52 protein-coding genes and 1 pseudogene (1 of these 53 only partly in view) are annotated in these 56268 nt (G+C 72.2%); 16 read left to right on the forward strand and 37 right to left on the reverse strand.

Going from position 1 to position 56268, the window contains the following annotated elements; genetic code table 11:
• The 24 genes from ACZ4AA_RS13540 to ACZ4AA_RS13655 form a co-directional block, all read right to left on the reverse strand.
• Positions 1-452, reverse strand: a 452-nt coding sequence (locus ACZ4AA_RS13540; protein ID WP_467600396.1) for a carboxyl transferase domain-containing protein, incomplete at its 3' end; no start/stop codon positions are given.
• A gap of 66 nt (positions 453-518) precedes the next feature.
• Positions 519-1295: a 4'-phosphopantetheinyl transferase family protein gene (locus tag ACZ4AA_RS13545; RefSeq protein ID WP_467600399.1), complete on the reverse strand. Its 777-nt coding sequence runs from the start codon at positions 1293-1295 to the stop codon at positions 519-521.
• Complete coding sequence (locus tag ACZ4AA_RS13550) at positions 1292-2251, reverse strand: Gfo/Idh/MocA family protein (protein ID WP_467600402.1); 960 nt, start codon at positions 2249-2251, stop codon at positions 1292-1294. The genes ACZ4AA_RS13545 and ACZ4AA_RS13550 overlap by 4 nt, the downstream gene beginning before the upstream one ends.
• On the reverse strand, positions 2248-3648 hold the full coding sequence (locus tag ACZ4AA_RS13555; protein ID WP_467600405.1) for an NDP-hexose 2,3-dehydratase family protein: 1401 nt from the start codon (positions 3646-3648) through the stop codon (positions 2248-2250). The genes ACZ4AA_RS13550 and ACZ4AA_RS13555 overlap by 4 nt, the downstream gene beginning before the upstream one ends.
• A gap of 129 nt (positions 3649-3777) precedes the next feature.
• Positions 3778-4524, reverse strand: coding sequence for an NAD-dependent epimerase/dehydratase family protein (locus ACZ4AA_RS13560; RefSeq protein ID WP_467600408.1), 747 nt, complete (start codon positions 4522-4524; stop codon positions 3778-3780).
• A 54-nt stretch (positions 4525-4578) separates the two neighbouring features.
• Complete coding sequence (gene rfbH, locus ACZ4AA_RS13565; protein ID WP_467600411.1) at positions 4579-5883, reverse strand: lipopolysaccharide biosynthesis protein RfbH; 1305 nt, start codon at positions 5881-5883, stop codon at positions 4579-4581.
• A complete protein-coding gene (locus ACZ4AA_RS13570; RefSeq protein ID WP_467600414.1) occupies positions 5880-6941 on the reverse strand; it encodes an NAD-dependent epimerase/dehydratase family protein in 1062 nt (353 codons plus the stop codon). The genes rfbH and ACZ4AA_RS13570 overlap by 4 nt, the downstream gene beginning before the upstream one ends.
• On the reverse strand, positions 6931-7914 hold the full coding sequence (gene rfbB, locus ACZ4AA_RS13575) for a dTDP-glucose 4,6-dehydratase (RefSeq protein WP_467600417.1): 984 nt from the start codon (positions 7912-7914) through the stop codon (positions 6931-6933). Before rfbB ends, ACZ4AA_RS13570 begins: the two co-directional genes overlap by 11 nt.
• Positions 7911-8972 carry a glucose-1-phosphate thymidylyltransferase gene (locus ACZ4AA_RS13580; RefSeq protein WP_467600420.1) on the reverse strand — a complete coding sequence of 354 codons (1062 nt, stop codon included), beginning with the start codon at positions 8970-8972 and terminating at the stop codon, positions 7911-7913. Before ACZ4AA_RS13580 ends, rfbB begins: the two co-directional genes overlap by 4 nt.
• Positions 8973-8997: 25 nt before the next feature.
• Complete coding sequence (locus ACZ4AA_RS13585; RefSeq protein WP_467601348.1) at positions 8998-10125, reverse strand: nucleotide disphospho-sugar-binding domain-containing protein; 1128 nt, start codon at positions 10123-10125, stop codon at positions 8998-9000.
• A 2-nt stretch (positions 10126-10127) separates the two neighbouring features.
• Positions 10128-10709, reverse strand: a complete 582-nt coding sequence (locus tag ACZ4AA_RS13590) for a dTDP-4-dehydrorhamnose 3,5-epimerase family protein (RefSeq protein WP_467600423.1) — start codon at positions 10707-10709, stop codon at positions 10128-10130.
• Positions 10691-11965 carry a nucleotide disphospho-sugar-binding domain-containing protein gene (locus ACZ4AA_RS13595; RefSeq protein WP_467600427.1) on the reverse strand — a complete coding sequence of 425 codons (1275 nt, stop codon included), beginning with the start codon at positions 11963-11965 and terminating at the stop codon, positions 10691-10693. The genes ACZ4AA_RS13590 and ACZ4AA_RS13595 overlap by 19 nt, the downstream gene beginning before the upstream one ends.
• Before the next feature lie 43 nt (positions 11966-12008).
• Positions 12009-13292, reverse strand: coding sequence for a nucleotide disphospho-sugar-binding domain-containing protein (locus ACZ4AA_RS13600; protein WP_467600430.1), 1284 nt, complete (start codon positions 13290-13292; stop codon positions 12009-12011).
• A gap of 93 nt (positions 13293-13385) precedes the next feature.
• Complete coding sequence (locus tag ACZ4AA_RS13605; protein ID WP_467600433.1) at positions 13386-14597, reverse strand: MFS transporter; 1212 nt, start codon at positions 14595-14597, stop codon at positions 13386-13388.
• A gap of 20 nt (positions 14598-14617) precedes the next feature.
• Entirely contained in the window at positions 14618-16699 is a 2082-nt protein-coding gene (locus tag ACZ4AA_RS13610) for an SDR family oxidoreductase (RefSeq protein WP_467600436.1), read from the reverse strand.
• Between the two features lie 2 nt (positions 16700-16701).
• On the reverse strand, positions 16702-17655 hold the full coding sequence (locus ACZ4AA_RS13615) for an aromatase/cyclase (protein ID WP_467600439.1): 954 nt from the start codon (positions 17653-17655) through the stop codon (positions 16702-16704).
• 20 nt (positions 17656-17675) lie between these two features.
• Positions 17676-18461: a 3-oxoacyl-ACP reductase FabG gene (gene fabG / locus ACZ4AA_RS13620; RefSeq protein ID WP_467600442.1), complete on the reverse strand. Its 786-nt coding sequence runs from the start codon at positions 18459-18461 to the stop codon at positions 17676-17678.
• A 133-nt stretch (positions 18462-18594) separates the two neighbouring features.
• Positions 18595-18864 (reverse strand): acyl carrier protein, encoded by a 270-nt coding sequence (locus ACZ4AA_RS13625; protein WP_467600445.1) that lies wholly within the window; start codon positions 18862-18864, stop codon positions 18595-18597.
• A gap of 139 nt (positions 18865-19003) precedes the next feature.
• The gene (locus ACZ4AA_RS13630; protein ID WP_467600448.1) at positions 19004-20230 is read right to left on the reverse strand and encodes a ketosynthase chain-length factor; all 1227 of its coding nucleotides are present in this window, start codon (positions 20228-20230) and stop codon (positions 19004-19006) included.
• Positions 20227-21507 (reverse strand): beta-ketoacyl-[acyl-carrier-protein] synthase family protein, encoded by a 1281-nt coding sequence (locus tag ACZ4AA_RS13635; RefSeq protein ID WP_467600451.1) that lies wholly within the window; start codon positions 21505-21507, stop codon positions 20227-20229. Before ACZ4AA_RS13635 ends, ACZ4AA_RS13630 begins: the two co-directional genes overlap by 4 nt.
• Positions 21504-21830: a TcmI family type II polyketide cyclase gene (locus tag ACZ4AA_RS13640; protein ID WP_467600454.1), complete on the reverse strand. Its 327-nt coding sequence runs from the start codon at positions 21828-21830 to the stop codon at positions 21504-21506. Before ACZ4AA_RS13640 ends, ACZ4AA_RS13635 begins: the two co-directional genes overlap by 4 nt.
• A gap of 13 nt (positions 21831-21843) precedes the next feature.
• Entirely contained in the window at positions 21844-23331 is a 1488-nt protein-coding gene (locus ACZ4AA_RS13645) for an FAD-dependent monooxygenase (protein ID WP_467600457.1), read from the reverse strand.
• Between the two features lie 337 nt (positions 23332-23668).
• Positions 23669-24532, reverse strand: a complete 864-nt coding sequence (locus ACZ4AA_RS13650) for a hypothetical protein (protein WP_467600459.1) — start codon at positions 24530-24532, stop codon at positions 23669-23671.
• A gap of 130 nt (positions 24533-24662) precedes the next feature.
• A complete protein-coding gene (locus ACZ4AA_RS13655; protein WP_467600462.1) occupies positions 24663-25400 on the reverse strand; it encodes a TetR/AcrR family transcriptional regulator in 738 nt (245 codons plus the stop codon).
• A 117-nt stretch (positions 25401-25517) separates the two neighbouring features.
• Between ACZ4AA_RS13655 and ACZ4AA_RS13660 the strand changes: the two genes are divergently transcribed.
• The 3 genes from ACZ4AA_RS13660 (at position 25518) to ACZ4AA_RS13670 (ending at position 28960) form a co-directional block, all read left to right on the forward strand.
• Positions 25518-26117 (forward strand): NADPH-dependent FMN reductase, encoded by a 600-nt coding sequence (locus tag ACZ4AA_RS13660; protein WP_467600465.1) that lies wholly within the window; start codon positions 25518-25520, stop codon positions 26115-26117.
• A 30-nt stretch (positions 26118-26147) separates the two neighbouring features.
• Positions 26148-27734 carry a DHA2 family efflux MFS transporter permease subunit gene (locus tag ACZ4AA_RS13665; protein ID WP_467600468.1) on the forward strand — a complete coding sequence of 529 codons (1587 nt, stop codon included), beginning with the start codon at positions 26148-26150 and terminating at the stop codon, positions 27732-27734.
• A 107-nt stretch (positions 27735-27841) separates the two neighbouring features.
• Complete coding sequence (locus tag ACZ4AA_RS13670; protein ID WP_467600471.1) at positions 27842-28960, forward strand: NADH:flavin oxidoreductase; 1119 nt, start codon at positions 27842-27844, stop codon at positions 28958-28960.
• 54 nt (positions 28961-29014) lie between these two features.
• Here ACZ4AA_RS13670 and ACZ4AA_RS13675 read toward each other — a convergent pair whose 3' ends face one another.
• Positions 29015-30553 carry an IucA/IucC family protein gene (locus tag ACZ4AA_RS13675; protein WP_467601351.1) on the reverse strand — a complete coding sequence of 513 codons (1539 nt, stop codon included), beginning with the start codon at positions 30551-30553 and terminating at the stop codon, positions 29015-29017.
• An 84-nt stretch (positions 30554-30637) separates the two neighbouring features.
• Between ACZ4AA_RS13675 and ACZ4AA_RS13680 the strand changes: the two genes are divergently transcribed.
• Genes ACZ4AA_RS13680 through ACZ4AA_RS13690 form a run of 3 tightly spaced genes read left to right on the forward strand, consistent with a single transcriptional unit; the run spans position 30638 to position 34308 of the window.
• A complete protein-coding gene (locus tag ACZ4AA_RS13680; RefSeq protein ID WP_467600473.1) occupies positions 30638-32149 on the forward strand; it encodes an IucA/IucC family protein in 1512 nt (503 codons plus the stop codon).
• A gap of 54 nt (positions 32150-32203) precedes the next feature.
• Positions 32204-33466: a VWA domain-containing protein gene (locus ACZ4AA_RS13685; protein ID WP_467600476.1), complete on the forward strand. Its 1263-nt coding sequence runs from the start codon at positions 32204-32206 to the stop codon at positions 33464-33466.
• The gene (locus ACZ4AA_RS13690) at positions 33466-34308 is read left to right on the forward strand and encodes a hypothetical protein (RefSeq protein ID WP_467600479.1); all 843 of its coding nucleotides are present in this window, start codon (positions 33466-33468) and stop codon (positions 34306-34308) included. Before ACZ4AA_RS13685 ends, ACZ4AA_RS13690 begins: the two co-directional genes overlap by 1 nt.
• Positions 34309-34422: 114 nt before the next feature.
• Here the strand turns inward: ACZ4AA_RS13690 and ACZ4AA_RS13695 are convergent, their stop codons facing one another.
• A complete protein-coding gene (locus ACZ4AA_RS13695; RefSeq protein WP_467600482.1) occupies positions 34423-35061 on the reverse strand; it encodes a winged helix-turn-helix transcriptional regulator in 639 nt (212 codons plus the stop codon).
• An 85-nt stretch (positions 35062-35146) separates the two neighbouring features.
• Between ACZ4AA_RS13695 and ACZ4AA_RS13700 the strand changes: the two genes are divergently transcribed.
• The 4 genes from ACZ4AA_RS13700 to ACZ4AA_RS13715 all read left to right on the forward strand — a co-directional run bounded on the left by ACZ4AA_RS13700 (position 35147) and on the right by ACZ4AA_RS13715 (position 38317).
• Entirely contained in the window at positions 35147-36364 is a 1218-nt protein-coding gene (locus ACZ4AA_RS13700; protein ID WP_467600485.1) for a pyridoxal phosphate-dependent aminotransferase, read from the forward strand.
• A gap of 102 nt (positions 36365-36466) precedes the next feature.
• Positions 36467-37126 carry a histidine phosphatase family protein gene (locus ACZ4AA_RS13705; protein WP_467600488.1) on the forward strand — a complete coding sequence of 220 codons (660 nt, stop codon included), beginning with the start codon at positions 36467-36469 and terminating at the stop codon, positions 37124-37126.
• Between the two features lie 55 nt (positions 37127-37181).
• A complete protein-coding gene (locus ACZ4AA_RS13710; RefSeq protein ID WP_467600491.1) occupies positions 37182-37817 on the forward strand; it encodes a hypothetical protein in 636 nt (211 codons plus the stop codon).
• 77 nt (positions 37818-37894) lie between these two features.
• Complete coding sequence (locus ACZ4AA_RS13715) at positions 37895-38317, forward strand: acyl-CoA thioesterase (protein WP_467601355.1); 423 nt, start codon at positions 37895-37897, stop codon at positions 38315-38317.
• 31 nt (positions 38318-38348) lie between these two features.
• Here the strand turns inward: ACZ4AA_RS13715 and ACZ4AA_RS13720 are convergent, their stop codons facing one another.
• Positions 38349-38750 carry a winged helix-turn-helix transcriptional regulator gene (locus tag ACZ4AA_RS13720; protein WP_467600494.1) on the reverse strand — a complete coding sequence of 134 codons (402 nt, stop codon included), beginning with the start codon at positions 38748-38750 and terminating at the stop codon, positions 38349-38351.
• Between the two features lie 122 nt (positions 38751-38872).
• Here ACZ4AA_RS13720 and ACZ4AA_RS13725 point away from each other — a divergent pair, with 122 nt between their 5' ends.
• Complete coding sequence (locus ACZ4AA_RS13725; RefSeq protein ID WP_467600497.1) at positions 38873-40420, forward strand: MFS transporter; 1548 nt, start codon at positions 38873-38875, stop codon at positions 40418-40420.
• A gap of 102 nt (positions 40421-40522) precedes the next feature.
• A complete protein-coding gene (locus ACZ4AA_RS13730) occupies positions 40523-41338 on the forward strand; it encodes a chitosanase (RefSeq protein ID WP_467600500.1) in 816 nt (271 codons plus the stop codon).
• A 161-nt stretch (positions 41339-41499) separates the two neighbouring features.
• On the opposite strand, the gene ACZ4AA_RS13735 is transcribed toward ACZ4AA_RS13730, so the two are convergent.
• The 6 genes from ACZ4AA_RS13735 to ACZ4AA_RS13760 form a co-directional block, all read right to left on the reverse strand.
• Positions 41500-42876: an 8-oxoguanine deaminase gene (locus tag ACZ4AA_RS13735; protein ID WP_467600503.1), complete on the reverse strand. Its 1377-nt coding sequence runs from the start codon at positions 42874-42876 to the stop codon at positions 41500-41502.
• Positions 42877-42969: 93 nt separating this feature from the next.
• Positions 42970-43902 (reverse strand): factor-independent urate hydroxylase, encoded by a 933-nt coding sequence (gene pucL / locus ACZ4AA_RS13740; protein ID WP_467600506.1) that lies wholly within the window; start codon positions 43900-43902, stop codon positions 42970-42972.
• A gap of 5 nt (positions 43903-43907) precedes the next feature.
• Positions 43908-44315 carry a hydroxyisourate hydrolase gene (gene uraH, locus ACZ4AA_RS13745; RefSeq protein WP_467600509.1) on the reverse strand — a complete coding sequence of 136 codons (408 nt, stop codon included), beginning with the start codon at positions 44313-44315 and terminating at the stop codon, positions 43908-43910.
• A 50-nt stretch (positions 44316-44365) separates the two neighbouring features.
• A complete protein-coding gene (gene uraD / locus ACZ4AA_RS13750; RefSeq protein ID WP_467600512.1) occupies positions 44366-44896 on the reverse strand; it encodes a 2-oxo-4-hydroxy-4-carboxy-5-ureidoimidazoline decarboxylase in 531 nt (176 codons plus the stop codon).
• Positions 44897-45115: 219 nt separating this feature from the next.
• Entirely contained in the window at positions 45116-45484 is a 369-nt protein-coding gene (locus ACZ4AA_RS13755; protein WP_467600515.1) for a helix-turn-helix domain-containing protein, read from the reverse strand.
• Positions 45481-45741 (reverse strand): thiamine-binding protein, encoded by a 261-nt coding sequence (locus ACZ4AA_RS13760; protein WP_467600518.1) that lies wholly within the window; start codon positions 45739-45741, stop codon positions 45481-45483. The genes ACZ4AA_RS13755 and ACZ4AA_RS13760 overlap by 4 nt, the downstream gene beginning before the upstream one ends.
• 263 nt (positions 45742-46004) lie before the next feature.
• Here ACZ4AA_RS13760 and ACZ4AA_RS13765 point away from each other — a divergent pair, with 263 nt between their 5' ends.
• The 3 genes from ACZ4AA_RS13765 (at position 46005) to ACZ4AA_RS13775 (ending at position 48550) form a co-directional block, all read left to right on the forward strand.
• The gene (locus ACZ4AA_RS13765) at positions 46005-46844 is read left to right on the forward strand and encodes a TIM barrel protein (RefSeq protein WP_467600520.1); all 840 of its coding nucleotides are present in this window, start codon (positions 46005-46007) and stop codon (positions 46842-46844) included.
• A gap of 103 nt (positions 46845-46947) precedes the next feature.
• On the forward strand, positions 46948-47841 hold the full coding sequence (locus ACZ4AA_RS13770; protein ID WP_467600523.1) for a 2-hydroxy-3-oxopropionate reductase: 894 nt from the start codon (positions 46948-46950) through the stop codon (positions 47839-47841).
• A gap of 445 nt (positions 47842-48286) precedes the next feature.
• Positions 48287-48550, forward strand: coding sequence for a hypothetical protein (locus tag ACZ4AA_RS13775; protein WP_467600526.1), 264 nt, complete (start codon positions 48287-48289; stop codon positions 48548-48550).
• A gap of 412 nt (positions 48551-48962) precedes the next feature.
• Here ACZ4AA_RS13775 and ACZ4AA_RS13780 read toward each other — a convergent pair whose 3' ends face one another.
• Positions 48963-49853: an alpha/beta fold hydrolase gene (locus ACZ4AA_RS13780; protein WP_467600529.1), complete on the reverse strand. Its 891-nt coding sequence runs from the start codon at positions 49851-49853 to the stop codon at positions 48963-48965.
• 100 nt (positions 49854-49953) lie between these two features.
• On the reverse strand, positions 49954-51738 hold the full coding sequence (gcl, locus tag ACZ4AA_RS13785) for a glyoxylate carboligase (protein WP_467600532.1): 1785 nt from the start codon (positions 51736-51738) through the stop codon (positions 49954-49956).
• Between the two features lie 1036 nt (positions 51739-52774).
• On the opposite strand from gcl, the pseudogene ACZ4AA_RS13790 reads away from it, so the two are divergent.
• A pseudogene (locus ACZ4AA_RS13790) lies at positions 52775-53194 on the forward strand (hypothetical protein); the annotation flags it as partial.
• Here the strand turns inward: ACZ4AA_RS13790 and ACZ4AA_RS13795 are convergent.
• Complete coding sequence (locus tag ACZ4AA_RS13795; protein WP_467600535.1) at positions 53182-54756, reverse strand: AMP-binding protein; 1575 nt, start codon at positions 54754-54756, stop codon at positions 53182-53184. The pseudogene ACZ4AA_RS13790 and the gene ACZ4AA_RS13795 sit on opposite strands and share 13 nt — an antisense overlap.
• A protein-coding gene (locus tag ACZ4AA_RS13800; RefSeq protein ID WP_467600539.1) for an AMP-binding protein crosses the window boundary here: on the reverse strand, positions 54753-56268 show its 3' portion. It continues 164 nt past the right edge of the window; only the last 1516 of its 1680 coding nucleotides appear in the window; its start codon lies off the right edge, out of view; its stop codon occupies positions 54753-54755. Before ACZ4AA_RS13800 ends, ACZ4AA_RS13795 begins: the two co-directional genes overlap by 4 nt.

Here is a 56268-nt window from a genome sequence, read left to right on the forward strand (position 1 = left end):
TCCTGGATACGGGCGCCCGCGCCGTCGTTCAGGGAGACCAGCGGAGCACCGGCCGCGATGGCCATGTCCATGATCTTGTGGATCTTCGTGGCGTGGGCCTCGCCCAGCGCGCCGCCGAAGATCCGGAAGTCGTGCGCGTACACGAACACCGTGCGGCCGTGGACGGTGCCCCAGCCGGTGATCACGCCGTCGGTGTACGGCTTCTTCGCCTCCAGACCGAAACCGGTCGCCCGATGCCGGCGCAGCTGCTCGACCTCCTGGAACGAGCCCGCGTCGAGCAGCAGCCCGATCCGCTCCCGCGCCGTCAGCTTGCCCTTGGCGTGCTGCGCCTCGGTCGCCTTCTCGCTCGGGCCGGCCCGCGCCCTGGCACGGATCGCGTGCAGCTCGGCCGCACGGCCGTGGGCGTCCGTGGGCTCGATCGCCGTCAGAGGCCTGTCGTCCACTGCGGTCAAGGGAGTTCCTCCTCGGATGCGTCGAGAGCGTCACGCGCGCCGGGGTCGCCGTGCGCGTGACCGCCGTCAAGGACATGACGGACTTCCACGGGCCGCGGTCGGCCCGTGCGGGATGCGACCGCCGGCGAGGACGGCCTCGGGCGGGAGCCGGCGCACCGTGACGCGGGGCGCGCGGCCCGTCGTCGCGACGGCCGCCGCGTGGCCCGGACCGCACGGCACGTCGAGGACGCTCCAGCCGTCCGGCCGCGGCGGAGCGCCCGGGCCGCCCTCGCCGAGGTACACCTCGGACGTCCAGCCGCCCACGCCGATGCCGGTCCCCTTGAGGAAGGCCTCCTTGCGGGTCCAGAGCCGGGCGAAGCGGGCCGGCCGGTCCGGCGCCCGCAGTGCCGTCAACTCCCGCTGTTCCCAAGGGTGGAGTGCCGACCGGCAGACCTCAACGCGCTCCGGGCGCGGGACCCTCTCTATGTCGACGCCCACCGGGACGCAGGCCAGACCGACGAGGACCTCGCCCCGGCTGTGCGACAGCGAGAAGTGCGGGGCGCCGGGCCCGGCTTCCCGGAGCACCGGGCGGCCGTGCGGCCCCCCGCAGCGCGGGCAGGCCGCTCGGGCGAACTCCAACTCCCTTGCCGACGTGCGCAGATACTCGGCCAGGAGTCTGCGCAGCGCGATGTGCGCGGCCACGTAGAGCGCGCGGTCGCCGGGCAGCCGGAACGCGTCGGCGCGGCGCCGCTCGGCCGGGTCGAGCTCGTCGGACGCGAGAGGCCCGTCGCCGGGCGGCGCCAGCAACCACACCGCCACCTCGCCCTGTTCGGGGTGGGATGCCGAGGCAGGGGCGGGGCTCACCCGGAGCCGCCCCGTACCTCGGCGAGCAGCTCGGCCTGTCGCAGGGTGTCGGCGCGCGGGGCGCTTCCGTCACGGACCGCGTCGACGAACGCGGCGACCGTGGCCGCGACCTGGTCGGCGGGCTCCAGACGGATCTCCTGCCGTCCGGCGCCGCGGTGCAGACCGATCACCGGCGCGAGGTCGGCCGGCGGGGTGAAGGCCCGGTCGACGGTGATCCGCCCTTCGCTGCCCCAGAGTTCGTAACGGGAGGCGTAGGCGTGTTCCATGCCGAAGGTGAGGTGCGCGGTGACTCCGCCGGGGGTGGCGAGCAGCGCCGCCCCCGCCGTTTCGACCTCGCGTCCGGGATGCCGGACGAGACGGGCGCCGACCACGTCGAGTTCGTGTCCCAGGAAGTGCAGCGCGGCCCGCAGCGGGTACAGGCCGACGTCCGAGAGCGCCCCGCCGCCGAGTTCGGCGGAGTAGCGGATGTCGTCTTCGGCGAGCGGGGGGATGGCGAACTCCGCCCGGAAGGAGCGGAGTTCGCCGATCCGTCCGTCGGCGACCAGCTGCCGTACCGCCTCGTGCCGGGGATGATGGACGAACATGACGTTCTCCATCAGGGCCACGCCCCGCTTCGCGGCGAGGTCGAGGAGCCGCTCGGTGCTCTCCGGATCCGTGGTCAGGGGCTTTTCGGCCAGGACATGCTTGCCCGCCTCCAGCGCGGCCTCCACCCAGAGGGCGTGCAGCGCGGCCGGCAGCGGCACGTACACGGCCTGGATGTCGTCGGCCTCCAGCAGTTCGGCGTACCCGTGGACGGGACGGCAGCCGAAACGCAGGCCGGCCTGTCCGGCCCTGGCCGGGTCGCGGCTGGCGATCGCGGCGAGTTCCAGACCGGGCTCCGCGGTGAAGGCGGGGAGCATCCGCCGGAGCGCGATGTCCGCGCAGCCGAGCACCCCGATGCGTACCGGGCCGCTCATCGGGCGTGCGCCGCGGCGGCGTTGAGGCAGGCCAGGAGCGTTCGGGCCTGGACGTTGAGGTAGTGGCCGTGGCGCACGAGCCAGGTGAGCTGGTCCGGTGTGACCCAGGCGTAGCCGGCGGGAGGTTCGGCGGGTACGTCCGACTCGTCGGCGTCGACCAGGAGATACCGGCTCTCGGCGTTGAGGAACCGGCCGCCCTCCTCGGAGTGCACGGCCTCGTACCGGACGCGGTCGGCCGGGGCGTCGAGCACCGTGTCGAGGAACGCCGGGCGCTGTGTCCCGGGCAGGTGAGCGTAGTTGCCGGGGGTGTACTGCACCGTGGGACCGAGCTCGACGGTGTCCAGGAACCCGCCCTCGACCCGGGCGTGGACCAGGACATGGGGGATGCCATCGAACGTGCGGGTGAGGAAGGCGGTGACGCCGAGACCCACCGGCTCGAAGAGCGGCTGGGTCCAGCCGGTGACCTCGCGGTTGCCGGCCTCCACGGCGACCGCGACCACCTTGAAGTAGCGGCCCTCCTCGTGCTCGACGGTCATCTCGTCGCGTCGCCAGCCGGGCAGCCCGGCCAGCGGCACGCGTTCGGCGTGCACGTCGTGCCGGGAGCGCTCGCCGGTGATCCAGGACAGCAACTGGGCGTCGGACAGCAGCGCGTCGGCCGCCGTCTCGGGAACGGGCAGGCAGGACAGGACCGTACGGGAGTCCATGTTGATGACGTTGTCCCGGTGCAGGAGCTCCGCCATCTGTCCGAGGGTGAGCCAGCAGAAGTCGTCGAGGAGCGGTACGTCGTCGTCCGTCAGCACGATCATGTTGCGGTTCGACTTGCGGAAGAACCACGAGCCGTGTTCGGACTGGAGGACGTCGGCGACGACGCGGCCGCGTCCCGGTCCGACGAAGTGCTCCAGATACTTCACGTCCGCGCCCCGGTGGACCTTGGTGTAGTTGCTGCGGGTGGCCTGCACGGTCGGGGACAGCTGGAGCAGGTTCGGGTTGCCGGGCTCCATCTTGGCCTGCATCAGGAAGTGCAGGACGCCGTCGATCTCCTTGCCCAGGATCCCCAGGATGCCGACCTCGGGCTGCTTGATGATGGGCTGGTGCCATTCGGCGTACGGGCCGTCGCCGTACGGGTCGCCCCGCTCGGTGACGTGCAGGCCCTCGACGGTGAAGAACCGGCCGCTGCGGTGGACGAGGTTTCCGGTGGTGTCCTGGAACGACCAGCCGTCCAGGCGGGCGAAGGGGACGCGGTCCACGCGGAAGGCGTTGGCGCGGCCCCGCTCGGCGAGCCAGTCGGCGAAGCCGGCGGTCGCCCGGTGCGCGCCCTGGGTGGTGGCGGCCGACAGGGCGAGCCGGTCCGCCAGCAGCTTCGCGTCTTCGCGCGGTTGAGGGACGAGAGGCAGCATCAGAGGACTCTCCGTGTTCGATGGGTCCGATGGTCCGACGGTCCGGGGCCCCGATGGGCCCGAATGTTTGAGGTGCGGCGCTGCGGCATCGCCCCGGGTGGGCGGCCGCTCGGTGATGCCTCCCGCTCGTCAGACGTACACGGACGCCGTGAAGTCGCCGAGGATCCGGCGGTGGTAGTCGTGGCCGAAGCCCATCTGCGCGACCTGCGGAACCAGGGCCCTCAGCTTCTCGGTGGAGATCACGTGCTGACGGACCCCCGTGTCGAGGTACTCCCGGCGCGCCTCCAGTGCGAGGTCCTTCGCGAGCAGGTCGACTATCTCCTCCACCGGGGCCGCGAATCCCGACGCCACGTTGACCGTCTCGGCCCGCGGGTCCGCGGCGAGCAGCCGGTCGACCACGGTGATGACGTCGCCGACGTCGATGAGGTCGCGGGCCGCCCCGCGGTGCACGCGGACCACTCCCTCCCGCAACTGCCGTACCAGGGTGGGCAGCAGCTGGTGTTCCGGCTGGCCGGGGCCGACCAGATGCCCCAGCCGGAGGATGAGGTGATCGGCCCCGGTGTCGCGCAGCAGTTCCTCCAGGGCGAGTTTGTGCTCGCCGTAGGGGGTGCAGGGCGTCACCGGGACGTCCTCCCGGCCGGGGCCCTCGGCGAGTCCGTACATCCCGGTCGCCGCGGTGGAGAAGAAGAGCACCCGCCGTCCCTCGGCCGCGCAGCGCCGCGCGACCTCGCGCAGCAGCGCGGTCTCGCGGGCGAAGTCGGCGTCCGAGGTGCCGCTCGCCCAGGACACCCCCGCCGCGAGGGCCACGGTGTCCGGATGCCGGGCGGCCAGCGGACGCAGGTTCCGCGCCAGGAAACCGTTTCCCACAATGTCCATACGTCGTCGTCCCGATCTCTAGCAGTGTCTCCAGGGGTGGGAGGGCCGTCCGGCTCAGCCGCGCGCGGCCACGAACTCCTTGACCGAGGCGGTGACGTAGTCCAGCATCTCGTCGGTGAGCGCCGGGTAGACCCCGATCCAGAAGGTGTGCTCGGTGATGAGGTCGCTGTTGGTCAGCTCGCCCACGATCCGGTGCGGCTGGTCGATGTAGGCGGGGTGGCGGGTCAGGTTGCCCGCGAACAGCCGGCGGGTGCCGATCTTTCGGTCCTCCAGGAAGTCCACCAACTCGGCGCGGCTGAACGGCGCCTCGGGGTCCACGGTGATCACGAAGCCGAACCAGCTGGGCTCGGAGCGCGGGGTGGGCTCGGGCAGCAGCAGTCCGGGCACCCCGTCCAGGCCCTCCCGCAGCCGCCGCCAGTTGCGCCGCCTGGCCTCGATGAAGGAGTCGAGCTTGGCCAGTTGGGTGAGCCCGAGGGCGGCCTGGATGTCGGTGGCCTTCAGGTTGTAACCGACGTGCGAGAAGATGTACTTGTGGTCGTACCCGGCCGGCAGCGTGCCCAGCTGGTACTTGAACCGCTTCAGGCACCGGTCGTTCTCGCCCGGCTCGCACCAGCAGTCCCGGCCCCAGTCCCGCAGCGACTCCACGATCCTGGCCAGGGCGAGGTTGCCGGTCAGGACGCAGCCGCCCTCGCCCATGGTGAGGTGGTGCGCCGGGTAGAAGCTGACGGTCGTCATGTCGCCGAAGGTGCCGGTGAGCTTCCCGTCGTACAGCGAGCCGACCGCGTCGCAGTTGTCCTCGATCAGGAACAGGTCGTGCTGTTCGGCGAGTTGGGCGATCTCGGTGACCGGGAAGGGGTTGCCGAGCGCGTGGGCGATGATGATGGCCCGCGTTTTCGGACCGATCGCCGCGGCCACCCGGTCGGCGGTCGCGTTGCAGGTGGTGAGGTCCACGTCCACGAACACCGGGACGAGGCCGTTCTGGAGGATCGGGTTGACCGTCGTCGGGAAGCCCGCCGCGACGGTGATGACCTCGTCGCCCGGCTTCAGCCGACGGTCCTCCAGCGTGTGGGAGGTCAGGGCCGACACGGCCAGCAGGTTGGCCGACGAACCGGAGTTCGTGAGGTGGGCCTTGCGGCGCTTGAGACGGCGGGCGAAGGCGGACTCGAACTTGCGGGAGCTGGTACCGGCGGCGATGCGCATCTCCAGCGCCGCCTCCACCAGGGCCGCCCGGTCGTTCTCGTCCAGGACGGCGCCGGACGGCCAGATCTCGGTGGTGCCGGGGATGAACTCCTGGTTCGGGGACGACTCCCGGTGGTAGTCGCGGACCCCTTCGAGTATCAGGTCCTTGCGGTCGCTCATGGTCGTTTCCCTTCTTCGGCCGGTGCGTCGGCCGTGATCCCGAGTGGAGTGCCGGGCCGGGGGTGCTCCGGCGGCAGTACGGAGGCGAGCAGGTCGCGCAGGGAGTCGTCGAGGCCGCGCAGCGGACGCCAGCCGAGCAGGCGCAGCGCGCGCGAGACGTCCAGGCACTGCCACGGGACGTCGGTGCGGGAGCCCGCTCCCCCGGCCGCTTCGGCCGCCTCGGTCACCGGGAGGTCGAGGCCGCTGAGTTCGATCATCCGGTCGACCAGCGCGCGCATCGGGGCCGCCGTGCCACGGCCCACGTTGATCACCTGACCGGCGACGTCAGCCGCCGGCGCGGTGGCCGCGGCCAGCACGGCCGCGGTGACGTCGTCGGCGTCCACCAGGTCGCGGGCCGCGCGCAGCGCCGGAAGGCGCAGTTCGGCGGCCTTCTCCCCGCGCGCTTCGGCCCGGGCCGCCGCACCGAGATGCGCCGCGACCCGGCCGAAGAGACTGCCCTCGGGCACCCCGGCGCCGATCACATTCGCAAGCCGGAGCACCACACCGTCCACGCCCCGCTCGCTCCGGGCCCGCAGCACGGCCCGAGTGCCCTGGAGCTTGGTGCGTCCGTACGGAGTGACCGGCGCGGGCTCGTAGTCCTCGCCGGTGGCGGCGTCCGGGGCTCCCGCCCCGTACTCGTGGACGGTGCCCAGCTGGACGAGCCGTACCGGCGCTCCGGGCAGCTCCGCGAGCGCCGCGACGACCCGCTCGACCAGTTCGGAGTTGCCCGCGGCCATCTCCGCCTCGTCGGCCCGCCAGGCCCGCCCGGCCGCGTTGACCACGACGTCGGCGCGGGCCTCCGCGAACACCTCGGCGATCTCCCGGGGTGAGGCCGTCACCAGGTCAAGGCCGACGGCCGGCACTCCCGGCGCGGCGACGGGTGCCGGCGCGGCGCGCGAGACCACGTGCACCCGGGCGCCCTGGGCCGCGCACGCCGCGCCGATGCGGCGGCCCAGGAAGCCGGTGCCGCCGAGGACCACGACCGAGAGCCCCGTCACCGGGCGGTGCTCAGGCCGCACGGCTCGGTCCGTCCTTGACGGCCTTCCACCAGTCGGGGTTGTCCCGGTACCAGGCGACCGTGTCGGCCAGGCCCTTCTCGAAGCCGGTCCGCGGCGCGTAGCCCAGCTCCTCGCGGATCTTCGACTCGTCGATCGAGTAGCGCAGGTCGTGCGCCTTGCGGTCCGCGACGCGGCGGATCATCTCCTCGCCCGCGCCGGTCAGTTCCAGCAGCCGTTCGGTCAGGGCGAGGTTGCTGTACTCGTTGCCGCCGCCGATGTTGTAGATCTCGCCCGCCCGTCCCCCGTTGAGCACGAGGTGGATGCCACGGCAGTGGTCGTCCACGTGCAGCCACTCGCGGACGTTGCGGCCGTCGCCGTACAGCGGGACCTGGCGGCCCTCCAGCAGGTTGGTGACGAACAGCGGGATGACCTTCTCGGGGTGCTGGTAGGGCCCGTAGTTGTTGGAGCAGCGGGTGATCGAGAGGTCCAGGCCGTGGGTGCGCCAGTAGGCCCGCGCGACCAGGTCCGAGCCTGCCTTGGAGGCGGCGTAGGGGGAGTTGGGTGCGAGCGGCCACTCCTCCGTCCAGGAGCCCTCGTCGATCGAGCCGTACACCTCGTCCGTGGATACGTGCACGACCCGCTCGATCCCGCTCTCCAGCACCGCGTCCAGCAGGGTCTGGGTGCCCAGCACGTTCGTACGGAAGAACTCGCCGGCGCCCTCCAGGGAGCGGTCGACGTGGGACTCGGCCGCGAAGTGGACCACGGCGTCGTGGCCGGGCACCAGTTCGCGCAGCAGGGCGCGGTCGCACACGTCGCCGCGGACGAACACGAGCCGTTCGTGCGAGGCGGGCAGGTTCTCCCGGTTGCCCGCGTAGGTCAGCTTGTCCAGGGCGGTGATCTGGGCGCCCTCCCAGCCGCTGTACCGGTCGGCCAGCAGGCCGCGCACGAAGTGCGAGCCGATGAATCCGGCCGCCCCGGTGACGAGGATCCTCATGCCGCGACCTCCACTCGGGTGTGGTCTCCGACGACCAGGCGGTGGCGGCCCGGGCCGGTGGTGCCGACGGACGCGGCGCGCCCGATCAGCGAGTTGTGCAGCCCGTGCACGCCGGTGACCGACGCCTCGTCCAGGGCGATGGAGCCCTCCAGCCGGCTGTCGGTCACCGTGCAGTGGCGCCCGATGGAGGTGTGCGGGCCCACATGGCTGTCCCGCAGGACCGTGCCGGCGCCGATGATCGCCGGCCCCTCGATCCGGGACCGCTCGACGATCGCCCCCGCCTCGACCACGACCCGGCCGACGAGCACGCTGTCGGCGTCGACGTGTCCGTCGACCCGCCGGGTCAGTCCGTCCAGGAGGTGGCTGTTGCACTCCAGGACGTCCTCGACCTTCCCGGTGTCCTTCCAGTAGCCGTCGTAGACCCTGGCCCGTACGTCCGCGCCGGAGGTGACCAGCCACTGGATCGCGTCGGTGATCTCCAGTTCGCCCCGGGCGCTCGGCTCGATCGCGGCGACCGCCTCGTGGATGGCGGCGGTGAAGAAGTACACGCCGATCAGGGCCATGTCGCTGCGCGGCTGCTGCGGCTTCTCCACCAGGCGCAACACCTCTCCGTCGGGGCCGAGTTCGGCGACGCCGAAGGAGCGCGGGTCGGAGACCTTGTGCACGACGACCTGGGCGGCCGGCCGCTGCCGGTTGAAGTCCTCGGCGATCTCGACGACACCGTCGGGGAGCATGTTGTCGCCGAGGTACATCACGAAGTCGTCGTCGCCGAGGAATCCGCGGGCGATGGACACGGTGTGGGCCAGGCCGCGCGGCGCGTCCTGGGGGATGTAGGTGATCCGCAGGCCGAACCGGGCGCCGTCGCCGATGACGGCCTCGATCTCGGGGCCGCGGTCACCGACGATCACTCCGACCTCGGTCACCCCCAACTCCCTGACGGCGTGCAGCACATGCACCAGCACGGGTGTGTTGGCGATGGGGATGAGTTGTTTGGGCATCGAATAGCTGAAAGGCCGCAGGCGGGTTCCAGATCCGCCGGCGAGCACCAGAGCCTTCATCGAGAGGTCCTCTCGGTTCGTGTATTCATGCCTGTTCGAGCGCGTCGAGCACGCTCGCGGGCGAGGGCATGGCGGCGATCTCCCGGGAGAGTCCGCGGGCCCGTTCGCCGTATGCGTCGTCGGTCAGCAGTTCCTGGCAGCAGTCCGCGATCGCTTCGGCCGAGTCCTCGCCGGGCAGCAGCGTGAGCGCGGCCCCGAGGTCGGCGACGCGAAGGGCGGGCTTCTCCAGCACGGCACCTTTGGGGATCAGCAGTTGGGGCACACCGGCGTTCAGTCCGGTCAGTGTGCTGACGCCGCCTCCGTGGTGCACGAGCAGATCGCAGGTGGGCGCGACCACATCGAGCGGCGTCCAGCCGGCCCGGACTTCCGGCAGTTCCTCGCGCAGGGCCTCGGCGACCGCCTCGGGCGCGGCGACGATCAACTCGACGTCCCAGGCGGCGACTTCCTTGGCGAGGCCGCGCAGGAAGTCGAAGTTCTTGTCGTAGCTCTCCCTGGCGACCCGGCTGCCGGAGGTCACCAGGACGCGGCGGCGCTCGCCGCGGCCGTACATCCACGGTTCCAGTCGTCGCTGGCCGTTGGCCGGAACGTAGCGCATCTGCCGGGCGGGGGCGGCCCCCGGCGGCCGCAGGCTCGGCGGGCAGATGTCCACGAGGACATCGGGGTCGGGCAGCCGGACGAGTCCGAACTCCGCAAGTTCGGGGCCGAGTTCGGTGTCCGCGCCGGGGTGGATTCCGTCGGCCTCGATGGCGTCCCAGGTCTGGCGCACATGCGGTACGCCCAGATGCAGGGCGAGCAGCGGGGCGACGTAGCTCATCGTGCCGCCGACGATCAGGTCGGGCCGCCAGGCACGGCAGAACTCCAGCATGCGCGGAAGGCTCGAAGCGGCCATCCGCGCGAACCAGCGCCCGGTGAACAGGGCCTGTTCGGCCGGGTCGGAGGGGATCGCCTCGGGTTCGCCCGCGCGGTCCAGGGTGATGAAGTGCCGGATGGGCAGGTCGGTCGTCGCGATGCCCGGAAGGCCCGAGGACGTGATGACCGGCACCATGTCGTCGTTCGCAGCCATGACCACCTGGTGGCCCGCGTTGCGGGCGGCGGTGGCCAAGGGGGCCAGGGCGAAGACGGTGGCCGGGCTGCCCGCCGCCACGAAGAGCATTCTCACGGCGTCCCCGCCTTGCTGAATCGGGGCAGCAGACCTGCCCGTGCGGCCTCGGCCACGGTCGGCGCCTTCGCGTCCTTGTCCGAGATGAGAGGGGTGTCGGGGCAGTTCCAGGGCAGATCGAGCTCCGGGTCGAGCGGGTTGACGTCGATCTGGGTGCCCGGCACATAGGTGGTGGAGACGACGTAGCAGATGCAGGCGTCGTCGCTGAGCGCGAGGAATCCGTGACCCACGCCCTCCGGGACGTAGACGGACCGGCCTGAGTCCGCGGTCAGTTCGTTGACGTGGTGCTCGCCGAACGTCGGGGAGCCGATCCGCAGGTCCACGACGATGTCGCGCAGCGCGCCGCGGACGCAGGTGACGACCTTGGCCTGGCCGGGCGGGATGAGCACGCTGTGGATGCCCCGCAGGGTGTGCCGTCTCGACACGGAGTAGTTGATCTGCTGGGGCCGGAAGGCGGCGCCGGTGGCGCTCTCCAGCGCGTCGCTGCGCAGGGACTCGTAGAACGTCCCGCGCTCGTCCGGGATCTGGTCGGGTGTGATCAGGAAGGTCCCGGGCAGGGTCAGTTCCTCGATGTGCACGGCAGGCTCGCCTCTCTGGGTTCCGTGTGCGCTTCCGCGAGCCGTTCCAGACCGGCGGCCACGGCGGCCGGGGACGGCATGGCGGCCATCTCCGCGGCCAGGCGGCGGGCCGAACGGGCGTGACGCGGGTCGGACAGCAGCTCGTCCAGTGCCTGTCCGACCAGCCGCGGGTCGTCCTGCCGCGCCGCCGTGTCGAAGGACAGTCCGGCACCGGTCGCGGTGAGCCGGTCGGCCAGCGGGAAGTGGTCCGCCAGCTGGGGCAGCACCAGTTGGGGCAGTCCGAACGCCGTGGCGGTCATCGCCGTACCCGCGCCGCCGTGGTGCACGACCGCGTCACAGGTCCCGAGGAACAGGTGCAGGGGCAGCGGGTCGACGGCTGTCACGTTCCCGGGCAGCGGTCCGACCGCCGACCGGTGCCGTTCCGGCAGCGTGACGAGGATCTCGGCGTCGGACCGGGCGGCGAGGGCGTGCAGCAGGCCGCGGACGAAGCCCTCGCCGTGCAGCGCCGGTGTGTTGCCGAGCGAGACGGCGACCCGCCGCCGCCCGGCTCCCGGGCCGGGGTCCGACCGTACCCAGGCCGGCGTCACGGCTCCCCCGCTGTAGGGCACGTAGCGGATCGGCACACCCGCATCGCCGTCCGGCAGCCGCAGCGACGGCGGGCACGGATCGAGCAGCACGGTCGGGTCCGGCAGGCGGGCCGGGTCCGGACGCTCGGCCGGGTCCTGCGGCACGGCCGACTCGACGCGTACGGCCGACTCGGCGCCCACGGCCGACTGGGCGCCCGCGGCCGACTCCCGGACGAAGCGCCGGGCGGGGCCGGAGATGGCGTCCACCGTCCAGCGGTGGTGCACCACCGGCACGCCCAGCCGGGCGCCGATGATCAGGGAGCAGTACTCCAGCGGGTCGGCCAGGATCAGCTCCGGTCCGAACTCCTCGGCCGGAGCCGTGTACCGGTCGAGGAGCGCGGTGGCGTGGGCCCACCACAACCTGCCGTATCCGCCGAGCAGTTCGGGGGCCGGACGGGGTCTGGCCTGGAGGGGCCGCCGCTCCCCGGGCAGATTCCTCAGCAGCATGGCGTCGACGTCGAAAGGGTCGCCCACGCCGACGCCGGTGAGTCCGCAGTCCCGGACCGCGCCCAGGACATCGGGCTGGCCGAGGACCCGCACCTCGTGGCCGGCCGAACGCAGCGCCCACAACAGGGGTACCAGGGGCAGGAAATGGGACGGTACAGGGGTGGCGATCACCAGTACGCGCATCTGACGGACAGTCCTCTCCGGCCGCACCGGCCTCTTCGGGTGGTCAGCGGCGCTCGGCGGTCAGGCGCTCCAGCAGGGGGACGACGTCCTTCGGCGCGGGCGCGGAGAGCATCTCGTCGTACAGACGGCGCGCGCCGAGCGAGAACGACGGGTCCTCCAGGAGCCGCACGAGCTGCTTGTGCAGTCCCGGGACGTCCAGGCTCTCGGGGTCGGCGACCAGACCCGCGCCCATGTCCTCGACGTACCGGGCGGTGACCATCTCGTCCCACATGGGCAGCGGCACCACGAGCTGGGGCACCTGATAGGCGACCGCGGCGGAGAAGGTCCCGCCTCCGCCGTGGTGGATGACCGCCGAACTGGTCGGCAGGACCTGGTTGAGCGGCACGTACTCCAGCGTGCGGACGTTGTCGGGCAGGGTGCCGGCCGCGGCGAGCTGCTCGCCGTTGAGGGTGGCGACGACCTCGATGTCCAGCGCGGACACCGACTCGAAGAACTCGCGCATCGGGAACCCGCTGTACTTGCCGAAGATCTTGCGGCGGCTCACCCCCAAGGTCAGTACCACGCGCGGGCGTTCGGGCCGGCCGTGCAGCCAGGCCGGGAGGGGGGCCGCGCCGTTGTAGGGGACGCGCCGCATGGGCACGTGGGTCAGCTCGACCGGCCGCCGCATCCTGGACTGGGTCAGGTCGAGGGTCCACTGGCCGAGCAGCATCTCGTCGCTGAACTCCAGCCCGTGGTGCTCCAGTACGGGGCCGTACCAGCTCAGCCAGGGATGCTCGGTCAACTCCGCCTTCGGGTCGGCCAGTTCGCGCTTCGTCCGTTCGTGGATCAGCGCGATGTTGTCCATGCCCCAGACCAGGCGGGCGTGCGCGGCGCCGGTGACCCGCGCGGCGATGGGCGCGGGGAACATCAGCGGGTCCCACAGCACGAGGTCGGGTTTCCACTCGCGGGCGAAGTCGACCAGGTTGTCCAGCACGGGCCTGCGGCCGCCCGGTTCCGCGGGCTCGGGGTAGTGCATCCTCAACATGCCGCCCAGGACCGTTCGGGCCGTGCGCCAGCCCTCGGACTCCTCCGGTTCGCACGCGTCGAAGGCGAGGGTGGGGCGGTCCGGCTTGGCGTCCCCGGTGTTCTTGCTCAGGGCTTCCGGCAGTTCCTCCGGCGATCCCAGCGGTACGGCCGTGAGCCCGGCCGCGCGGATGTTCGCGATCACCCCCGGGTCCACGACGCCCGCGTGGCTCGCCACGACGACCTCGTGCCCGGCGCTCTGGAGCGCCCAGGCCAGCGGCACGACGGGATACAGGTGTGCCGTCGCCGGAAAGATGGTGAACATGACACGCATCGTGGGACTCCGTTCGTGTTCGGTTGTGCGGGGACGCGAGGACGTGGACGGGCACGGCCCGCGAGGAGGTGGAGCCCGGGGCGGTCAGGGCGCGGTGTCCGCCCCGCGGGTGCGGGCGGTGCAGGCGACGAGCGCGCCGGTCGTGGACAGGGCGGTGAGGAACCCCAGCGCGGTCTCCCGGCCGGTGTCGAGCGCGGCGGCCGTGACCGGCAGAGCCAGCACGGCGCCCAGTTGTACGGCCGTCTGGTAGACGGGCACGGCCGAAGCCCGGTGCTCGGCCGGAATCCCGGCCGTGGCCTGGAGGTTGAGGGCGGCGAAGGACAGCACGAATCCGGCCTCGACGAGCAGCAGCGCGGGCAGCACGCCGGTGGCGTACGTGCCTGATCCCGCGGTCAGCAGCGCGGTCACGCAGCCGAGCGCCGCGGCGCAGCTTCCCGCCCTGATCAGCCGTTCGGTGCCGAAGCGCCCCACCATCCGGCCCGCGAAGGGCAGCGCGAGCGCCAGCGGCAGACAGGCCGGCAGGAGCGCGAGCGCCGTACGCCAGGAACTCCACCCCCACGGGTCGTGCATCCGGTGGACGAGCAGCATCAGCAGGCCGAGATAGGTGCCGTTCAGGGTGGCCGCGCAGACCGCCGAGCGCCGGAACGGGCCGTTGCGCAGGTGCCGTGCCAGGGCGGCCCCGAGTGGTGCGGCGGGCGCGGGCCCGTCGTCGCGCGGGATGAGCCGGAACCCGGCGGCCAGCAGCACCAGGGCGACCGGGGCCGGGAAGACCGGGTTCCAGCGCCAGCTCAGCGCGGTCAGCGCCCCCGAGCACAGCAGTCCCGCCGTGAAGCCCGCCGCCCCGAAGAGCGAGTACACCGACACCGCCCGGCGCCGCTCGGCTCCCGGGCGGTACGCGGTGCTGATGATGGCGAGCCCGGTGGGCGCGGTCATCGCGGCGCACATGCCCTTCACCACCCGGGTGGCGATCAGCACGGCGGCCTGGTCGGTGAGACCGCCGGCCACCGAGACGGCGATGAACACCGGCAGCGCGGCCAGGTACACCGACCGTCCGCCGCAGCGGGCGACGAGCCGGGGACCGAGCAGCAGCAGGGCCGCGAAGCCGGCGGCGAAGCCGCTCATCACCCACTGGCCGCCGAACGTCGACAGACCGAGGTCGCGCTCCATGGCCGGCAGGGCGACCAGGACGACGGAGACCTCCAGGGCGTCGATGAGCATGGTGCCGGCGAGCACGAAGAGCAGGGCCCTGCGTCCGGCGTCGGTGCGGGGCGCGGGGTGTGCGGAGAGCGTCGTCATGCGCTTGGCCGTCCGCCCGCTCAGCCGAGCAGGGTGCCGCCGCTGGCGTCCAGGTAGGAGCCGGTGATCCAGCGGGAGTCGTCGCTCGCGAGGAAGGCCACCACGTCGGCGACGTCCCGGGTGTCGCCGACCCGGCCGAACACCGAGTAGCCCGCCATGGCCGCCACCGCCTCCGGGTCGTCGAAGACCGGTGTGCCGTTGTCGGTGATGCCGGGGCCCACGCTGTTCACGGTGATGCCACGGGGTCCGAGGTGTTTGGCGAAGTGCAGGGTGAGCTGGTCGATCGCGCCCTTGGTCATCGCGTACGCCACCTCCTGCGGGTTGGCGACCCGGGTCAGTCCCGAGGAGATGTTGATGATCCGGCCGCCGTCGGGGAGGTTGCCCAGGGCGCGCTGCACGAGGAAGTACGGCGCCTTGGCGTTGACGGCGAAGAGCCGGTCGAACGCCTCGGGCGTGAGGTCCTCCGGGGCCACGCCGCCCATGACTCCGGCGTTGTTCACCAGGATGTCGAGCGTGGTGACGCCGGTGCGCTCCTTCAACTCCCTCTCCAGGGAGAGGAACAGCTCGTGGACGTCGCCGGGGACGCCGAGCTCGGCCCGGACCGTGAAGGCCCGGCCGCCCTCCTTCTCGATGGCCGCGACGGTCTCGGCGGCGGCCTCGCCGTTGCTCGCGCCGTGCACGGCGACGAGCGCGCCCTCGCGGGCCAGCCGGAGCGCCGTGGCCCGGCCGATGCCACGACTGGAGCCGGTGACGAGCGCGGTCTTTCCGGTCAGTTTGCCCATGGTGTTCCTCCTGTACCTGGTGTGCGTGTCCGTGGTGGGTCCGTCCGTGCTGTGCGTGTGCGTGGCGGGCCTGCTCGTGGTGGGCCTGTCCATGCTGTGCCCGTCCGTGCTGTGCCTGTCCGTGGTGTGCCTGTCCGTGGTGGGCTGACGCGTCGGTCCGGGAGCGTCGTGCGCGGCCGGGCCGCCGCCGTCGAGGCCGCTGATCATCGCGGCGAGGTGGCGGCGGGCCGCCGGGATCCCGAGCAGTTCCCGGAACACCGTCCGTACGCCGTCCACTTCCGGGCCGCCGAACAGCAGGTGGGCCTGCGCCTCGATGTTGCCGAGCACGCGCGCGCCCACCGGGTGGCGGACGGAGTGGTAGGTGTCGAGCAGGTCGTCGCCGGCCCGGCCGGCGAGCCGCGCGGCGAGCTTTCCGCCGAGGTCCGCCGCGTCCTGGAGGCCGAGGTTGAGGGCCTGCCCGCCGACCGGCAGCTGCGCGTGGGCGGCGTCTCCGGCGAGGAACACCCGGCCGATGCGGTAACGCGCCGCCTGGCGACGGGTGTTGTGGAACGCGTTGAGCCAGAGCGGCCGGGCGCCCGCGAGGTCCTCGCCGGTGACCCGGGCCCACACCGCGCGCACCTCCTCGAAGGCGGGGGTCTTCGCGTCGCCGGAGACCCGGCCGAAGGCGTGCACCATGACGCGGGTGACACCGTCCGGTCCGCGGCGGGCGTTGGCCACCCCGAGGAGGTGCCGCTCGAAGCGCCGCTCCCGCAGGTCGACGCCCGTCAGGTCCGCGCGCAGCAGTTCCTTGGTGGGGCCGCTCCCGGGGAACGCGAAACCGGCCAGCCGCCGCACGGCGCTCTCCTCGCCGTCGCAGCCGACGACGTACGCGGCGCTCAGCCGCAGCCGCTCCCCCGCCGGGGTGACCGCGACGACGTGCACCCGGTCGGGTTCCTCGGACAGGCCGGTCACCGTGTGGCCGCGCCGCACCACGGCCCCGAGGCCGGTCGCCCGGTCCGCGAGTACGGCCTCCACGCGGGTCTGCGGCGCCTTCCACTGACCTGCGTACGGGCTGTCACCGGCCTCGGTCAGATCGAGGGGGATTCCGCCGAAGTGGCCGGGCCCGGCATCGGGCGGCGGCCCGAGAGGCGCGACCAGGTCCCGCGCGTGCAGCAGTTCCATGGTGCGGGCGTGCAGGACCGAGGCCCGCGATTCCGTCGTGGGCGCGGTCAGGCGCTCCAGCACGATCACCCGCGCCCCGCCGGAACGCAGTTCCCCGGCGAGCAGCAGACCGACCGGTCCCGCGCCGACGACGACCACATCGGTGTCCAGGGCGGCCATGGTCAGCGCCGGTTCTCGGCGTGGTCCTTGGCGTGGCCGAGGGTGGCGCGGCTGTTGGCGCTCAGAGCGCCGCGGACGTACTCCCGGGCGTCGGCGACGCTCGCGTCGGAGCCCAGAACCGCGGCGATGTTCGCCGTGTTCAGGACCACGGTGTGCTGCGAGGTCACGGCAACCCCGCCGGCGTTCTCCGCGAACGTCCAGCGGCCGGTGTGCAGGGTCATGAGCGCGGGCAGGGTGACCTGCTTGTACGCGATCGTGTGGTGCGGGAAGACCACCCGGTACGACTTCGTGGTGTGCGTCGAGCCGTCCTTGGCGCGTGTGTCCATCTCCAGCACCTGGAGCCCCGGGGTGTCCTCCGAGAAGCGCACGGAGGCCACGTGCGGCAGCCGCTCGGCCCACAGCCCGGCCTCGTTGACGAAGTCGTAGGCGTCCTTGGCCGCGCCGGCGATCTGCACCGTGTCCTCGAAGGAGAAGGTGATCTCCTCGGAGGCGTGGGCCAGTTCGACGTTCGCCTTCAGCGCGGCCAGCTCCGAGCGGGAGTTGCGGTCGACGGCCTCGTCGATCCACTTCAGTCCCTCCGGGGCGTCGTCGACGGCCCGGTAGTCGTGCAGCAGCCGTACCCGCGACGAGGTCCCGGAGAGCGGCTCGATGATCCAGGTGCCACCCATGGCGGCGACCGGCGGGGTGGAGATCTCCTGGCGGAACGTGATCCGCAGGTTCGCGGGGTCCAGGGTGCGGCGCGAAGTCCAGTTCTTGGCCTCGCCGTTGGCGGTGGCCCAGATCCGGATGCGTTCCTCCGCCGCGCCCCCCTCGACACGGTCGCCGTGGTCGACGTGGTCCACGTACAGGGTGGGCGGGAAGATCCGCGGCCAGTTCTCCACCTCGGCGATCAGCCGGTAGACGGCGGCGGCCGGGGCCTCGACGGTGACGGTGTGCTCGACCTGACGGGTCGTCATCGTATGGTCTCCTGCGTGTCTCAGAAGTTGCCCAGGCCGCCGCAGACGTTCAGCGCCTGGGAGGTGATGGAGGCGGCGGAGTCGGACGCCAGATAGCCGACCAGGCCCGCGACCTCCTCCGGCGTCGAGTAGCGGCCGAGCGGGATCTTCGCCTGGAACCTCTCGAGAATGGCGTCCTCGCTGGTGTCGTACGCGGCGGCGTAACCCTGGCGGACCCGCTGCGCCATCGGCGTCTCGACATAGCCGGGGCAGACCGCGTTGACGGTGATCCCGGTGGGCGCCAGCTCGTTGCCGAGCGCCTTGGTCAGGCCGACCACTCCGTGCTTGGAGGCCGAGTAGGGGGCGCCGAGCACCACGCCCTGCTTGCCCGCGGTGGAGGCGATGTTGATGATCCGGCCGCGGTCCTTGTCGCGCATGCCGCCCGTGGTGAGCACCTCGCGCGTCATCAGGAAGACGCTGTTGAGATTGGTGTCGATGACGTCGAACCAGAGGTCGTCGGTGATGTCGGCGGTGACTCCGCCGCCGGAGCGGCCCGCGTTGTTGACGAGGACGTCGATCGTGCCGAAGCGTTCGACCGCCTGGCGCACGAAGCGCTTGACGTCCTCGGCCGAGCGGACGTCGCAGGGGACGCCGTCGACCTCCAGCCCGTCGTCGAGGAGTTCCTTGACCGTACGGGTCACACCGTCCTCGGTACGGGCGCAGAGGAACACCCGGTGGCCCTGCTCGGCCAGCAGCCTGGTCACCGCCAGGCCTATGCCGCTGGTCGCGCCCGTGACGAGGGCGACCTTCGGGTTCTGCTGCGTCATGTCTGTCTCCTGGAGAGGGAAAGGGAGGCGCGGGAGGGCGAAGGGATGGCACGGGGAGAAGGCGCGCCGCCGGTTCCCGCCGGGGGCATCGACGGTGACCGGCGGGAGCCGGCGGCGCGGTCCTGGGGCGGGCTCAGCCGATCTCGGCGGGCACCAGCAGGGCGTTGACGGCCTCGATCAGCTCGCGCGGAGTGCGGGCGTCGGTCAGCGTGTCGTCGTCCAGGGTGATGTCGAACTCGCGCTCGATGCGCCCGCCGGTCTCCAGCATCGCGAGGGACTCGTAGCCCAGCGACTCGAAGTCGGTGTCGGCGATGTCCCCGTCGAGGTCGGCGGATTCGTCGGCGCCGGCCCCGTCGCGCAGGATGCGCCTGAGGTCGTCGAGGGTGAACTCGTGGGAGGGCATGGGTGAGTGTCCTTTCGTCGCTGGGGTGGGGATGCGGGCCACGCCGGTCCTCCGTGAGCCGGGGTGACCTCCGCCGCTCGCCCGCGCGCACGCCTCGGTGTCACGGCGGGCCACAGCCCTGGGGCGGGCAGGGCGCGCCTCAGGCGGCGGCGCGCACCACGACCGCGGAGTTGAATCCGCCGTGGCCGCGGGCGATCACCAGGGCGGAGCGCACGGTGGCGGTCCGTTCCTGGCCGACGACCAGGTCGAGGCCGTGTTCGGGGGCCGGGGAGACGCCGATGGACGGCGGGATCACCCCGTCCCGCATGGAGAGGAACGCGGCGGCGAGATCCAGCGGCGCCGCGCCCGAGTAGAGCCGACCGGTCATGGTCTTGGGCGCCGTCACCGGCACCGCGCGCGGACCGAACACCTCGGTGATCGTCGCCGCCTCGATCCGGTCGAGTTCGGGAATCGCGGCCGCGTCGGCGAACACCACGTCGATGTCGCGGGGTTCGGCCCCGGCGTCGGCCAGGGCCAGTTCGACGGCCTTGCGCAGCCCCGGGGGGCGTCCGCTGCCCGGCCGGGGGTCGAGGGTGGAGCCGTATCCGGCGATCTCGCCATAGATCTGCCGGGCGCCGCGGGCGCGGGCCGCTTCCAGTTCCTCCAGGACCAGCAGGGCGCCGCCCTCGCCTGCCACGTGTCCGGCGGCTGCCGCGTCGAAGGGCAGGTAGGCCCGTTCCGGGTCGCGGCTCGTGCTCAGCCGGTTGCTCGCCATCTGGGCGACCCAGCCCCAGGGACAGATGGAGGCGTCGACGGCGCCCGACATCACCAGCCGGGTGCCCTTGCGGATCTGCCGCCGTGCCTGGGCGACCGCGTCGAGCCCGCCCGCCTGGTCGCTGACGACGACGCCGCTGGGGCCGCGCATACCGTTGCGGATGGAGATCTGGCCGCTGTTGACCGCGTAGAACCAGGCGAACGACTGGTACGCGCTGACGTAGCGGCTGCCCTTGCTCCACAGGGCCTGCAACTCCCGCTGTCCGAACTCGAATCCGCCGGACGAACTGGCCGTGATCACGCCCATCTCGAACTCGGGCAGCTCTCCCGGGCGCACCGCGGCGTCCTCGAACGCCCAGTCGGCGGCCACCAGGGCGAGCTGGGTCATCCGGTCGGTCTGCGGCAGCAGCCGGCCCGGCAGGTGCTCCGCCGCCACGAACCCGTCGATCTCACCGGCCAGTTGACTCGGGTAGCGGTCGGGCACGAAGCGGGTGATCCGGCCGATGCCGCTGCTCCCCTTGCGGGTCGCCGCCCAATAGGCCTCGGTGCCGAGGCCGTTGGGCGCGACCACGCCGAGACCGGTGACGGCGACCCGCACGCCGGTCGCGCTCATGCGGCCCTCCGATCGGGACGGGCGAGCACCATCGCGCTCTGGAACCCGCCGAATCCGCTGCCGACGGACAGCACGGCGTCGGTCCTCCAGTCCCGGGCGGTGAGCGGCACGTAGTCGAGGTCGCACTCGGGGTCGGGTGTGTGCAGATTGGCGGTGGGCGGCACGACGTTGTTCTCCATCGCCAGCGCGCTCGCGGCGATCTCGATCGAGCCGATGGCGCCGAGCGAGTGCCCCACCATCGACTTGATGGAGCTGACGGGCACGGCGTACGCGTGCTCGCCGAGGCTGCGCTTGAACGCGGCGGTCTCGTGCCGGTCGTTCTGCTTGGTTCCCGAACCGTGCGCGTTGACGTAGTCGACCGATTCCGGGGCGAGCCGCGCCTCGTCCAGGGCGATCCGGATCGCCTCGGCCATCTCGCGTCCGTCGGGGCGCAGACCGGTCATGTGGAAGGCGTTGCTGCGGGTGGCGTACCCGGCTATCTCCGCGTAGACATGGGCGCCGCGCCGCCGAGCGCTGTCCAGTTCCTCCAGCACGAAGACGGCCGAACCCTCGCCCAGGACGAAGCCGTTGCGGGTCCCGTCGAACGGGCGGGAGGCGTGCTCCGGGTCGTCGTTGCGCGAGGTGGTGGCCTTGATGGCGTCGAAGCAGGCCACCGTGATGGGCGAGATCGGGGCGTCCGCCGCGCCGGCCACCATGACGTCGGCCGATCCCTCGCGGATCAGCTCGGCGGCGTGGCCCACGGCGTCGAGGCCGGAGGTGCAGCCGGTGGAGACCACCGTGGTCGGGCCCTCGGCGCCCACCGCCCAGGCCACCTCGGCGGCGAAGGAGCTGGGCACCAGGTAGTTGTAGAGGTGCGGGACCGCGTACGCGTGGTCGACGAGATCGAGCCGTCCGCTGTCGCTGACGGTGCGGTACTCCTCGTCGAGCCCCATCGTGGCGCCGACCGCGCTGCCGATGGTCACGCCCGTGCGGTGCGGGTCGAGGGAGTCGAACTCGAGTCCGCTGTCCGCCACCGCCTCCCGTGCGGTGACCACGGCGAACTGCGCTGCCCGGTCCATGCGCCGTACTTCCTGGGCGCCGAGACCGAGGAGTTCGGTGTCGAAGTCGACCTCGGCGGCGACCTGGGAGCGGAACGGGGACGGGTCGAAGAAGCTGATGCGCCGGGTCGCGGTGCGCCCGTCGGCCAGCAGGCTCCAGAAGTTCTTGGCGCCCACGCCGCCGGGCGCGGTGACGCCGATGCCGGTGATGACGACCCGTCGGCCGTAGCTGGCGCTCACCGCGAGGTCCAGTGGTAGAAGCGCTGGGCCATGGCGTCGGCCGGGGAGCGCCAGGTGGCGGGGTCGTAGGCGGTGATGAAGGGCTTGAGGTCCTGGCTGATCCCGACGAAGCGTGGGTCCTCCTTGGCCGCCTCGATCCGTTCGCCGCCGTCCTCGGAGTCGAAGTCCTGGAGGTGGAAGTAGAGGCCCCGGTAGGTGAAGAGCTGCCGCCGCCGGGTGCCCATGCGCCGCGGCATGTCGGTGTCGTCGAACGCGCCGAAGAGGCGGGCCACGTCCTCGGCCGAGCGGGGTTCCATCCGGGCCACGATCAATGTGCTGTGCATACGTCTCTCCTTGTCAGGACTGCTGGATGCGGGAGGGGCCGAACCAGCGCTCCAGTGCCATGGGCAGGTCGTGATGGCTGCCTGGCGCGGCCCAGGCCACGTGTCCGTCGGGGCGCACCAGCACCGCCGAGGTGCCCGCGAGCGGACCGTCGGCCGCCACCGCGTGGGGCTCGGCGGTCACGAGGTCCACCCGGTCCGACCATCCGGCCGCGCGGTCGCGGAGCACGGCGCTGTCCGCCAGGTCGAGCAGCAGTCCCCGCCCCGCGCGCAGCAGTTCGGTGCTGCTGGTCTTGCGCCGGTCGCCGACGAGCTCCAGGTGCGGCATCCGCAGGCCGAGGAGCGGGTGGCCGCCGCGTCCGACGTCGTAGCGGATCTCCAGTCCGCTCACCATGCCGGCGAGATGACGGCTGACGTCCTCGTAGCGGATGAGTTCCCTCAGCACGTCGCGCAGGGGCTGGACCTCGTCGCCGCTGAGGAAGAGCAGGCCCTGCGCCCTGGTGTTCATCATCAGCCGCTCGCCGACCGCGTGGCGTTCTCCGTGGTAGGTGTCGAGGAGTTCCTCGGGCGCGGTGCCGCGGACCACGGCGGCGAGTTTCCAGCCGAGGTTCACGGCGTCCTGGATGCCGGTGTTCATGCCCTGGCCGCCGGCCGGCAGATGGATGTGCGCGGCGTCCCCGGCGAGCAGGACCCGGCCGCGCCGGTACTCGGTGGCGAGCCGGGTCGCGTCGCCGAAGGCACTGACCCATTCGTGCTCGGCGTGCGCGATGTCGATGCCGGTGATCCGCTGCCAGGCCGCCGCCACCTCCGCGTATGCGGGCGGTTCGGTGCGCTTGCGGGGCGGTGTGCCGCGCTCGCAGACGATGATGCGGGTGACACCGCGGTCGCCGAGCGGGCCGCACATGACCATGCCGCCGGCGAACGTCTCGCCGATCAGCCGCGGCGCCAGGTCCACACCCTTGATGTCCGCCAGGTACATCTCCATGGTCGCGGCGGTGCCCGGGAAGTCGAAGCCGGCGCCCTTGCGCACGGTGCTGCGGCCGCCGTCGCATCCCACCAGGTAGGAGGCCGTCAGCCGGCTCTCCTCTCCCCCGGGACAGCGCACCTCGATCTCGACGTGGTCGCCGTGGTCGCGCAGGCTGACCAGTTCGTGGCCGCGCCGCAGGTCGGTGCCCAGTTCGCGCACCCAGTCCTCGAGCATCGTCTCGGTGTCCGACTGGGGGACGGTCTTGGCCGCCTGGTGAACGCTGTCGAGGATGCCGAAGTCGACCGGCAGACCGCCGAAGTGGCCGGCGTTGCTCGTGCCCATGTCGCCGAGGCGGTGGAGCAGTCCGCGCTGGTCGAAGACCTCCATCGTCCGGGTCGTGAAGCCGAGCCCGCGGGATTCGCCGGTGCGCTCCCCGAGCCGGTCCAGGACGATGACGTCGACTCCCGCAAGCCGTAGTTCCCCGGCGAGCATCAGTCCGGTGGGACCTGCGCCGGCGACGATGACGGAAGCGTCCATGGATGTGTCCTCCGGGGGCGTCTGAAAGGCCGATACGACGAAGCGGCGCACCGGAATGGACCTCGGTGCGCCGCTCGATGCTTATACGCGGTGACTGTGTCCGGCGACTGCCTGCCGGGTAATCGACACAGTGATGCGGAAGCTAATGAAGAGCTTCTTCGGAATGCCCGCGGATGTCAACACCCTTTTCCCGGTGCAACGACACGTTTGGGTCAGGGATTTGTCAAGCGTGCTTTTCCGGGCGCGGTCGGGCGCGACAAAAAAGAGCTCCACCAGGGGTGGTTCACCCTGGTGGAGCCCTGGTCGGCCGGCCGGCCGCGGTCGGCGCCGCTCCGTGTCAGGCGCGGGCGCCGAGCGAGGCGCGGACGTCCTGCTCGTGGTAGTAGGTACGGCCGTTGACGGCGCGGCGGCGCCAGCGGGCCTGGCTGGCGTGGCGGTAGACGCTGCCGGGCGCGGTGCCCCACAGCGCCGCGATGTCCCGGGCGGTCAGCCAGCGCACGGCCGGCTCGGTGCGGCCGGTTCCGGACCGGGCGTGCCGTCGCCGCAGCCACTCCTGCCCGGACCAGCGGTGCGCCGGCTCGGTGTCGCAGCCGACCTCGATCGCCGGGTGTGCGCCGCCGCGCCGGATCGCCGCGGTCAGTGCGCCGCCGCAGTCCGGTACGACGCAGTCGCCGACCGGGACCCGGCGCCGCGGCGCGGGGTCGAGGACCTGGCCGGCCCGGCGCACACACCGCGCGACCTCGTCGGACAGTTCACCGGCCGCGCGGTGCTCGACGAGCCAGCCGGAGTGCCGGAGCAGGAAGTCGGTGATGCCGGCCGGGGTGTCGGAAGGGGCGCCGACGCGCCGCTCCTGGACCACCAGCGCGCCCCAGGACCGCAGGGTCCCCACGATCCCCGAGCGGGCTTCGGCCGCGGCCGTGTTGAAGGGCAGCCCGGAGGCCGTGCCGCCGCCCGAGGTGCGCTCGCGCGGCCGGTCGGCGCCGGTGAGCAGGTGTCCGCACTCGTCGTGCAGGCGTGGCAGCCGTTGCAGGTCGCGGATGAGCCGGAGCCGGCAGGCCGGGCAGAGCCGGGAGCCGGCGACGGCCGGCTCCCCGGCGCGCCCTCCGGCCTCCCGGCGCCGGCACGCGGCGCCGTCGCACACGGCCGGTTCCGAGGTCGTCGTCCAAGTGGTCCCTGTGGTGTTCGCGAATCCGTACGTCATTTCCCCCACCGTTCTGAAGTGGGGCAAATCTATTTCCGGAATTCTTGAAGGGACAAGCGTTGACCCGCTCCATGTAATTCATCTGTAGCGGGCCTACGGTTTTCCGCACCGAGCTGTCCTGGCGATGTCCTCAGATCGAGAGGCGCGCCGCGATTCCGTCGAGGACGGAATCGAGACCGGCCTCGAACTGCCACTGCTGATCGTCCTTGCGCCGGGCCTCGGAGATGTAGCGCGCGTACATCGGGAAACGGCCGGTGCTCATGAGCCAGGCCATCTGCGAGGACAGTCCCGCGCGGGCCTCCTCCCGGTTGGACCAGCCGCGGACGCGCAGCATCTGGGTCAGCCCGACCTCGGCGTCCACCGCGCCGTACACATAGGCGGTGAGGGTGCCGTAGACCGCCATGGCGGTGTCCGCGTCGAGCCCGAGGCCGTCGAGCGCCGCCAGGACGGCCTCGGGCACGGCCAGTTGGTTCGGGGTCGGCGCGCACCAGGTCGCCCGCGTCACCCAGGAGTGCCGCAGCAGCACCTCCCTGGTCCGCAGGGCGACGGACCGCATGCACGCGCGCCAGCCCTCCTTGCCGTCGGGCAGTTCCAGCTCCGCGTACACGAAATCGACCATCAGCTCCAGGAGTTCGTCCTTGCCGGTGACGTAGCGGTACGCGGCCATGGGCGCGACGCCCAGTTCGGTGGCCAGGCGGCGCATGGTGACCGCGTCGAGTCCCTCCGCGTCGGCGATGCCGACGGCGGCCCTGGCGATCCGCTGGGGGGTGAGGGTGGTGCGAGGGGCGGGCGCCGGGCGTTCGAGGCGCTCCCACACGGAGACGTGGTCCTTGTCCTCGTTCGCTGCCTGTCTCTCCTGGGCGGCCATCGCTTCGGTCCCTTTCGACGGACGGTTCTGTGTACAGCGTATCAGAAGTAGACAACGTACACCTTGCTGTGTACGTTGTACGTGAACGATACGGCGTACACACCCCGAGGAGTCCCCATGGCCGACGCGACTGACGACACCCTCCGGATCGCGGTGATCATCGGCAGCACCCGGGACGGACGGTTCGGTCCGGTCGTCGCGGACTGGATCGCCGGACACATCGCCCAGCGCGAGGACATGGAGGCCGACCTGATCGACCTCGTCGAAACGCCGGTGCCCACCGTCTTCCCGGCGTTCGGCCAGGCCCCCTCCGACGAGGTCGTGGCTCAACTGGGCGCCGTCTCACCGCGGTTGGAGCGGGCCGACGCCTTCGTGATCGTCACACCCGAGTACAACCACAGCTTCCCCGCACCGCTGAAGAACGCCATCGACTGGCACAACGAGCAGTGGCACGCCAAACCGGTCGGCTTCGTCTCCTACGGCGGTCTCGCCGGCGGCCTCCGCGCCGTCGAACAGCTCCGTGTCGTGCTCGCGGAACTGCACGCGGTCACGATCCGCAACACCGTCAGCTTCCACAACTACGCCGCGGTCTTCGGCCCCGACGGCACACCGACCGACCCCGGATGCGACGGCGCGGCCAAGGCGATGCTCGACCAGCTCACCTGGTGGGGGCAGTCGCTGCGCGAGGCCAGGCGCGTCCGCCCGTACGCCGTCTGACGTCCCGCCACTCGTGCCCTGGGGGCAGTGATGACCGACCACCCGACCGACACTCCCGCGCCCGACCGGCCAGGTCTGCCCCGGCTGGGCCTGCTCGGACTCATGCTCAGCATCTTCCTGGCGACGCTCGACGGACAGATCGTCAGCACCGCGCTCCCCACCATCGTCGGCGACCTCGGCGGGCTCGACCACTTCTCCTGGTCGGTGACGTCGTATCTGCTCACGATGGCCGCCTCCACCCCCATCTGGGGCAAGCTCGGAGACCTGTACGGCCGCAAGGGCGCCTGCATGAACGCCGTGGCGCTCTTCCTGGCCGGGACCGTGCTGTGCGGCCTGGCGCAGAGCATGGGTCAGCTCATCGCGTTCCGCGGCCTCCAGGGTCTGGGCGCGGGAGGTCTGATGGTCGGCGCGCTCTCCGTCATCGGCGTGGTGGTGCCCGCGGGGGACCGCGGCCGCATCCAGTCGGTGGTGGGCGTCATGATGCCGGTCGCCTTCGTCGGCGGCCCCCTGCTCGGCGGATTCATCACCGACAGCGTGAGCTGGCGCTGGGCGTTCTACGTCAACGTGCCCATCGGCCTCCTCGCGCTGCTGGCCATCGCCAAGGGCGTACGGCTGCCCCCCGGCCGCGTCACGGGACGGATCGACTACCTCGGTACGGCCCTGCTCACCACCGGCATCCTCTCCCTCACCCTGCTGGCCGGCTGGGCGGGCACCACGTACGCCTGGACGTCCTGGCAGATCACCGGGCTGGCCGTGGCCGTCGTGCTGAGCCTGATCTGGTTCGTCCGGGTGGAGCTGCGCACGGACGACCCGATCACGCCGCCCCGGCTGTTCGCCGAACGCAACTTCACCCTCGCCCAGATCCTCAGTCTCCTGGTCGGCGCCGTCCTCTTCTCCGTCGTCAACTACCTTCCGCAGTACATGCAGTTCGTCCAGGGCGCCTCGTCCACGGCGAGCGGCCTGCTCATCCTCCCGCTGATGCTCGGCATGCTGACGGCCCAGCTGGTCACCGGGAGGCTGATGGATGGCGGGGGTCTGGGCCGTGCCGTGCCCCTCGCCGGGGGCGCCTTCACCTTCGCGGGGGCGCTGCTGCTGCTCCTGCTCGGCACGGGCACCCCGGTCGTGGCGGCCTCCGCGCTCACTCTGGTCATCGGTGTGGGCGTCGGGGCCCTGCTCCAGAGCACCGTGGTCACCACGATGAGCGGCGCCGACCCTCGGGACATGGGCGCGGCCACGGGCACGGTGACCCTGGTGCGCACCATCGGAGGCTCCCTCGGGGTCGCCGTGCTCGGCGCCGTGCAGAGCGGCCGTATGAACGAGGTGCTGGCCCAGCGGCTCGGCTCCGGCACCCAGGAGCGGCTGACCGCGGGCGGCGGACTGACCCCGGCGCTGCTGAAGGACATGCCGGGCGCCATGCGCGAGGCCGTCCGGGACGCCGTCAGCAGCGGTCTGCACGGCGTCCTGGTCGGCGCGGCCGTGCTGTCCGCGCTCGCGTTCGGCACGGCGTGGTTCGTCCGCGCGGCTCCGGCGGCCGACGTCACACCGATCCCCGGAGCCGGAACCGGAACCGGCGTCGGAACCGGCAAGGACTCCGTCCGGACCCTGCTGGAGGACTGAGCGCGGCCCCCGGGCCGCCCCCGTCCCCCACCCACCCCAAAAGCCGCCGACCGCACGGTCGAATCCCCCGTCGCCGTGCGGTCGGCCCCTATCGAAGGCGAACACCGATGCCCACGCAATCCGTCGACCGAGTCAGGGACATCCTGGTCCGGCCGTTCTCCCTGGGAAACCTCACCCTGCCCAACCGGGTCGTGATGGCCCCGATGACCCGCGAGTTCTCACCCGGCGGCGTGCCGGGCGAGGACGTGGCCCGCTACTACGCCCGGCGGGCGGCCGGCGGCGTGGGCCTGATCATCACCGAGGGCACCTACGTCGGCCACGACTCGGCGGGAAGCAGCGCCCGGGTCCCGCACTTCCACGGCACCGAGGCGCTCGCCGGCTGGTCGGCGGTGGCCGAGGCCGTGCACGCCGCGGGCGGCCGGATCATGCCGCAGCTGTGGCACGTCGGCATGGAGCGGGTCGCCGGCAGTCCCCCGGTCCCCGACGCCCCGCGGATCGGCCCGTCGGGCATCGCCCTGGACGGCACGCGGTCGGGCCGGGAGATGACCCAGGCGGACATCGACAACGTGGTGGCCGCCTACGCCACGGCCGCGGCGTCGGCCGAGGAGCTGGGCTTCGACGGCGTGGAGATCCACGGCGCCCACGGCTATCTGATCGACCAGTTCCTGTGGGCCCACACCAACCGGCGCGATGACGCCTACGGCGGCGACATCGTCGGCCGTACCCGGTTCGCCGCCGAGATCGTGGCCGCCTGCCGGGAGAGCGTCTCCGCCGGTTTCCCGATCTCCTTCCGCCTCTCGCAGTGGAAGCTGAACCACTACGGGGCGCGGGTCGCCGAGACCCCGCAGGAACTCCAGACGATGCTCGGCCTGCTGGCCGACGCGGGCGCCGACGCCTTCCACTGCTCGACCCGGCGCTTCCACCTCCCGGAGTTCGAGGGTTCCGAACTCAACCTGGCGGGCTGGGCCAGGAAGCTCTCCGGAAAGCCCGCCGTCAGCGTGGGCTCGGTGGGCCTGAGCAACGAGTTCCTCCAGGTGTTCCAGGGCGAGCGGGCCACGGTCACCGACATCGGCGCGCTGCTCGACCGCATGGAGCGCGACGAGTTCGACCTCGTGGCGGTCGGCCGGGCCCTGCTCGGGGACCCGGAGTGGCTGGAGAAGGTCCTCGCCGGACGCGTCGACGAACTCACGCCCTTCCACGTGGGTCTCGTCCGCAGCCTCGACTGAGCCGTCCGGACGTCGGGGCCCGTCCGCCGTGCGGACGGGCCCCGACGTCCGGGGTCACGGCCCGGCCAGGGGATTGGGCAGCGGCACATAGCGGGCGTCGGCCCCGTCCGCGTCCGTCCAGCGGAGCAGCAGATTGGTCTTGCCCGGGAGCGTGGACGAGGCGAGCAGCGCGGCGGCCTCCGGGAGGCCGAAGTCCGCCCCGCAGCGGCGGAGTTCGCCTCGCACGGCGGGCCAGGGGTCGGTGCCGGGGAACCGCTCGGCGAGGAGGCCGGCCATCTCGGAGAGGTGGTTGACGACCAGGCAGTAGACGAGCCTCTCCCAGCCGGCCGCGCGGGTGACCCCGGACAGCAGTTTCACGCCCTCCGCGTCCCGGAACAGCGCCTGGACCGGCAGGCCGTCCGCGTCGACGGCCACGAGCGTGTTCTGGAGATGGGCCTCGACGACGACTCCGTGGCGGGCAAACGCCCCGAGGACCGGCGGCACCACCTGGCGCAGATAGGCCGCCCACCAGGCGGCGGGGTCGGTGAGCCGGTCGAGCGGACTCCCGTCGAAGCCCTCCACCAGGGCGGCGGCGAGCAACGGGACGGCACCGGGGACGAGATGGCCGCGCAGTCCGTCACGGACCAGGACGGCGAGTTCCTCGAAGGCGAAGCCGGCGGTGCGCCAGCCGCGGTCGCTCAGCCAGGCGGCGGGCCCTTCCTGCGCGGCGAAGGCGGCGGCGGTGGCCGCGTCGGTGGCCCGCGCCTTCAGCAGGTCGTGCCGCCACAGCCGGCGGATGTCGTTGGTGATGCGCACGTCGAGGCTGAACTTGAGGAACAGGTCGTCCTCGGGGGCGTGGAGCGTGCGGACGGCGGCGGTCGGCCACAGCGGGCGCGCGGTCCGTCCCAGGCGCAGGAGCCGGCCGTCCGCGAAGGCCTCCTGGATCGCCGGGGCCGCGCCGGTCAGGGCCAGCTGCCAGGGGTGGGCGGGCAGCAGCCGGTAGCCGGCGGGGGCCCGGCCGAGGGTGTCGAGCGCGCTGGTGTCGCCCTCCTCGACGACGGTGTCCTCGCGCACGGCGAGCAGTTCCAGCGGGAAGCGGGTGCGGGCCTCGGGGGCGTAGGGCAGCCACCGCCCGGCCGGCCCGCCACCACGGGTCTTGGGTGCCGGGTGGTACGGGTGCCCCATGATCAGGGCCTGTTCGGAGCGCAGATACGGGTCCCCGGGAGGCGTCGTACGGGCGCGGGCGCGCAGGAGGGCGGCGACGACGTCCCGGCTGTCGGTCATCTCGCCCGGCAGGACGGTGTTGTCCACGCCGGTGAACCGGCGCAGTTCGTCCGCGGCGAGGGCGACCAGCTCCGGATGGGTGAGCCGGTGCCAGGCCCCGTCGCCGTGCGCCTCGGGTGCGTAGGGCCGCCGGGTCCCCCGCACGCGCAGCGTCCGGCCGCTCGCGCGCAGCCGGTGGACGCCCGGCCGCCCGGTGGGCTCCGCCAGCTCGCGAAGGAGACAATTGAGCAACGGCGCGGCGGCGTACGCGTCGGCGGCCTCGTCCATGTCGCCACCGGTGAGCTGGGGGAACCCGGTCGGCTTGAAGTCCACGCGATCCACCCGGTCCATTCGTTTCATACGGTGCACTGGTGATCAGTATGTCCGCCGCGGCGGACGACCACGACGCAGTCCCCGTACGCAAGGAGCCCGCCCGTGTCCCGTCCCTCCACGTCCGACACCGAGGCCGCGTTCGCCGAGGAGCTGAGCGTCGTACGCCCCGGGCTGTCGGCGCCCTTCGCGCGGGCTCTGCCCGGTGCCCGGGCCGCCGTGCTCACCCGGATGTGGCGGGCGCTGGCGTACGAGCCGCTGCCGTGGATCGCCCGCCGGGACGCGGACCGCGAGGGCATGACGCTCCGTCTGACGGACGGCCGCCCGCTGCGCGGACCGCTCCCCGATCCGTACGACACCTCCGGCAGCGTCGCCGAAGTGCGGCTCGGTGAGCGGGTGTACGACCGTCCGGAGGCGCTCGTCGGCGCGCTGGGCGTGCCGCACGGTGATGCGTTCTCGGCCGAACTCGCGCACAGCGTAGCCTCCTTGGCGCTGTCGCGGGCCGACCGGACGGCGGGCGCCGTACCCGGGCGGGGCGATGCGAGCTGGGCATGGGAGCAGCGGGTCGTGGACGGACATCCGTATCACCCCAACTGCCGTTCCAGGCCCGGATTCTCGGTGGCCGAGCAGCTCGCGTACGGGCCCGAGCACCGGACGTCGGTCCGGCTGGACCTGGTGGCCGTGGACGACGCACTCGTCACGGGTGAGTGGCCGAAGTGGCTGCGGGACGGGGAACAGACGCTGATCCCGGTGCATCCCTGGCAGGTCGCCCATGTGCTGGACGCGCCGGTCCAGGAGGGCTTCGCGGGGCGCCCGTTGATGTCCCTGCGCACCCTGGCGGTGCCGGACGGGCCGCATGTGAAGACGGCGCTGAGCGCCCGGCTGACATCGTCGGTGCGGGACATCTCGGTGTACTCGGTGCGTACGGCGGACACCGTCTCGGCGTTCATGGAGTCGATGGCGGCCCGCCTGGACGCGCCGCTGCACATCACCCGCACGCTCGGCGCGGCCACCGCGGGTTCCCCCGATCTCGCGGCGGTGGTGCGGGAGTCGCCGGACGAGTACGCGGACGAGGGCGAGCGCTGTGTCCCGGTGGCCGCCCTGCCGCTGACCCGGCTGCCCGAAAACCCCTCCTGGCTGGCCGCGTTCACCCGTCTCGCGCTCACCGTGGGGCTGCGGCTGCTGGACCTCGGGGTGGCCCTGGAGGCACACGGACAGAACCTGCTGGTGATCCTCGACCGCGCGGACTCCCCCGTCCGGCTCGTCTACCGCGACCTGGCCGACATCCGGGTGAGCCCGGCCCGGCTGGCCCTCCACGGCATCCCCGTGCCGGAGTTGTCGGGGCGGATCGTGACCGACGACGAGACCGCCCTGCGCCGCAAACTCTTCGGTTCCCTCGTCGGCGGCGCGCTCGGCGCCACGGCGGGCTCGGCGGCCGTGCTCCGCACGGCACTCGAGAGCGTCGCGGCGGACCTTCCGCGCACGCCTGACCTCCCCGCGCTCCTCGGCGAGCCGATCCCCGCCAAGGCGCTGACACTGATGCGCCTTTCGCCCGGGACCCCCGGTGACCTGTGGACACAGCTCCCTCGGCCGCTCGGCGGACCCCGCTCGGCATGACGCGGGACACCTCTCGTTTTTACGAGCGGCACCTTTGATCAATAGGATCCGCCGATGATCACAAGACAACGGCTGGCAACGGGCGTCTGCGCCCTGCTCGCCGCCCTGGCCGCCGGGATCGCCTTCCCGGCCGGGGCGGTCGCCGACGAAACAACGGCGACCGCGCCCAAGGTCGAACTCCTGCTGGACGTCAGCGGTTCGATGCGGGCCCGGGACATCGACGGCGAGTCGCGGATGTCCGCGGCGAAGCAGGCGTTCAACGAAGTACTCGACGCGACACCGCAGGAGGTACAGCTCGGCATCCGCACCCTCGGCGCCAACTACCGGGGGAACGACCGCAAGACGGGCTGCAAGGACACGGCCCAGCTGTACCCGGTGGGGACGCTGGACCGCACCGAGGCCAAGACCGCGGTCGCGACGCTCAATCCGACCGGCTGGACCCCGATAGGCCCCGCGCTGCTCAAGGCGGCGGACGACCTCCAGGGCGGTGAGGGCACCCGTCGCATCGTGCTGATCAGCGACGGCGAGGACACCTGCCAGCCGCTCGACCCGTGCCAGGTGGCCCGCGAGATCGCGGCCAAGGGCATCGACCTGACCATCGACACCCTGGGCCTGGTCCCCGATGTCAAGGTCAGCAGGCAGCTGAGCTGCATCGCGGAGGCCACGGGTGGCACGTACACCTCGGTGGAGCACAAGGAACAGCTCAGCGACCGGGTCAACCAGTTGGTGGACCGCGCCGCCGATCCCGTGGTCAAGCCGGTGGCCGTGAAGGGTGCCGACTCGTGCACCGGTGCGCCCGCCGTCAAGTCGGGCATCTTCACCGACCGCGAGGAGTTCTCCCAGCACCGCTGGTACCGGGTGGAGGTCGCGCCCGGCAAGGAGCTGCGCGCCTCGGTGAGCATCGCGGCCGACCGTCAGGTCAACCCCGACTACGGGGTGCTGCTGCGTGCCGTCACCGTGCACGGCCGCGAGATCGTACGCGGCGAGTCGGCCGGGAACGGCCGTACGGACGTCGTCTCGACGGGTCTGCGCTACCCGAAGGCCGCCAGCGACGACGACAACGCGCCGGCCGAGGTCGTGTGCCTCCAGGTGTCCAGCTCCTTCTCGGCCGCGCCCGGCGTGAAGACCACGCCCGGTCTGCCGCTGGAGCTGACGGTCGACGTCGTCGCCGGTCCCGACCAGGCGTCCGACGTGGCCTCCTTCGGCCTCGGACGCGGCTGGTGGCTGCTCGGCGCCCTGGTGCTGACCGGCTTCCTCGCGGGTCTGCTGTGGGGCTGGATCTCTCGCTGGCGGTTCTCGGTCTGGAGGACCAACTGATGCGTATCCGATGTGTACTGAGCACCGCCGCCCTCCTCGCGGGGGTCGTGGCGGCGCCCGCGCTGCTCGGTGCGGCCGCCTCCCCGGCGCTCGCCGACGCCTCGCCGTCCGCGAGCCCGTCGGGTGACGACTCCGCGCCCACCGAGGCCGGTACGTCGTTCCGTACGGCGACCGAGATCGAGCAGGGGGTGCAGGCCACCGCCGGCGCCTCCACGGGCGACTACCTGTACTGGCAGTTCGCCGCGGACGCGGGGCAGCGGCCCACCGTGAAGGCGACGGTGAAGCTGCCCGAGGCGTCCAAGCGCTCCGGCACGGAGACCTGGCAGATCGACGTGTACGACGGGCTGCGGCGCCGTCAGGCCTGCCAGTACGGGGCGCAGAGCCGGACCGCGGGGGCGGACGCGTCCTCCGTGGAGCTGTCCTGCACCCTGCGCACCGTGCGCGCCTGGTCGGAGCCGTGGGCCGACGACCCGCTGCCGGGCACCTACTACGTCCGGCTGACCGCCACCGGTCTCGGGGCGGCCGATCTGGGTCTGCCGATGAGCACCGAACTCCAGGTGGACTCCAAGGACATCGGCGGTTCGGCCGCGGTCGACGGCTCGCTCGCCAAGCCGCTGGTCCCGGGCATCGCCGTGACGTCCGCGCAGTCCGACGACACCTCCGGCGACGGTGGGTCCAAGACGGCGGTGCTGTCCTCGCTCCGGCCCGACGGTTCGGGCTGGTGGTCCGACCGCTGGGTGTGGACCGCGATCGGCGGCGTCCTTGCGGCCCTCGCCGGCATCTGGGGCCACTCGCTGACGCGGGGCCGCGGACGCCCGTCCCGGATTCCGCCGGGCGCCTGACCGCAGACCGAGGCCCGCGCCGCTCCCCGGAGGAGAGCGGCGCGGGCCTCCGGCTTGCCGGGGACGCGTGACGGTCCCGGACCGGATCGCGTCACAGTCTCCTCCCGAGCCTCTTCACGCCTCGCGGAGTGCCTTGGCGAGGGGTCCGTCGCCCGTCACGGCGACGCCGCCTTCGCGCAGGGCGTCCAGCAGCGTCGACGTGCCCCGGTTCAGGGCCTCGCACGTCCGCGCGTCCGGCGCCATCCGGGCGTCCGGCTCGCGCGGGGCGGGCCCGTCCCCGTAGAGCGGCCCTTCCCCGGCTCCCAGCCACACATGGAACAGGCCTTCGTCCAGGCGTACTTCGACCAGCCCCTCGCCGGCCCCCGCGGTGCCGAGGGCGCGCAGCAGCGGCAGCGCGAACCAGTGGGCCCGTACGGCGTCGGTGGGCCGCCGCTCGCCCAGCGCGGACCCGCCCCACTCCCCGAGGGCGTGCAGGACGGGCAGCAACGCGCGCCCGCGGTCGCTGAGTTCGTACACATAGGCCGCGCCCGGAGGCGGCAGACGTCGGCGGGTGGTCAGGCCGTCGCGTTCCATGTCCTTGAGCCGGGAGGCGAGGACGTCGGTGCTGACCCCCGGCAGATCGGCGTGCAGATCGGTGTAGCGGCGCGGTCCGCCGAGCAGTTCACGGACGATCAGGAGGGTCCACCGGTCCCCGACGACGTCGAGGGCGCGGGCGGCGGAACAGTACTGGTCGTAGCTTCGGCGCGGTGGCATGCGAGGCAGTCTAGCTATCTTGTTGGACTTTCCAAGCTCCTACTTGGTAAAACCAAGCAACACCACAACCGGAGGGGCACAGCGCATGGAGTTCCGGCAGTCGAGCAAGCTCAGTGAGGTCTGTTACGAGATCCGCGGCCCGGTGATCGAGCACGCCGACGCACTGGAGGCGGCGGGCCACAGCGTGCTGCGCCTGAACACCGGAAACCCGGCCCTGTTCGGCTTCGAGGCCCCGGAGGAGATCCTCCAGGACATGATCCGGATGCTGCCCCGGGCGCACGGCTACACCGATTCGCGCGGTGTCCTGTCCGCCCGCCGGGCCGTGGCCCAGCGCTACCAGGACCGGGGTCTGGACGTCGGCGTGGACGACGTCTTCCTCGGCAACGGCGTCTCGGAGCTGGTCTCCATGGCGGTACAGGCACTGGTCGAGGACGGCGACGAAGTCCTCATCCCGGCGCCGGACTTCCCGCTCTGGACGGCGGTCGTCACCCTTTCCGGCGGCAAGGCCGTGCACTACCTCTGCGACGAACAGTCCGAGTGGTACCCGGACCTGGAGGACATGGCGTCGAAGATCACCGACCGCACCCGCGCGGTCGTCATCATCAACCCCAACAACCCTACGGGCGCGGTCTATCCGAAGGAGATCGTCGAGGGCATCCTCGATCTCGCCCGCCGGCACGGCCTGATGGTGTTCGCCGACGAGATCTACGACCAGATCCTCTACGACGACGCCGTGCACCACTCGGCCGCGGCCCTCGCCCCCGACCTGGTGGTCCTCACGTTCTGCGGCCTGTCCAAGACCTACCGCGTGGCCGGCTTCCGCTCCGGCTGGCTGGTCGTCACCGGGCCCCGGCAGCACGCGCGCAACTACCTGGAGGGGCTGACGATGCTGGCCTCCATGCGGCTGTGCGCCAACGCCCCGGCGCAGTACGCCATCCAGGCCGCGCTCGGCGGCCGCCAGTCGATCCACGAGCTGACCGCGCCCGGCGGCCGGCTCCGGGAGCAGCGCGACCGCGCCTGGGAGAAGCTGAACGAGATCCCGGGCGTCTCCTGCGTCAAACCCAAGGGCGCGCTGTACGCGTTCCCGCGCATCGACCCCGCCGTGCACCCGATCCACGACGACGAGAAGTTCGTCCTCGACCTGCTGCTGCGCGAGAAGATCCAGGTCGTCCAGGGCACCGGCTTCAACTGGCCGCGCCCCGACCACTTCCGCATCCTCACCCTCCCGCACGCCGACGACCTGGACGCGGCGATCAGCCGGATCGGACGGTTCCTGAGCGGGTACCGGCAGGAGCGGGACTGAGGCCCCGGGTGGGCCGACCGGGCGATCCGGTGCTGCGGCCGCGCCCGCCCGGTGGCACCGTACGAGGGACGGCAGCCGGCACAGGGACGGAAGGGCGCGGCGATGGGTGACCTGCTCCTCGTACGGCACGGTGAGACCGAATGGTCGATGTCCGGGCGGCACACGGGGTCGACGGATGTCCCGCTGACCGACAACGGCCGTGAGCAGGCGCGGCGGCTGCGTCCGCTGATCGCCCGGCACCACATCGCGGCGGCGTTCGTCAGCCCGCTGCGCCGGGCGCGGGAGACGGCCGAGCTGGCCGGGATCGGCCACGCCCGGGTGGACGCGGACCTGTGCGAGTGGGACTACGGCGGGTACGAGGGGGTCACGACCGTCGAGATCCACCGGGAGCGGCCCGACTGGTTCCTGTTCACCGACGGGGTCGCGGCCGGGCCGCCCGAACACCCCGGGGAGAGCCCGGAGCAGGTCGGGGCGCGCGCGGAGCGGGCGCTGGCCCGGATCGACGCGGCGCTCGCCGAGTCGGAGGGCAGCGTGGTCGTCGTCTCGCACGGCCACTTCCTGCGGGTGCTGACCGCGCGGCGGCTCGGTCTGACGGCCCAGTCCGGTGCCCTCTTCCAGCTCGGCACCGGGACGATGAGCCGGCTGAGCACGGAGCACCGCCGCCATGTGGTGGCCGGCTGGAATGTCAGACCCGACGCGTACTGTTCCCATGACGCCTTCTCCCCGGCCCCGCCGGCGGGAGAGGGGGCGGAGGAACACTGAGCCGCGGCCGGACCCGGAGCGCCGTGGCATCACCGGGTGGTGGAGGGAGCGTGCCGTGACACGACCGCCGACCGCCGCGCAGCGGCGCGTCGTCGACGCGGCCGACCCCGTGACCGGGCGGCTGAGGGGCACGGAGGCACAGCTCGCCGCACTGGTGGCGCGGGGGCTCGCCTTCCGTCATCCGCGTCCCCCGCGCGACCACTTCCTGACGCCTGCCGGGCACCGGCTCCGCGAGGACCCCGCGTCTCCCGAGCCGGCCGGGGCCGCCGAGGTGTCCGCTCCCGCGGCCTCCGGGGTGTTCTCGGCGCGGGTCGGCGGCGAGGAGGCGGCGATGGCCGGACCCGGGCGGCGCAGAGAGGTGCACAGCGCCTGGCAGGGGCTCCTGGAGCTGCGCCGGATGACCCGTCCGGACGGCGCGACCGGTCTCCCCTGCGCGTGGGAGCGTACGCATCTGGTGCAGGCCGCCGCGCTCGCGCTGGAGGCGCAGGGGCACCGGCCCGCCGCGGCCGAGGGCGGCGGATACCGCATACGGGCGACACCGCAGCCGGAGGCTGTCGCCGTGCACGAACCGGACCCCGCGGCGCTGCGGGCCTGCGCGGCCACGCTGGAGAAGGCCGGCTGGCAGGTCGGCGAGCACACGCAGCCGCGCACGGGCATCCGGTACGTTCTGGCCTCGCCCCGGCGGACGTGAGCGGTGTGACCCCGAGCGCCGAAGCCGTGGAAAGAGCCCCGGTCGTGGAAGCAGTCGCCGTCGTCGAAGGGAAAGTCGTGGCAGAGCCGTTCTTCGTCCCCGTGACCGTGCGCGGATACGAGACCGATGTGCAGGGCCATCTCAACCAGAGCGTGTACCTCCAGTACGCCGAGCACGCCCGCTGGTCGCTCCTGCGGGCGGCCGGGATCAGTCAGGCGGCGCTGCTGGCCCGCGGGGTGGGCCCGGTCGCGCTGGAGACGACCATCCGCTACCGCCGCGAACTGCGGGCCGGTGACGAGGTCGAGGTGACGTGCGCCTTCCTCTGGGGCGAGGGCAAGAGCTTCCGCATCGAGCAGACCATCCGCAGGACCGACGGCACGGTGTCCGCCGAGATCACGGCGGTCGGCGGCCTGATGGACCTCACCGAGCGCCGCCTGCTGCCCGGGGCACGGGACGCCTTCAAGTCGCTGGCCACCGACGCGGGTCCGCTGGGCCTCTGACCCGCCGGGTCAAGGTCGCCTCCGTAGGGGCCTACGCGTCCACCGACTCCGGCCGGTGCTCGGCGTCGTAGGCCGCGCGGGACTCGGCGATCGTGACGCGATGCCGCTCGGCCCAGTCGGTCAGGGACAGCAGGGTCGCATGCAACTCACGGGCCACCGGAGTGAGTTCGTACTCGACCTTCGGCGGCACCGTCGCATGCACGGTGCGTGTGACGAGACCGTCGCGCTCCAGGTTGCGCAGGGTCAGGGTCAGCATGCGGCGGCTGATCCCCTCGATGCTGCGCTCCAGTTCGGTGAAGCGGATCGGGCCGTGCGCGGCGGCCACGATGATCAGCACGCTCCACTTCCCGGCGACCCTGTCAAGAACCTCGCGGACCGGGCACGCCTGCGCGAGCACTGCCTGCGAGGTAACACCGGTGTTCCCCTGGGACATGGAAGTGCCTCCTTATGCCGGTCTCCCATGGTCACTGACGATGTACCCCGTTACAAGTCGTGCACCAAGGGAGTCACCCGTGGAACCCCAGCGGTCCGCGGAGAACGCGGAGGTCTACCGTCATGCTGTCCCGGACCGGACCGGCCGGATCGCCGGAACGAGGAACCCGCTCGCGGTGGGCCTCACTGGCGGTGCTGTGCGCGGGAACCCTGATGACCGTCCTGGACGGGAACATCGTCACCGTCGCCATGCCCGCCGTCCAGAGCGACCTCGGCTTCTCCTCCCCGGGCCTCGCCTGGGTCGTGAACGCCTATCTCATCCCGTTCGGGGGGCTGTTGCTGCTCATGGGCCGGCTCGGCGATCTGCTGGGCCGCAGGCGGATGTTCACGGCCGGGCTCGTCGTGTTCACCGCGGCGTCCGTGCTGTGCGGTGTCGCCGGCGGACAGGCCACGCTGATCGCGGCCCGCGCCCTCCAGGGCGTCGGCGGGGCCATGACCTCGGCCGTGGTCCTCGGCATGCTGGTGGCGCTCTTCCCCGAGCCCCGCGAACAGGGCCGCGCCATCGCGGTGTTCAGCGCGGTCGGCGCGGCGGGCGGGGCCCTCGGCACCTTCCTGGGCGGCGCGCTGACCCAGACCCTCGGCTGGCACTGGATCTTTCTGATCAACCTGCCGATCGGCGTACTGGCCCTGGTCGCCGCGCTGCGGATCCTCGCCCCGGACAGGGGCGCCGGGCTCGGCGCGGGCGCGGACCATCCCGGCGCGGTCCTGGTCACCGGCGCGCTGATGGTCATGGTGTACGCGATCGTCGGGGCCGGAACGCGAAGCCCCGGCGGCACACTCGCCCTCGGCGCGCTCGCGCTCGCCCTGCTCGCCGGCTTCACGGTCCGCCAGGCGCGGGCCGCCCGCCCCCTGCTGCGGCTGCGGCTGTTCCGCTCACGGACCCTGACGAGCGCGAACGGCGTACAGATCCTGATGATCGCCGGAATGTACGGCTTCCAGTACATCGGCGCGCTCTACCTCCAACGCGTGCTCGGCTTCAGCGAGTTGCTCACCGGTACGGCGTTCCTGCCCGCGCCGCTCACCATCGGCGTGCTGATGCTGACCCTGTCGGCGCGCACGGTCGCCCGCTTCGGCCCGTACCGCGTCCTGCTCGCCGGGCTCGCCCTCGTCACGACGGGTCTGGCCCTGCTCGGCCGCGCCCCGACCGCGGGTGCCTACGTCACCGACGTGCTGCCCGCGCTCCTGCTGCTCTCCGCCGGGTTCGCGGCCGCGATGCCCGCGGTGACGGGTCTGGCCATGTCGGGCGCCCGGGCGGAGGACGCCGGTCTGGCCTCGGGACTGTTCAACACCACACAGGTGGTGGGCGGTTCGCTGGGACTCGCGGCGCTGACGACCCTGGCGGCGAGCCGTGCCGGAGCGTTGACCGCCGCGGGCGAGCACACCGTGGCGGCGACGGCGGACGGATACCGGCTCGCGTTCACGGTCGCCACGGCGCTCACGGCCACGGCCCTGGTCCTGGCCGCCACGCTGCTGCGGCCCCGACCGGTCCCGTCGGCTCCCGACGGGACGGCGGATCCCGGAGCGACAGCGGCTCCCGGCGGGACAGCGGCTCCCGAGCGGGTGACGGACCCCGAGCGGATGGCCGCACCCGAACCGATCGAAAACAGGTAAGGCGTCAACTCCCTTTCCCCTGACGGGTATACGTCACCTCCGAACTCTGGTAGGAAACTTTCCTAACAGTACGCGGCAGCACCGCTCCCCATCGGAGGTACCGTGCACACCCCCCACATACGCCCTTCGCGGCGCACCCTGCTCACCCTGATCGGCGCTTCACTGGTGGCAGGTCCCCTGATCGCCACCCAGACCGCGACCGCCTCCCCGGTCGGCCTGGACGACCCGGCGAAGAAGGAGATCGCCATGAAGCTCGTCTCCAGCGCGGAGAACTCCTCGCTGGACTGGAAGGCGCAGTACAAGTACATCGAGGACATCGGCGACGGACGCGGCTACACCGCCGGGATCATCGGCTTCTGTTCGGGCACCGGCGACATGCTCGACCTCGTCGAGCTGTACAACCGGCGCAAGCCCGGCAACGTCCTGGCCAAGTACCTGCCGGCCCTGCGCGAGGTGAACGGCGGCGACTCCCACGACGGCCTGGACCCCGGCTTCCCGGCCGACTGGCGCCGGGCCGCCCAGGACACGGCGTTCCAGCAGGCCCAGAACGACGAACGGGACCGCGTCTACTTCAACCCCGCCGTCCAGCAGGGCAAGACCGACGGCATCGGCGCGCTGGGCCAGTTCACGTACTACGACGCCATCGTGATGCACGGCAACGGTGACGACAGCACCAGCTTCGGCAGTATCCGCAGGCGCGCCCTGGCGAAGGCCAAGCCGCCGGCCCAGGGCGGCGACGAGGTGACGTATCTGAACGCCTTCCTCGACGCCCGGGTGTGGGCCATGAAGCAGGAGGAGGCCCACTCCGACACCACCCGCGTCGACACCGAGCAACGGGTCTTCGTACGCAACCGGAACCTGAACCTGAACACACCGCTGGACTGGAAGGTCTACGGCGACAGCTATCACATCGGCTGACAGGCACGGCGCGGCCGTCACACGGACCCGGTGTCCGCGCGGCGGTGACCGTCCCGGGGCGCACACCTCCGTGCGCGCCCCGGTGACGGCCGCCGTGGACCCCGCCGGGGTCCACGGCCACCGGCCGAGGGCCGTCCCCCTCGGCCGGAGCTCTGCGGCGGTCAGGCCCGTCCGGCGATCCGGGCGAGCCGCCGCGCCTCGTCCCGGGTGGAGCGGGCGATCGCGTCCTCGTCCACGTGCAGCAGGTGACCGTCCTCGACGACCGGGCGGCCGTTCACGAGCGAGAGGGTGACCGGGGCGGCGGCGCCGAGGACCAGCGCCGTCACCGGGTCGGCGATCGAGGCGTGCGCCAGGGTGTCCAGGCGCCACAGCACGAGGTCGGCGAGCTTGCCGGCTTCCAGCGAGCCGATCTGGCCTGCCCGGCCCAGGACTTGGGCTCCTCCGTAGGTGCCGAGGCGCAGTGCCTGACGGGCGTTCAGTGCCGCCTCGCGGTGGGCGCCGAGCCGGTTGATGAGCAGGGCGTTGCGCAGCTCGGTGTGGAGTTCGCCGGACTCGTTCGACGCGGTGCCGTCGACACCGAGGCCGACCGGGACGCCCGCCGCGAGCATGTCGGGGACCCGGGCGATGCCCGCGGCCAGCCGGGCGTTGGAGGAGGGGCAATGGGCGACCCCCGTCCTCGTGCGGGCGAAGGCGGCGATGTCGGAGTCGTTCATGTGGACGCAGTGCGCCATCCACACGTCCTCGCCGAGCCAGCCGGTCGACTCGAAGTAGTCGGTCGGGCCCATGCCGAACAGTTCCTTGCAGAACTGCTCCTCCTCCACGGTCTCCGAACCGTGCGTGTGCAGCCGCACCCCCTTGCGGCGGGCCAACTCGGCTCCCTGTCTCATGAGTTCGGTGGAGACGGAGAAGGGTGAGCAGGGGGCGACGGCGATCTGGGTCATGCTGTCGAAGGAGGCGTCGTGGTGCTCGTCGACGGTCGCCTCGGTGGCGGCGAGCGCCCCTTCGAGGGTCTCGACGGCGAAGTCCGGCGGCAGTCCGCCGTCCTTCTCGCCACGGTCCATGGAGCCGCGGGCGAGGGTGAGGCGGACACCGGTCTCGCGGGCGGCCCGGATGATCGCGCCGGACAGGTCCCCCGAGCCCCGCGGGAAGACGTAGTGGTGGTCCATGGCGGTGGTGACACCGCCTCGGGCCATCATGGCGAGGGAGCCCTGCGCGGCCGCGTGGACCATCGGCTCGTCGATGCGCGCCCAGGTCGGGTAGAGGGCGACGAGCCAGTCGAAGAGGTTGTGGTCCGTGGCGAGGCCCCGGGTGATCCACTGGTAGAAGTGGTGGTGGGTGTTGACCAGACCGGGCGTGGCCAGATGTCCGGTGCCGTCGACGCGGCGGACCACGTTCTCCAGGCCGGCGGGGGCCGCTCCCGCGCCCACGGACTCGATCAGGTTGTCGGCGACGACGATGTGGCCCGAGGCGTACTCGGTGTCATCCGTGTCCACGGTCGCGATGGCGCAGTTCTCGATGACGATGCGCTGGACTGCCACTGCGGTTCCTCGTTCTTCCGGGTCGGCGGACGGACCCGGCGGTCGAGGGGGTGACGACCGGGTTCGTCGTGGCGGTTCTGGGGCGGACACGACCTAGAGGTTGGTCAGGTCCACGGGGATGCGCGGCTCGCGGCCCTCGCGCAGGACGGTGGCCTCGATGAGTCCGTACGGGCGGTCGGCCGCGAGGTAGACCTCGTTGTCGTTCTCCAGGCCGAACGGTGTCAGCTCGACCAGGAAGTGGTGCTTGTTCGGGAGCGAGAAGCGGACCTCGTCGATCTCGTCGCGGTGGTCGATGATCCGCGCGCCCATCTCGTAGAGGGTCTGCTGGAGGGAGAGGGAGTAGGTGTCGGCGAAGGCCTGGAGCAGGTGCTTCCTTACCTCGCCGTAGGACGTGTCCCAGTCGGGCATCCGCTGTTCGTCGCCGGTCCAGTTGAAGCGCCAGCGGCTGGAGACCTGGGTGGCCAGGATGCGGTCGTGGGCCTCGGGCAGCGTCGTGTATCTGTCCTTGACGAAGCCCCAGAACTCGGAGTCCGTCGAGTTCATCACGACGAGGTCCTTCAGGCCCGAGACGACCTCCCACGCCTCGCCGTCGTAGGTGATCTGGGTGACGCGGGTCTCCTGGCCCTTGCGGACGAAGGAGTGCCCCGGCTCGTCCGTGCCGGCGTCCGGGACCCTGATGCGCTCCCAGGCGTACTCCTCGATCCGGATTCGGGCCCGCCTGATCGGCTCCTGGCTGGTCACGAAGTGCCGGGCGAGGTGGATGCCGAACCGCTCGGCGGACTCGATGCCGTGTTCCTTGGCGAAGGCGTACACCGTGTTCTTGGTGGTGTCGGTCGGCAGGACGTTGGCGTTGGAGCCGGAGAGGTGGACCTCCTCCATGTCACCGCTCAGCGCGACGGACACGTTCAGGTCCTTGATGTGATGCGTGGCGCCGTCGCGGGTGATCCTCACGACGCGGTTCTCGGCCTTGCCGTACTGGTTCTGGCCCAGGAGAACCGGGCGGCCCTTGCGGGAAGGTTCGGTCATGTCTGCTAGCTCCCTCGGTAAACGGAGTAGCCGAACGGGTTGAGCAGCAGCGGTACGTGGTAGTGCTCGCCCGGCCCGACGGCGAAGGTGACTCTCACCTCGGGGAAGAACGCATCGCTGTCCCGGTTCGCGGGGGCGTCCTGCTGCGCATCGGCTCGCTGTGTCGGTGTCGCCGGATCCTGCTCGAAGTACCGCTCGACCTCGAAGTCGAGCCGTACGTGGGTCGCGCCCTCCGGCAGCGCCGGAAGGTCCGTGCACCGGCCGTCCGCGTCGGTCGCGGAACCGCCGAGCGCCCGCCAGTCGCCCGCGCGCCCGGCGCGGACGGCGAGCCGGACGGCGACACCCCGGGCGGGGCGGCCCACGCTGGTGTCCAGGATGTGGGTGGACACGGAGGCCGTGGTGTCGGTGCTCATGTCTCTTCTTCCTGTACGGGGCTGCCGGGCACTTCCTGTACGGGTGACCGTCAGCCGCCCGGTGCGCCGGGCGACTCGTCCCGCACGAGAGTGCCGAGCCGGATACGGTTGATCTTCCCCAGTTCGACGCGGACGATCTCGCGCTCCCGCTCGGCGGTGTTGCCGGTCCGCTCCCTGACCGCGTCGCGCATCTGCTCGCCGGTCCGGCCGGTGGCGCAGACGAGGAAGACATGGCCGAACTTCTCCTGGTAGGCCAGGTTCAGTTCGAGCATCTCCGCCCTGAGCTCCGCGGACGCGCCGGCCATCCCGCGCTGTTCGCGCGAGGAGGCCGGGTCGCCGGGTTTCGGCCGTCCGATGGGCGGGTGCCCCGCCATCGCCTCCGTCAGGTCGGCGGTGGTGAGGTCCGCCGTGGCGGCGTCGCTCTCGGCGTACAGGTCGTCGGCGGTCGCGTACGGGCGGGCGGCGAGCAGCCGCTCGGCCCAGACGCGGGAGGCGCACACCTCGTGGAGGACGGCGAGGGCCGCCGGCCCCTGGAGGGCGTTGAAGCGGGCGAGGCCGTCTGATGCCGTACTCGACGTCATGGGAAGCGCCTCCGTGGCCTGGTGCTGGACGGGCTGCGCACAGCTAACGCCCTCGGCGAGACCACGTCAACACTTTGTTGAAAACTCCGGGTTACGAGAGGTTACGGAAACCGCCGCCCACCCACCGCGGACGGCGAGGGACGGCGGGGGGGCGACTCGGGGACGACAGAGGGACGGCGACCGCTGGAACCCTTCCACCCGAAGGCACGTCGTCGCCGGTCAGGCGCCCTTCTCACGGTTCAGGTAGTTGTAGACGGTGAAGCGGCTCACGCCGAGCGCGCTCGCGACGGTCTCCACCCCGTGCCGCACCGAGAAGGCGCCGCGGGCCTCCAGCATCCGTACGATCTCCTGCTTGGCCTTGCGGTCGAGCTCCGCGAGCGGTTTGCCGCGCTTGCGCTCCAGGGCGGCCAGGATGTGGTCGAGCGAGTCGGCGAGCTGGGGCAGCCGCACGGCGACGACGTCCGCGCCCTCCCAGGACAGCACGACGTCGTCGACACCGGCCAGTTCGGGCGGCAGCATCTCGCCGCCCATGGCGTCGACCAGCGGCTTGACCGCCGCGGCGAACGGATCGTCCGCGATTCCGGTCACTTACCGCCCTCCCCCGCCTCGCCCAGGACGTTCAGCTGGAGCGAGACCCGGGTGGCGCCCGCCTCCAGGACCTGGCGCAGGAGCGCGTCGACGGCCGCGAGAACGGCGTCCGCGCCGCCTTCCGCGGTGTTGCCGAACGGGCCGACGTCCACGGCGTCCAGTTCGGCCGCCTCGATGACCTCACGGGCGACCAGGGCGTGCCGTGGCGCCTCGTCGAGATCGAAGGGCTCGGTCGTGAACTCCACTCTCAATCGCACGGGCTCAACCTACTGCGCGCCGCGGACCCCCCGGCAAGCCCCCTGCGGCCCGAGCGGGCCACGGCCACCGCTTTGCGCCGGGACCCCCTTGACAACCCTCGCGCCCCAGCGGCAATCTTCCATTGGGCAGAAATGAACTTCCGCAATACGGAATATCGAAGGATCCCCAGCGGAAGAGCCCCCAGGGAACAGCCTTCAAGGAACAGCCCTCAATCGGCCCGGCCGGCAGCGCGGCCGCGAGTACGGAAGGGAGCGCCGACCCCATGGGATTCGCGGACCAGCGCTTCAACGTCAACCTGTCGATCCTCTTCACGGAACTCCCGCTCCTGGAGCGTCCGGCGGCCGCCGCGGCGGCCGGCTTCACCGCGGCCGAGCTGTGGTGGCCGTGGGTGGACTCCCCCACCCCCGAGCGGTCCGAGCTCGACGCCCTGAAGCGGGCGATCGAGGACTCCGGCGTCCGGCTGACCGGGCTGAACCTCTACGCCGGCCGCCTGCCCGGTCCCGACCGGGGCGCCCTGTCGCTTCCCGGGGAGGAGTCCGCGCGGTTCCGGGCGAACATCGAGGTGGCCGTCGGTTTCGCCGGGTCCCTGGGCTGCACGGCGCTCAACGCCCCGTACGGCAACCGGGTCGAGGGCGTGGACCCGGAGGAGCAGGACGCGCTCGCGCTGGAGAACCTGGTCCTCGCGGCACGGGCCGCCGACCGGATCGGCGCGGTCCTCCTCGTCGAGGCGCTCAACGAGCGGGAGTCGCCGGACTATCCGCTGGTGAGCGCCCCGGCCGCCGTCTCCGTCGTCGACCGGGTGAACGCGGCGACCGGCCTCGGCAACGCCCGGTTCCTCATGGACCTCTACCACCTCGCCATGAACGGCGAGGACCTGCCGGGGGTGATCGCCGCCCACGCCGGCCGGACCGGGCACGTACAGATCGCCGACAGCCCCGGCCGGGGCGCACCGGGCACCGGGACGCTCCCCCTGGAGAGGCTCCTCGACCAGCTGACCGAGGCCGGCTACGAGGGCTGGGTCGGCCTGGAGTACAAACCGGGCGACCGCCCGAGCGCCCAGGCCTTCGACTGGCTGCCGGCCGCGGCGCGCGCCGCCCGCTGAACGCCCCCCGGTGAGCCACACCCCGGTGAGCGGCACCCCCGTGAGCGCCACCCCGCGGACCGGCATCCCGATGACGCAGCAGAGATCTCAGAGAGGCACCCTCATGAGCGACAACCTCCCCAAGGTGGCATGGATCGGCCTCGGCATCATGGGCTCGCCGATGGCGGAGAACCTGATCAGGGCCGGGTACGAGGTCACCGGGTACACGCTGGAGCGGGACAAGCTGGAGCGTCTGGCCGCCGCGGGCGGCACCGCCGCCGGTTCGGTCGCCGAGGCCGTACGGGACGCCGACGTGGTGATCACGATGGTGCCCGCGTCCCCGCAGGTCGAGGCCGTCGCGTACGGGCCCGACGGCATCCTGGAGAACGTACGGCCAGGCGCGCTGCTGATCGACATGTCCTCGATCACCCCGGGGACCTCGGTGGACCTCGCGCGGGCCGGAGCCGGCAAGGGCGTCCGGGTGCTGGACGCCCCGGTGTCCGGCGGCGAGGCCGGAGCGGTCGAGGCCGTACTGTCGATCATGGTCGGCGGTGAGCGGGACGCCTTCGACGAGGCGGAGCCGATCTTCGAGGCGCTCGGCAGGACCATCGTGCTGTGCGGTCCGCACGGCTCGGGCCAGACCGTGAAGGCGGCCAACCAGCTGATCGTCGCCGTGAACATCCAGGCGTGCGCCGAGGCGGTGGTCTTCCTGGAGCGTTCCGGCGTGAACCTCAAGGCCGCGCTCGACGTCCTCGGCGGCGGCCTCGCGGGTTCCACCGTGCTGGCCCGCAAGAGGGACAACTTCCTGAACCGCGACTTCACGCCGGGCTTCCGGGTCGACCTGCACCACAAGGACATGGGCATCGTCACGGACGCGGCCCGCGCCGTCGGCGCGGCGCTGCCGGTGGGCGCCCTGGTCGCCCAGCTCGTGGCCGGTCTGCGTGCTCAGGGAGACGGCGGCCTCGACCACTCCGCGCTGCTGCGCGCGGTCGAGCGCCTCTCCGGCGCCCCCGTCTGAACCGACGGCCGGGACCCGGGCCGCACAGGCCCCGGGTCCGGGCACCTCGAACGTCCGGGTCGTGGTGGCGCCGACAGTCCTGTCGCGCCCAGGCGTCACCACGACCCGGATCCGCGTTCGGAGAGATGAGCTCCCGGACCGCGTCACGGACGGCCCGGACGAGGGGTGGCCGTTTCAGGACACGGTGCGGGCAGGGTGGGGACCGCGGCGGCGCGCGAGCCGGTGCGGTGGTGAAGGATCCGGTGCCCCTTCCCGACGTGAGGGAAGGGTGACTCCGGTCCGTCGCGGCCGCCGCGGTCCCGTCCCCACCCGAAAGACCCCGTCCGGCGGCGCGAACGTACTGTCGCGCCCAGCCTCGCGCCGTCGGACGGCCACCATTCCGCGCTCCGCCGCCGCACACCCTGCTCCGGGTGCGGATTCCGGCCAGGGCCAGCAGCCTTGGACCATGGAGGCTGACGGCAGGGAATTCCCCCGGATCGTGGTGCACACCCCGGGGCTGGACGGGTCGCGCCGGGTCACCGAGGGCGACCGGGTGCTCGGCATCGCGTACCACCTGGACGACGTGGTCGAGATCCTGCGCCGGGCGGAGGTCGACCTCGACGCGATCGAGGTCGAGGAGAGCGACATCATCGAGTGGCAGGGCGGCGGTCCCGACGACTGGCCGGGCCTGTCCGAGCACACCGGCCAGTCGGGACACACGGACGGATGAGGACCGCGGGCACGGGCGGCCCCGGACGTCGGGAGCCCGGAAACGGACGGCAAACGGAGCCCGTCCGTACACAAGCGGACGTAGAACGCCTACGGAATCCTCAAATCAACCTCTGAACACTGCCCCAGGGGCTTCACCTCCCGCCCGATGAGGCACATCCTCGGCACACGGGGCCCGCCGGCACGGGGGCGGCGGGTCCCGAACGGGGGGTACGGGGGAAGCACCATGAGCGGGAGCGCGGCGGTCGGGCCTGGGCCTTCGACCGTCGCGCTGCTGCGTGACGGGCCCCGCGCGGCCGTGAAGGCCGCCGCGATCGGGCTGCGTCCGCGGGGCACGGTGGTTCCCGGCCCGCCGGTCACGCTACGGACCTCCAGCCCGTCCCCGGGACAGACCCATGGCGAGGGCGACGGATTCACCGGCTGCGCGGGCGGCTGGGGGGCCTGACGCTTCGTGCGGTGACCTCCCGCGGGTTCTCCAGGAACGGCAGGACATGCCGGAGGAAGAGACCCGGGCGTTCGTTGTACGGCTCGTGGGCGGTGGGCAGCCGGACGCTCGACGTCCCCGTGGGGAGCTCGCGCCGGGCCCGCCTGCCGTCGAGGAACGCGGGGACGACCGGGTCACGGCTGCCCCACAGGAGCAGGATCGGCAGGCCGAGGGCGCCCGGGTCCGCGAGGCCGAAGCCAGGGTCGGCCAGACCGCGCCACAGCGCGCAGTGGACCGCCAGTCTCCGCTCGTCGTGCGGCAGTTCACGCACCCGGGCGTACGTCTCCCGTGCGCTCGGTGTGCCCAGCCGGCCGAGATAGGCGCGGGCCAGCGGCACGACGAGCCGACGGGCACGGGCGGGGCGGCCCATCACCTCGCGGCAGAACCAGCGGGTGAGCGCGGTGTGCCGGGTGAAGCCGGCCGGGTCGACCAGGACGAGCGAGGTGAGCGCCGCGGCCCGGGTGCCCTCGGCGAGAGCACAGGCGACATAGCCGCCGACACTGTTGCCGAGCACGGCGAGCTCCCGGACGCCCTGTTCCTCGGCCAGGGCGTCGATCACCCGCTCCGCGACCCCCACCAGGCCCTCGGGGGTGACCCGCCCGGGGTCCGGCGCGGTCGAGCCGCCGTACCCGGGCCAGTCCACGACGAACGTGCGGTACCGGTCGGCGAGGGCGGGCAGCACGGCGTCGAAGTCGCGGCCGTCCCCGGGGTTGGCGTGCAGGAGCAGCAGCGCGGGGGCGCCCTCGGGCCGGGTTCCGGGGACCGGGGCGAGGCAGCGTACGGCGATGTCGCCGAGGGGCGTGGGCACGGTCATCCGCATGGGGCGAGCATGCCGGACCCGCCCGCTTCTGGGAACAACGCGCCCGGCCGGGACCGCCCCTCGGGACGGGCCGGCCGGGCGGGCCGGTACGAGGTCCGCTTCAGACCTTCAGTGTCCTGATCGCCGTGGGCGCGTGACCCGGCTCGGTCGCGGTCTCCTCGAACTCTACGACGGCGCCGATGTCGTTCGTCCTGCTCATGGAGATGTTGGTGACGCGCTCCAGGATCGCCTCCACGACCACGGGGACCCGGAACTCGGCGGCGAGCTTCTTGGCCCGCTCGAAGGCGGCGCCGAGTTCGGCCGGGTCGGTGACCCGGATCGCCTTGCAGCCGAGACCTTCGACGACCTTGACGTGGTCGACGCCGTAGACGCCGAGCTCGGGGGAGTTGACGTTCTCGAACTCCAGGCTGACCTGGAAGTCGATGTCCAGGCCGAGCTGGGCCTGCCGGATCAGGCCCAAGTAGGCGTTGTTCACCAGGACATGGATGTACGGGATCCGGTGCTGAGCCCCGACGGCCAGTTCCTCCATCATGAACTGGAAGTCGTAGTCGCCGGAGAGGGCGACGACCTGGGCGCCGGGGTCGGCCCTGGCGACGCCGAGGGCGGCAGGGACGGTCCAGCCGAGGGGCCCCGCCTGGCCGCAGTTGATCCAGTGGCGCGGCCGGTGGACGTGCAGCAGCTGGGCGCCGGCGATCTGGGAGAGCCCGATGGTGGTGACGTACCGGGTCTCCGGGCCGAAGGCCTTGTTCATCTCCTCGTAGACGCGCTGCGGCTTGATCGGGATGTCGTCGAAGTGCGTACGGCGCTGGAGGGTGGCCCGCTTCTCCTGCGCGGCGGCGGACCAGGCGGAGCGGTCGGGCAGTCCGCCCGCCGCCTTCACCTCCCGTGCCACCTCGACGAAGAGCTCCAGCGCGGCCTTCGCGTCGGAGGCGATGCCGTAGTGCGGGGCGAAGATCCTGCCGAGCTGGGTGGGTTCGATGTCGACGTGCACGAAGGTCCGGCCCGCCGTGTAGACGTCCAGGTCGCCGGTGTGGCGGTTGGCCCAGCGGTTTCCGATGCCGAGGACGAAGTCGGACTCCAGGAAGGTGGCGTTGCCGTAGCGGTGCGAGGTCTGAAGGCCGACCATGCCCGCGTTGAGTTCGTGGTCGTCGGGCAGCGCGCCCCAGCCCATGAGCGTCGGGACGACCGGGATGCCGGTCAACTCGGCGAATTCCAAAAGGAGTTCGGTGGCGTCGGCGTTGACGACTCCTCCGCCGGCCACGATCAGCGGGCGTTCGGAGGCGTTCAGCAGGCCGATCGCCTTCTCGATCTGGGCGCGGGTCGCGGCGGGCTTGTACGGCTTGAGCGGTTCGTACGTCTCCGGGTCGAACTCGATCTCGGTGAGCTGGACGTCGATGGGCAGGTCGACCAGGACAGGACCGGGGCGACCGGAACGCATGAGGTGGAAGGCCTGCTGGAGAACTCCGGGAACCTGCGCGGCCTCCAGCACGGTGGTGGCCGCCTTGGTCACGGGGCGCGCGATGGAGGCGATGTCGACGGCCTGGAAGTCCTCCTTGTGGATCACCGCGGTCGGCGCCTGGCCGGTGATGCACAGGATCGGGATCGAGTCGCCGCTCGCGGAGTACAGGCCGGTGATCATGTCGGTTCCGGCCGGGCCCGAAGTACCCACGCACACACCGATGGTGCCGGGGTGCGTCCGGGTGTAGCCCTCCGCCATGTGCGAGGCACCCTCGACATGGCGGGCAAGCGTGTGGGTGATGCCGCCGGACGCCTTGAGCGCCGCGTAGAAGGGGTTGATCGCCGCGCCCGGAACGCCGAAGGCGTCGGTGACGCCCTCGCGCTTGAGGATCTCGACTGCCGCGCGGGCAGCGGTCATACGAGCCATGGGGGTCTCCTGCTTCGGCTGCCGGATCCGCGCTCCCGTCGCGCCCCGCGAAGAGTCGCCGATTCCGTTCCTTATTCCGCATTGCGGAAACTAACTTCTGCTATCTGGAAGCAATGTAGGTGTCGGGGCAGGGAGCGTCAAGGGCGGGGGCGCACGGGACCGCTCCCCCGCGCGTCGTGGTGTTTCGCTGTCGCGGGCCGCTCGGAGGAGGACTATGGACGCGCTGACCGAACGTGAGTCTCTGGAGTGGGCCATGGCCGAGAGCGTGCCGGTGCGGTGTCCGGCCTGCCGCCGCGAGCACCTGTACGCGGCTCCGTCCTACCCCTGCGTGTGCGGATCGCCCGTGTCCGTCCCGCTCGACGGGCTCGCGGAGCCGACTCCCGTCCCCCACCGGGCATGGGACGAGGAATGGGCCGCGGTCCGGTGCGGTGCCTGCGGCCGCGAGACCCAGTGGCCGCACCCGGAACTCGGCTGCCCCTGCGGAACGACCCTGCGCATCCCGCTGCGCGAAGCCCCGGCCCCGGAGACCGGCCAGGCCGCACCTCGGGCCGACACAGGGGACCCCGCACCCCGAGCCGAGAACCACCTGACCCGGGCCGCCGTCCCCGAGCGGGACCCGGGCGGGAATCCCGAGCACGGCTCGGACGACGCGCCCGAGCGGGACCGCGACGGTGCACTCGGGCAGGGCCCGCGAGGCGAACGTGAACAGAGCCCGGACGACGACCCCAGGCCGGGCCCGGACGGCGGAGCCGAGCAGGGCTCGCACGGCAGGCCCGAGCGAAGCCCGGAGGGCCGGACCGAGCAAGGGCCGGACCGCGGGGCCGAGCAGGGCTCCGGTGATGGTCACGGGCAAGGGCCGGACGCCAGAGCCGAGCAGGGCTCGCACGGCAGGCCCGAGCGAAGCCCGGAGGGCCGACCCGAGCAAGGGCCGGACCGCGGGGCCGAGCAGGGCTCGGGTGATGGTCACAGGGAGGGCCCGGACGGTGGCGAGCCGGGATCAGGGGCGGCGGGGCGGCGGGCTGGTGGGAACGGCCGGAGGCCCGCGTTCCGGCCCGTCGGCATTCGTACCGCGCGCGACGCCGTCACCGCCGCCGCGCTCTATCTGGGATGGCTCGGCTATCGCGACATCCGGCGCGCGGACCAGCGGCCCCCGTCCGGTATCGGGCTCGCCGCGCGCGGCATCCTGGCCCAGGTGGACCCCACCGTGCGGCCGGCCTCGCTGCGCGACGTGGAGTGTCTGTGGCTGACCGCCATGACGGAGTCCTCGCAGTGCGTGTTCTTCTCGCTGGCCGGCTACGCCGAGGACGCCCGCGCCCGCGCCGACACCCTCGGCGTACCCCTCTTCGTGCTGGACCTCACCGGGACACCGCAGCCGGTGAACAGCCCTGCCGACGAGCTCGTCGCCGTCACGGACCGCCCACCGGCCACCGGCTCCCCGGGTGCCTACTCGGCGTAGGTCTCCCGCAGTTCGATCTTCCGCACCTTCCCCGAGACCGTCATCGGGAAGGCCTCCAGGATCCGCAGCCGGCTCGGGATCTTGTAGTGCGCCAGCCTGCCCTCGCAGAAGGCGCGCAGCTCGTCCAGGCTGAGGGGGTCGGCCGGATCGCGCGGGATGACGCAGGCGAGCACCTCCTCGCCGTAGCGCTCGTGCGGGACGCCGACCACCTGGACGTCGGCGATCTTCGGATGGGCGTAGAGGAACTCCTCGATCTCCCGCGGATAGACGTTCTCGCCGCCCCGGATGATCATGTCCTTGATACGGCCGACGATCTCGACGTACCCGTCCTCGCGCATCACCGCGAGATCGCCCGTGTGCATCCAGCGCCCCGCGTCGTAGCCGAGCATCACGCTGTAGCCGCGGGTGCACAACTCTCCAGCGGTGCCCCGGGGTTGCGTCACCCCGGCCACGGGGTCCACGACCTTCACCTCCAGGTGCGGCAGGACGCGGCCGACCGTGCCCGTGCGGTGTTCGAGATCGTCGTCCCTGCGGGTCTGGAGCGAGACGGGCGAGGTCTCCGTCATGCCGTAGCAGATGGACACCTCCTCCATGTGCATCTCGGCGACCACCCGTTTCATCACCTCGACCGGGCAGGGCGAGCCCGCCATGATGCCGGTGCGCAGGCCGGCCAGGTCGTACGACGCGAAGTCGGGGAGGTTCAACTCCGCGATGAACATGGTGGGTACGCCGTAGAGCGAGGTGCACCGCTCCTGCTGCACGGCCCTCAGCGTCGCCGCCGGGTCGAACGACGGGGCCGGGATGACGACGCACGCGCCGTGCGAGGTGGCGGCCAGGTTTCCCATCACCATGCCGAAGCAGTGGTAAAAGGGCACCGGGACGCAGACCCGGTCCTGTTCCGAGTAGGCGATCGACTCCCCCACGAAATAACCGTTGTTGAGAATGTTGTGGTGGGAGAGCGTGGCCCCCTTGGGGAAGCCCGTCGTCCCCGAGGTGTACTGGATGTTGATGGGGTCGTCGCAGGACAGCTCGCTCGCGCGGACGTGGAGGTCCTGGTGGAGGTCAGGGGTTCCACGCCTCAGCAGCGCGTCCCAGCCCGGGTCGCCGATGTGGACGGTCTCCCTCAACGCCGGGCACCTGCCGCGGACTTCCTCGACCATCGCCCGGTAGTCGCTGCCCTTGTGGCTCAGGGAGGCGAAGAGCAGCGAGATCCCGGCCTGGTTCAGGACGTACTCGACCTCGTGGGTGCGATAGGCCGGGTTGATGTTCACCATGACCGCGCCGACACGGGCGGTGGCGTACTGGACGAGCACCCACTCGGGGCAGTTGACCGCCCAGATGCCCACCCGGTCGCCCTTGGCGATGCCGGACGCGAGCAGCGCGTACGCCAACTCGTCCACGGCCGCTCCGAATTGGGCATACGTCCAGCGCCGCCCCGAGGGCACGTCGACCAGTGCCTCCCTCTCCGGCCAGGCCGCGACGGCCCGGTCGAGGTTCGCCCCGATGGTGTCGCCGAGCAGCGCCGTGCCGCCCGTCCCGTGCGCGTACGACAGTTCACTCACCGGAAGTCCTCCTCGCGGTACTCGGCGTCCGAGCCGGCGGCCGTGGCCTCGCGCAGCTCGATCCGGCGGATCTTGCCGGAGACGGTCTTGGGCAGCTCGCCGAACTCCAGCCGACGGATGCGCTTGTACGGCGCGAGGACCGTGCGCGCGTGCTCGAAGAGGACTTTGGCGGTGTCGGGTCCCGGCTCGTACCCGGCGGCGAGGACGACATAGGCCTTGGGGACGGCGAGGCGCAGTTCGTCGGGGGCCGGGACCACCGCGGCCTCGGCGACCGCCTCGTGCTCCAGGAGCGCGCTCTCCAGCTCGAAGGGCGAGATCTTGTAGTCGGAGGCCTTGAACACGTCGTCCGCGCGGCCGACATAGGTGATGTAGCCGTCGGCGTCGCGCGAGCCGATGTCCCCGGTGCGGTAGTAGCCGCCCGCCATGGCCTCCGCCGTGCGGTCGGGGTCGCCGTGATAGCCGGTCATCAGACCCACCGGGCGCTCGGACAGATCCAGGCAGATCTCGCCCTCCGAGGCGCCGGGCGCGCCCGAGACCGGATCGAGCAGTTCGACGCGGAAGCCGGGGCTGGGACGGCCCATGGAGCCGGTCTTGAGCTGCTGGCCCGGACTGTTGGACACCTGGACGGCGGTCTCGGTCTGCCCGAACCCGTCCCGGATCGTGACGTCCCAGGCACGCCTGACCTGCTCGATGACCTCGGGGTTCAGCGGCTCGCCCGCGGCCACGACCTCGCGCGGCGGGGTCTTCAGCAGCCCGAGGTCGGCCTGGATGAGCATGCGCCACACGGTGGGCGGGGCGCAGAAGGTGGTGACTTCGGCCCGGTCCATCTCGGCCATCAGCCGGGCCGCGTCGAAGCGCGTGTAGTTGTAGAGGAAGACGGTCGCCTCCGCGTTCCACGGCGCGAAGAGGTTCGACCAGGCGTGCTTGGCCCAGCCCGGTGAGGAGATGTTCAGATGCACGTCCCCGGGCCGGAGCCCGATCCAGTACATCGTGGCCAGATGGCCGATCGGGTACGAGACGTGGGTGTGCTCCACCAGCTTGGGCCGGGCGGTGGTGCCGGAGGTGAAGTAGAGCATCAGGGGGTCGTCGGCGTGGGTGGGGCCGTCGGGCTCGAAGGCGGCGTCGGCGGTGGCCGTCTCCTCGTACGCGTGCCAGCCGGGGCGGGCGCCCCCGACCGCGATCCGGGTGTAGTCACCGGGTACCGCGTCGAACTTGGCGGTGTCCTCGGCCCGTACGACGACGTGCCGCACCCGGCCGCGCTCGACCCGGTCGGCCAGGTCGGCGGGGCCGAGCAGCGGGGTGGCCGGGATGACGACGGCGCGCAGTTTCATCGCGGCCAGCGCCGTCTCCCACAGCTCGGCCTGGTTGCCGAGCATGACGAGGACGCGGTCCTCGGCCCGTACGCCCCGCTCGCGGAGCCAGTTGGCGACCCGGTTCGAGCGCTCGGACATCGCGGCGAAGGAGACCTCGACACGGTCGCCGTCCTCCTCCACGATGTGAAGGGCGGTGCGG

The organism is Streptomyces sp. NPDC024698 (assembly GCF_055559015.1).

Coding starts and splice junctions, on each gene's coding strand:
- ACZ4AA_RS13630 (WP_467600448.1), bottom strand. CDS start 20,230: ATGAGCGCGACCGGCGTGCGGGTCGCCGTCACCGGTCTCGGCGTGGTC.
- ACZ4AA_RS13600 (WP_467600430.1), bottom strand. CDS start 13,292: ATGTTCACCATCTTTCCGGCGACGGCACACCTGTATCCCGTCGTGCCG.
- pucL (WP_467600506.1), bottom strand. CDS start 43,902: ATGACCGAACCTTCCCGCAAGGGCCGCCCGGTTCTCCTGGGCCAGAAC.
- ACZ4AA_RS13605 (WP_467600433.1), bottom strand. CDS start 14,597: ATGACGACGCTCTCCGCACACCCCGCGCCCCGCACCGACGCCGGACGC.
- ACZ4AA_RS13700 (WP_467600485.1), top strand. CDS start 35,147: ATGGAGTTCCGGCAGTCGAGCAAGCTCAGTGAGGTCTGTTACGAGATC.
- ACZ4AA_RS13555 (WP_467600405.1), bottom strand. CDS start 3,648: ATGCTGCCTCTCGTCCCTCAACCGCGCGAAGACGCGAAGCTGCTGGCG.
- fabG (WP_467600442.1), bottom strand. CDS start 18,461: ATGACGCAGCAGAACCCGAAGGTCGCCCTCGTCACGGGCGCGACCAGC.
- uraD (WP_467600512.1), bottom strand. CDS start 44,896: ATGACGTCGAGTACGGCATCAGACGGCCTCGCCCGCTTCAACGCCCTC.
- ACZ4AA_RS13685 (WP_467600476.1), top strand. CDS start 32,204: ATGATCACAAGACAACGGCTGGCAACGGGCGTCTGCGCCCTGCTCGCC.
- ACZ4AA_RS13770 (WP_467600523.1), top strand. CDS start 46,948: ATGAGCGACAACCTCCCCAAGGTGGCATGGATCGGCCTCGGCATCATG.
- ACZ4AA_RS13585 (WP_467601348.1), bottom strand. CDS start 10,125: ATGCTCTTCGTGGCGGCGGGCAGCCCGGCCACCGTCTTCGCCCTGGCC.
- ACZ4AA_RS13665 (WP_467600468.1), top strand. CDS start 26,148: ATGACCGACCACCCGACCGACACTCCCGCGCCCGACCGGCCAGGTCTG.
- ACZ4AA_RS13675 (WP_467601351.1), bottom strand. CDS start 30,553: ATGGACCGGGTGGATCGCGTGGACTTCAAGCCGACCGGGTTCCCCCAG.
- ACZ4AA_RS13780 (WP_467600529.1), bottom strand. CDS start 49,853: ATGCGGATGACCGTGCCCACGCCCCTCGGCGACATCGCCGTACGCTGC.
- ACZ4AA_RS13765 (WP_467600520.1), top strand. CDS start 46,005: ATGGGATTCGCGGACCAGCGCTTCAACGTCAACCTGTCGATCCTCTTC.
- ACZ4AA_RS13695 (WP_467600482.1), bottom strand. CDS start 35,061: ATGCCACCGCGCCGAAGCTACGACCAGTACTGTTCCGCCGCCCGCGCC.
- uraH (WP_467600509.1), bottom strand. CDS start 44,315: ATGAGCACCGACACCACGGCCTCCGTGTCCACCCACATCCTGGACACC.
- ACZ4AA_RS13645 (WP_467600457.1), bottom strand. CDS start 23,331: ATGGACGCTTCCGTCATCGTCGCCGGCGCAGGTCCCACCGGACTGATG.
- ACZ4AA_RS13615 (WP_467600439.1), bottom strand. CDS start 17,655: ATGACGACCCGTCAGGTCGAGCACACCGTCACCGTCGAGGCCCCGGCC.
- ACZ4AA_RS13650 (WP_467600459.1), bottom strand. CDS start 24,532: ATGACGTACGGATTCGCGAACACCACAGGGACCACTTGGACGACGACC.
- gcl (WP_467600532.1), bottom strand. CDS start 51,738: ATGGCTCGTATGACCGCTGCCCGCGCGGCAGTCGAGATCCTCAAGCGC.
- ACZ4AA_RS13640 (WP_467600454.1), bottom strand. CDS start 21,830: ATGCACAGCACATTGATCGTGGCCCGGATGGAACCCCGCTCGGCCGAG.
- ACZ4AA_RS13610 (WP_467600436.1), bottom strand. CDS start 16,699: ATGGCCGCCCTGGACACCGATGTGGTCGTCGTCGGCGCGGGACCGGTC.
- ACZ4AA_RS13670 (WP_467600471.1), top strand. CDS start 27,842: ATGCCCACGCAATCCGTCGACCGAGTCAGGGACATCCTGGTCCGGCCG.
- ACZ4AA_RS13725 (WP_467600497.1), top strand. CDS start 38,873: ATGCTGTCCCGGACCGGACCGGCCGGATCGCCGGAACGAGGAACCCGC.
- rfbB (WP_467600417.1), bottom strand. CDS start 7,914: ATGAGGATCCTCGTCACCGGGGCGGCCGGATTCATCGGCTCGCACTTC.
- ACZ4AA_RS13580 (WP_467600420.1), bottom strand. CDS start 8,972: ATGAAGGCTCTGGTGCTCGCCGGCGGATCTGGAACCCGCCTGCGGCCT.
- ACZ4AA_RS13625 (WP_467600445.1), bottom strand. CDS start 18,864: ATGCCCTCCCACGAGTTCACCCTCGACGACCTCAGGCGCATCCTGCGC.
- rfbH (WP_467600411.1), bottom strand. CDS start 5,883: ATGAGCGACCGCAAGGACCTGATACTCGAAGGGGTCCGCGACTACCAC.
- ACZ4AA_RS13595 (WP_467600427.1), bottom strand. CDS start 11,965: ATGCGCGTACTGGTGATCGCCACCCCTGTACCGTCCCATTTCCTGCCC.
- ACZ4AA_RS13705 (WP_467600488.1), top strand. CDS start 36,467: ATGGGTGACCTGCTCCTCGTACGGCACGGTGAGACCGAATGGTCGATG.
- ACZ4AA_RS13560 (WP_467600408.1), bottom strand. CDS start 4,524: ATGGACATTGTGGGAAACGGTTTCCTGGCGCGGAACCTGCGTCCGCTG.
- ACZ4AA_RS13655 (WP_467600462.1), bottom strand. CDS start 25,400: ATGGCCGCCCAGGAGAGACAGGCAGCGAACGAGGACAAGGACCACGTC.
- ACZ4AA_RS13720 (WP_467600494.1), bottom strand. CDS start 38,750: ATGTCCCAGGGGAACACCGGTGTTACCTCGCAGGCAGTGCTCGCGCAG.
- ACZ4AA_RS13660 (WP_467600465.1), top strand. CDS start 25,518: ATGGCCGACGCGACTGACGACACCCTCCGGATCGCGGTGATCATCGGC.
- ACZ4AA_RS13550 (WP_467600402.1), bottom strand. CDS start 2,251: ATGAGCGGCCCGGTACGCATCGGGGTGCTCGGCTGCGCGGACATCGCG.
- ACZ4AA_RS13690 (WP_467600479.1), top strand. CDS start 33,466: ATGCGTATCCGATGTGTACTGAGCACCGCCGCCCTCCTCGCGGGGGTC.
- ACZ4AA_RS13775 (WP_467600526.1), top strand. CDS start 48,287: ATGGAGGCTGACGGCAGGGAATTCCCCCGGATCGTGGTGCACACCCCG.